Raw genomic sequence first — 48357 nt, forward strand, 5'->3', positions numbered from 1 at the left:
CATAATAAGGTCTCAGATGAAAAATACGAAATAAGGGCAAGACGTGGTGAGTACTTACTCTTAGACAAAGATTCTAAAGGTTTTGTAAAACATGTTATGTTTAACCTTCCAACTGAAAAAGGTAAGGGAATACTTGTTTCACCAACCATAGATGAAAATACCTTAGTAGGACCTACATCAGACTTTATAGACGATAAGGAAGACAAAAGATCTACTAGAGAGCATATAGAAGAAGTTATAGAAAAATCAAATGATACTGTTAAAAATGTACCGGTAAGAATGGTAATAACATCATTTTCTGGAAACAGGGCACATGAAAAGGGTGAAGACTTTATTCTAAAAGAAAGCCTTGATGGATTCTTTGATTGTATAGGTATAGAATCTCCTGGTCTTACTTCAGCACCAGCTATAGGAGATTATATGGCAAATCTTGTAAGTGAGAAACTAAAATTAGAAGAAAAAGAAAATTTCATTTATGATAGAAAGCCAACACCAAAAACAAGTGAAATGAGCCTAGAAGAGCATGATGCCTTAATCAAAAAAGATAAGAGATATGGAAAGATAATCTGTAGGTGTGAATCCGTCACAGAAGGAGAGATAGTGGATGCTATAAACAGACCACTTGGAGCAAGGACTGTAGATGGAGTTAAAAGAAGAGTTAGAGCTACTGCTGGAAGATGCCAAGGAGGATTCTGCTTACCAAGAGTTATGGAAATTTTAGCAAGAGAACTTGATATACCATATGATAATGTAGTTAAAAATGCTAAGGGTTCATACTATATAAGAGGACATGTAAAGTAAGGAGAAAATAATGAAAGATTATGAATTAGTAATAATAGGTGGAGGTCCTGCAGGACTTGGTGCTGCAGTTAAAGCCTATGATGAAGGAATAAAAAACATACTAGTAGTAGAAAGAGATGAAATGCTTGGGGGAATATTAAACCAATGCATACATAATGGATTCGGTCTACATAGGTTTAAAGAAGAACTTACAGGTCCTGAATATGCCCAAAGATTTATAGATGAAGTTAAAAAAAGAGATATAGACTTACTTTTAAATACCATAGTAGTTGATTTTAGGGAAGATAAGACTATAAGTCTTATGAATGAAGAAAATGGTATGTTTACACTAAAACCAAAGGCAGTTATTCTTGCAATGGGTTGTAGAGAAAGGCCAAGGGGAGCATTAAATATACCGGGAAGCCGTCCGGCAGGGGTATACTCTGCTGGTACAGCTCAAAGAATGATAAACCTAGAAGGATATATGCCAGGGAAAAAAGTGGTGATTTTAGGTTCTGGTGATATAGGATTAATCATGGCAAGAAGGATGACGCTTGAAGGAGCAGAAGTTAAATGTGTTGCAGAAATTATGCCATATTCTGGAGGATTAAAAAGAAATATAGTTCAATGCTTAGATGACTTTAATATTCCTCTTTACTTTAATACAACTATATCCTCTATAGAGGGAGTTGATAGGGTTACAGGTTGTACACTTTCAAAGGTTGATAAAAATATGAAAGTAATACCAGGAACTGAAAAACACTTTGATTGTGATACAATACTTCTTTCAGTAGGACTTCTTCCAGAAAATGAACTTACAAAAGAAGCAAATATAGAAATAGACCCAAAGACTAAAGGGGCAGTTGTATCAGATAGGCTAATGACAAGTGTTGATGGAGTCTTTGCAGCAGGAAATGTCCTTCATGTACATGATTTGGTAGATTATGTTACAGAAGAGAGTGAACTTGCAGGAAAATCAGCAGCAGCCTATATAAAAAATGAATTCAAAAAATCAAAAGAAAAGCCAATTTACCTTAAGGCTGGAGATGGAATATCATACACCCTTCCTCAATATATAAACAAGGATACAATGGCAGATGAAGCCATAATAAGATTTAGGGTAAACAATGTTTATCAAAAAAGAATCCTAAAAATGTTTGTAGATGGTAAGGAAGTAGCCAAAAAAAGAAAACTAGTTTACGCTCCCGGTGAGATGGAAAATCTCATACTTAAAAAGAAAGATCTTGGAGAAGATGCTAGTAATATAGAAATAAAATTGGAGGAAATATGAAAAAAGAATTAACCTGTATAAATTGTCCTCTAGGATGTAATGTGATAGTAACTATGGATGATAAGGGAGAAATACAAGATATCACAGGAAATACTTGCAAAAGAGGAGAAATATATGCAAGAAATGAAGTTAAGAATCCTGTAAGAATGGTAACTTCAACTGTTAAAGTCATTGGAGGAAAACTATATTCTGTTCCAGTAAAAACAAGTGATGCTATAGCAAAAGATAAGATGAAAGAGGCAATGTATGAGATAAACAAGGCAAGTATCAAGGCACCTGTTCATATTGGAGATGTAGTAGTAAATAATATAGCAAATACAGGCATAGACCTTATAGCAACAGCAAATAGAAAATAAAATAAAAATATCAAGACTTCAAACTTTATGTTTGAGGTCTTTTTTTGTGTAAAAAATTAATAAAAACTTTAGTAAATTATTATTCCGAGTTCCTTTAAACAAATATTATAATCAAAATATTAATTAAAATTTTGCTATGAACAAATGATAAGGTGAATTTCTCCTTGCGAGAAAAAGTATGTATTAATTAAATTTCAATCTGTAATACCATATAGAAAGAGGGAGGATATGATTTGGAAAAAGTTAGAAAATAGGAGTCTTTATCTAATAGAGCTTCTTGAAAGAAAGCCTATTAATGAAGATATATTATTAGATCAGTTAAAAATTAGCAAGAAAACATTATCAAACGACATAAAACAAATAAATAAAAAATTAGAGCATTGTGCTTTCATCAACATCAAACATAAGGAAATTTCCCTATATGTATATGATTATAAAAGATACAAAAAATCTTTAAATAAAATTAGAAAAGAAGAGGAAAGCTTCAATAATGAGAAATATAGACTTATTTATATTATAAAAAACTTATTTGAAAATAAGACTGTGACTATGGGGGATCTTTCATTTGAGATGATAATCTCAAAAACTACCTTAAATAAGGATATTGAGAAAGTAAATAAACTTATGGATTCTTACAATATAAGGATAGCCGGAAGACCTAATGTAGGCATTGGAATTCTTGGTGAAGAAATAGATATTAGAAACTTTGTTATAGAAAATTGTTACAATGAAATTTTTAGGCAAAATAAAGACACTAGACTTGTTTCAGAAATTATTAGAAAAGCCTTGTCCCCTTATTTAGTAGATGAGGAAACCCTTGACAGGATGAAGATATTTCTCAATGTATCCATAGTAAGGATTAGAAATAATTTTTATATTAATAGGCTTGATAAGGACTATTCATACAATCTTAAGGGCCTTATTAAAGATATAGGGGAAGATATAAAAAACAGAGTTGAAAAAGTTATAGGTCTTAAGCTAAGTGATGATGAACTTAAATTTATAACAGTTCCTTTGAGGGGAATGAGAACTCCTCTTATTATTACAAGTATTTCAGATATTGAAATAGGTCAGGATATACAAAATCTTATAAGTGAAATTTTTACATCTATTAAAAGGCAGATGGATCTTGATGTTGATCTTGGAAAAGTTACTAAGGATTTTAACTACCACATTTATTTTCTTCTTAATAGAATAAAGCTTGACTATAAGATTGATAATAGCCTAAATGAAGAAATTAAAAAAGAATATAGGGTGGCATACAAGATGGCAGAAATTGCAGCTAAAGTTATAGAAAATAAACTTGAAAAGACTGTAAATGAGTCGGAAAAATCCTACCTTGCCTCCTACTTTCAAATATATATAGTAGAAAAACTCGACCTTGTAAATAAAAATGCTTTTAAGATAGCGATTTTTACGACAGATGAGATAAATGACCTGTCTTTAAAAAGAAAATTGAAGGCAGGAGATATAAATGATGACTTATCTATTTCTATAATCGATGATATTTCTATTGACTTATCAGGCTATGATCTTCTTATTACGGATAGGGATGTAGATACTGAGATTAGTCAAATATCTGGAAAGGACATCTATAAGATTTCAAAGATTAGAGAAAGAATAGAGGACTTAAGAGAAAAGAAAAATATGATTTTAAACAATAGGTTTTTAAAGTCAGTTTTTTTAAACAACTTGGATGAAGAAAAGTTATTTTTAATTAAAGGTAAGGATTTTAAGAAAAATCTTTACTATATGCTTGATTCCTTAATTGATAAAAATCTAGTAGATGAAGATTTTAAGGAAAGAATTATAAAAAGAGAAAAGATCTCTTCAACTATATTTTCTAGGGGAGTAGCCTTTCCTCATACTAAGTCAAATAAGTTGAGTGTAGCCTTGGGAATTAATGAAAAGGACTATCCTAATTTGATATTTTTAGTAGGAGTTCCAGAAAATTTAGATGAAGTCTTGGTAAAACTTTATGATGAGATTGTTACGATTGCTAATGATGATAAGCTTGTTGAGAAAATTTCTAAGATAAAATCTTATCCAAAATTGATGGAGTTTTTTATCAAGGAAACAGAATTGTTTAGGTGAGGAGAAAAAATGTCTAATTTTGTATACTTAGGTATCTTTATACTTTCTATGTATCTTTTACAATACTTTTTTACTTTTTTACAAATGAACTCCTTTAGGGATTATTTTAATAAGTATATAAAAGATGGAAAGGTAGCTATAGGCATAAAAAAGGGAGCTATAAGGGCTGGTGCCATAGTTATGTTTTCTGTAGATGAGTTAGGAAATATTAAAAAATATGCTTATATCCATGGGGTATCGGTATTTGCTAGGTTTAAGGAAAAAGATCTATTTAGGAATGCAAATATCAAGGACTTGGATGAAGAAATTTTAAATGAATTAAAAATTGAAAAAAATATAAGACTTGCCATTTTAAATGCCAGGAACAATTTTATAAAGGCAGAAAATGGTGAAGAAATAAAAATGGAAAAATCGCCTCTACAAAAAGCTTTTGGCTTTTTTAGAAATAGAAAATAAAAAGGAGAGAATTTATGGATTTTTTAGTAAATCTTGCCCAATCATTTATTGGTTTATTTGAAATGGGTGCAGAAACTTTAGTAGGTTGGATGACTTCTATAGTACCTAAGGTACTTTTACTTTTAGTATTCATGAATGCGTTAATTGCACTTATTGGAGCTGAAAGGGTTAACAAATTTGGTAAATTATGCTCGAAAAACAAAATCTTAGCTTATGGTGTTTTACCTTTCGTATCAGCCTTTATGCTAGGTAACCCAATGGCTTTATCAATGGGTAAGTTCTTGCCTGAGGCACAAAAACCTTCATATTATGCATCAGCAGCTTACCACTGCCATACAAACAACGGAATATTTCCTCACATAAATCCAGGTGAATTATTCGTATGGTTAGGTATAGCTCAAGGTGTTGAAAAACTAGGATTATCTACAGTTCCTTTAGCTATAAGATATATGCTTGTAGGTTTAGTTATGAATTTTTTATCAGGATGGATTACAGACTTTACAACAAAATTTGTTGAAAAACAACAAAATATTAAATTAAAAAGAGCAATAGATGTGGAGGTACACAATGAATAAGATAAGGATTGAAAAAGGTCATGCAGGCTTTGGTGGTCCATTAGAAATTGGACCAGAAGGTGAAAAAAATACACTTTTATATATAACAGGTGGAGGAGCAAAACCTGAAATAGTTGATAAAATTGTTGAACTTACAGGGTGTGAGGCTGTAAATGGCTTTAAAACTTCAGTTCCAGAAGAAAATATATTTGCTGTAATAATAGACTGTGGTGGAACACTAAGGTGTGGAATATATCCTAAAAAAGGAATTCCAACTATAAATATAATGGCAACTGGAAAATCTGGTCCCTTAGCAAAATATATAACAGAGGATATATATGTGTCTGATGTTGGACTTAATCAAATAAAAGCTCTTGGAGAAAGTGAAGCTAAAAAAGCTAGTCCAAAAGAAGAAGCTAAAGAAGATAAGTCTAAAGTTACTTATTCATCAGATAAAAAGGTTTCAGAAACTCTAGCAGAACAATCTGGAAATTCCTTTATACAAAAAGTAGGTATGGGAACAGGTAGAGTTATAGATATATTCTTCCAAGCAGGTAGAGATTCTGTTCAAACTGTAATAAGTACGATCCTTCCATTCATGGCCTTTGTATCTATGTTGATAGGTATAATCCAAGGTTCAGGATTTGGTAACTGGTTTGCAAAACTTCTTATTCCACTTGCAAACAATATAGTAGGTCTTGTAATCTTGGGGCTTGTTTGCTCACTTCCAGTGCTTTCAGCACTACTAGGACCTGGAGCTGTTATAAGCCAAGTTATAGGAACCTTAATAGGTAGTGAAATTGCAAGAGGAAACATTGCACCTAATCTTGCACTTCCAGCACTATTTGCTATAAATACACAAAACGCTTGTGACTTTATTCCAGTAGGTTTAGGCCTTGCAGAAGCAGAAAAAGAAACAGTAGAAGTTGGTGTAGTATCTGTAATGTATTCAAGATTTCTAATAGGTGTACCAAGGGTAATAGTAGGATACTTAGCATCATTTGGACTTTATTAGAAAAAAGATAGGGATTATTGATGAAAACAATTTATGAAAACAAAGTAAAGGCTCAAGGAGACTTGGTTGAAGAATTTGGCAGTGTAATGCTCATTTTCTTTGGCGATAATGCACCTGATACTTTAAAAGATTATTGCCATCTTATAGATATAAAAAAAGTAGATGGAGAAATTAAGGTAGGCGATTATTTTGAAGTCGATGGATTAAAAGCAAAGATTCTTGCTGTAGGAGAAGAAGCTCAAAGAAATCTTGAGAATTTAGGACATTTAACAGTTAATCTTTCAGCAAATGTTGAAGACTTACTTCCAGGGGCCATAGTTTGTGAGAGTTTAGATATTATAAAGGTTGAAATAGGATCAGAGATTAAAATAGTGGAGGAATAATATGTCTTGGTTAGGTTTAGAAAATAAAATAGTAATAGTAACAGGAGCAGCTTCAGGAATTGGAAAGGCTGTAACAGAAGGATTAATAGAAGCAGGTGCTAAGGTTGTAGCATGTGATATTAATAGTGAAAAACCAGAATTTAAGGGAGAAAGTGAAAATAATCTCCTTTATCAAATCTGTGATGTTACAAAAAGAGAAGATGTGAAATCTTCGGTTAAAGCTGCAGTTGATGAATTTGGAACACTTGATGTTATAGTAAATAATGCTGGAATTAATATTCCAAGACTTCTTGTAGATCCTAAGAAGGAAGATAGCGAATACGAATTAGATGATAAGGTATTTGATAAGGTTGTAAATATCAATCTTAAAGGTTTATTCTACTGTGCTCAAGAAGCGGCAAGAGTTTTTGTTAAAGAAAATTCGGGTGTAATTATAAATATGTCATCTGAATCAGGTCTGGAAGGAAGCGAAGGGCAATCAATTTATGCTGCAAGCAAAAATGCTGTAAATTCATTTACAAGATCTTGGTCAAAAGAACTTGGAAAATATGGAATTAGGGTTGTAGGTGTAGCACCTGGAATACTTGAAGCTACTGGACTTAGAACCATTTCTTATGAAACTGCTCTAGCTTATACAAGAGGTATTACAGTTGAAGATCTAAGAAAAGGATACTCTTCAACAAAAACAACCCCATTAGGAAGAAGTGGAAAACTTTCAGAAGTAGCAAACCTAGTATCATTTTTAGCAAGTGATAGAGCATCATATATCCATGGTGTAACTATAAATGTTGCTGGTGGTAAGACTAGAGGATAACAACTTGTATTATTAAAATTTAAATAATATGACACACTTGAGACAATAGAATATAAAAAGATAAAAAGCGGATGATTTACTAAGGTTTTGCTTTTTATCTTTAATTAAGGAGTAATTATGAAAACTTTAACATTTGTAGGATGTGGAATGATGGCTTCAGCCTTATCTATACCAGCCCATGACAATGGACACAAAATAAGACTTGTAGGGACACATATTGACAAGGACATAGTAAAAGAAGGTAAAAAAAGCCAATACCATATAAGCTTAAAAAGACAACTTTCCCATGATACAGAATTTTACTATATAGAGGAATTAGAAAAAGCCCTTGATGGGGCAGATGCAGTAATATGTGGGGTTTCATCTTTTGGTGTAGATTGGTTTTTAGAAGAGGTTTATCCGAAAATAAATCCAGAAGTTCCAGTTTTATCAGTAACAAAGGGAATGATTAATAACTCTGATGGAAGCATAATAACTTATCCAGAATATTGGATGCAAAAATTAGAAGAGAAAGGAATCAAAAGAGAGATAAATGCTGTTGGCGGACCTTGTACTTCATATGAGCTTGCTGATAAGCACCAATCTCTAGTAGGATATTGTGGAAATAGGATTGAAGAATTAAAGATGTTTAGAGAAATCTTTGGCACAGATTACTACCATATTTCTTTATCAACAGATATAAGGGCAGTCGAGCTTTCAGTAGCACTTAAAAATGCCTATGCTCTTGCTGTATCCCTTTCAGTAGGTATAGCAGAAGTTGAAGAAGGTAAGGAAGGAGTAAACCACTATAATCCACAAGCAGCACTTTTTACCCAAGCAAGTCGTGAAATAGGGGAGCTTTTAGAAGTTTATAATGGGGATAGAAACCAATTAGAACTTGGAATAGGTGACTTGTATGTAACAATATATGGTGGAAGAACAAGAAAAATAGGGACTCTTCTAGGTAGGGGTATAAGCTTTGATAAAGCAATGGAAACTCTCAAAGGAGTAACTCTTGAATCAGTAGTTATAGCAAAGAGAATGGGAGAAAGTATTAATAAATTAGGAGAAGATGGAAAGATAAATCCAGAGCACTTCCCACTTCTTATGCATGTATATGATTTAATTGCAAATGAAAAGAAGGTCAATATACCTTGGGAAAAATTTAATTTAGACGATTTTGAAAATTGAGGAAGTGCAAAATGACTGAAAGTGTTGGGAAAAATAAAAATAAATTAACTACTAGCTTTCAAGAAAAGTTCCAAAAATTTGGAGGTTTTTTGTCAGGAATGGTAATACCAAATATAGGAGCTTTTATAGCCTTTGGTCTTATAACTGCCATATTTTTGGAAACAGGTTGGTACCCAAATGAAAAAATAGCTAAACTTATTTCCCCACTTCTACAATATCTTCTACCAATGATGATTGGCTATACTGGTGGAGAGATGATTTATGGTAAAAGAGGGGCAGTAGCAGGTGCAACTGTTACCCTCGGTCTTATTGTAGGTGGTGGAGATGTAGCAATGTTTTTAGGTGCTATGATAATGGGACCTTTAGGTGGTTTTATAATCAAAAAATTCGATGACTTGGTAAAAGATAAGATACCTGAAGGATTTGAAATGATTGTAAATAACTTCTCTTTGGGAATTGTTGGGGGGATTATTTGTATACTTTCATATATTTTTGTTGGTCCTTTAATGCAATCGATTACCAATATCTTGGCAGGAGGAGTTTCTTGGATTATAGATAGAGGAATCTTACCTTTATCAGCAATCTTTATAGAACCTGCAAGAGTATTGTTTTTAAATAACGTAATAGATCACGGTATAATGGCACCTCTTGGACTTGAACAAGCACAAAGTCAAGGTTTTTCATCTTTATTTATGATAATACCAAACCCAGGAATTGGTCTTGGAATACTTTTAGCATATTATATATATGCAAAAGGCGAGATGAAAGATGCAGTTCCATCAGCAATACTTATTCATTTCTTTGGTGGAATCCATGAGATATTTTATCCATTTGTACTAGCCAATCCATTCCTAATTTTAGCTGATATAGCTGGAGGAATAGCAGCTATTATAATCATGCAAATTACAAATTATGGAACAACTTATACACCATCTCCTGGATCTATAATATCAGTTTTAGCCTTAACGCCAAAGGGACATTATCTTGGGGCAATTCTAACAGTTGGAATATCATGCATTGTGACTTTTTTGGTAGCAGCATTTTTTGTTAAGAAAGCATATAAAAATTATGAAGAGCCAGATGAAGAGATTATTTTTGAAGATTTTCCAAGAACTTTTGGAAAAAAGATAAATGGACCTATTAGAAAGATTGTAGTAGCATGTGATGCAGGTATGGGCTCATCTGCTATGTCTGCTTCATCTTTAAGAAAGAAATTAAAAAATGCAGGATTAAATGTAGAGGTAATCCATTCTGCTATAGCGAATATTCCATCTGATGTAGATCTTATAGTAACTCATGTTGAACTTACAGAAATTGCTAAAAAGGCAAAGCCTAACAAAGCTCATATTTCTATATCATCATATATAAATCCTAAAGAATTCAATGATATTGAAAATCTTATAAGGAAAAATCATGAGGAAAACAAATCTTATATAATAGATGAAAAAGAAGAAGTAGTTGAAGTAAAGACAAATAACAATTCAGATATTCTGGATTTAGAAAATATAATAATAGATGAATCTATAAAGGATAGAGATACTTGTCTTAATTTAATAAATAAAAAATTTGTAGAAGGAGGCTATACTACGCCAAGATATCTAGATGGTCTTTATGCCAAAGAAGAAGAATTTAATACTAATATGGGAAATGGACTTGCCATACCACATGGTTCATTTGATTATAAGAGTGAGATACTTAAGACTGGTCTTGTTCTAATTATAAATAAAAATGGTATAGAATGGAATGGTTCAAATGTCAAACTTGTAGTAGGAATAGCTGGAAAAGGCGATGAGCACCTTGATATATTGGCAAAGATTTCTACTGAATTTGATACAGAAGAAAAGGTAGATGATTTTGTAAAGATAGGTAATCCTGCAAAAATAAAAGAAATTCTTGAAAATAAGGAGAGGAAATAAGTTATGAAACTAATAATTGATGATGGAAATATCGAAAATATAAAAGAAATCTATGAATACTTCGAAGTAGATGGGGTTACAACAAACCCCTCTATCCTTGCAAAGCAAGGCAAAAATCCCAAAAACGTCTTAAAAGAGATAAGAGAATTTATAAAAGATGATGAGCTTCATATACAAGTCTTATCAAATAAGGCAAGTGATATTGAAAAAGAAGCTAGAATTATTGTGAAAGAATTTGGAGAGAATACCTTCATTAAGATTCCTTCAAACAAGGAAGGTTTTAAGGCTATGAGAAATCTTGTAAAAGAGGGGATAAATGTGACAGCAACAGCAATCTATTCACCAATGCAAGCCTTCCTTGCAATGAAAGCTGGAGCAAAATACGTAGCCCCTTATGTAAATAGGATAGATAATCTTGGCTATGATGGACTTTACACAGTAAAAAAAATCCAAAATATAATAGATACAAATGGATTTGATACAGAGATTTTAGCAGCAAGCTTTAAAAACTCAAACCAAGCCCTATCCCTTATAGAATACGGCATAGGAGCCCTAACTTGCTCAGCAGATGTAATAAGAAAATTTGTAGACGATAGAAATGTTGACAAGGCAGTTGATGACTTTGCTAAAGACTTTGAAAAATTGGATAATATAAAAAAAACCATGATAGATTACCTATCATAAAAGAAAAAGAACTGTAAGTTAAAACTTGCAGTTCTTTTTCTTTTATCTTACTAAGATACCACTTACTTAATTTTGGTAATTTGACTTAGTATCAAGTAAGTTTAAGATTCTTACTATAATTAAATATTCTATCTAACATAGGAGACTCTATGCATAAGGCCTTCATCAATTCAATCCCAATTTTGATAGAGCTTTTATTTCACTTCGTTCGATGTAAATCTTGAATTTAAATTAATTTTAGAGATTGACTATACTTTGACATTAAGTGAATAAAACATTTATTACTTCGACTGTAAGGAGAAGTCTCAGTGAAATGAATAATGTTGCTATGACAATCTTAAAACCTATATCTAATAGTTATTACATAAAAGTTTTTACTTTTCATCGATGTAATCAAAAATTTGTATACGATAGAAACGTTGATATAGTTGTGGATATCTTTTTTAAGAATTTAAAAAATTGGTGATAGCAAAAGTACTGTAGTCCAGATAAAGTATAAAAATTGTGACTATAAACTTTATATGATATTATATAGTAAACAAAGTATTGAACTAAAAAGTAGAAATAATATGAAAAATTTAAATTTGAAATTTTTACAAATATCACTAGTAATGATTGTCATTTCTTATATTATATGTTCTGCATTAGATTTTGTTTTTTTTGAATTTAGAATATTTAGATATTGGTGGATGATTTTAATAGCTATTTTTGAAATTGTAGCAATAAAAAGGGAAAAAGCTAAACTACTAAGTAAATAATACATTATTATAAGTAATTTAACTTTATTTTTTTATCCTTAATTATAGCTCTATAAACTCCCACTTCCCATCTTGGTATACTGCACAAGAGTTTGTTCCGTCTTTTGGAAGGGTGGTGGATCCTGGATTTATTACATTGATTCCATCAATATTATCCATTACTTTTATGTGACTATGCCCAAAAAGTAGGGTATCAGCTCCAAACTCTTTGGCTCTTTTCACTCTTTCATCAAGGCTTTCTTCATAGCCGTGAACTGCGTAAATTTTTACTTCACCAAAGTCTAGAAATCTTTCTTTTGTGTATATATCAGCTTCTGTAACCATACAGTCTACATCACTATCACAATTTCCCCTAATATAAATTATATCCAATCTCTTTAAAAACTCTGCCAATTCCTTTGGCTTATAAGTTTCATGGACAGGGTTTCTTGGGCCATGATATAGTACATCGCCTAAGTGTATTATCTTATCGCATTTTCCTAATTTTTCTAAGGCCTTTTTAGTATAAAAAAGTGACCCATGTGTATCAGAAATTACTCCTATTTTCATAAATCTCCTTTCAAATCTTGTATCACATTAAATTTACTTACAAATTTATTATATCAAAAAAGCCCTCGCAAAATTATTTGCGAAAGCTTTATCCTTAATCTTCTTTTTTCTCGGATTTTTTTATAAATTCATTTATATCCTTTTTGTTGACTCTTGTGATACCAGAGTGTTCAGTATCAAATTTGTTTGAATTGATTTTTTCACCTGACTCATCTTCCATAACTTCAATTACTCTATTTCTACAAAAACTTCCTTGGCAAAATCCCATTCCACACCTAGTACGTCTTTTTATTGCATCAAAGCTAAGGGTTGGTATGCCTCGATTCATTGCATCTCTTATGGTAGATTCTTTTACTTGCTCGCACCTACATACAAGTCTTTCGTCTTCTCCTAGTGGAAGGTCAATCTTTTCTTTTACCTTGTTAAAGTCTTCTAATTCTTTGTATTCTATTATTGGTTTTCTATAAGGATTATAGTCTGGATCATCTTCAAGTTCAAGTCCCAAGTCTTTTAATATTTCTTCAACTATTTTTGCAATCTCAGGAGATGAGGTTATTCCTGGAGATTGGATTCCTACTACATTTATAAAGCCATCAGTTTCAGTATTTTCTATTATAAAATCCCCTGTTGATGATGCAGGGCGAAGTCCTGTAAAGGATCTTATAAATTCTTTTAAATCAATTACATCTTTCTTTACAGATTTTTGACTTAGTTTATAGATTTCTACAAGTCTTTCTATATGGGTTCCAAGGTCAATTTCTTCCTCATCTATAGCATCAGGACCTAGTAAAAGATTATTGTGATAGGTTCTTGTTACTAGGATTCCCTTAGATTTTGGAGATGGAGTTTGAAATAGGACTTGTTTAATCCTATCTCCAGTCCCTTTTTGCATAATAAGGTATTCACCACTTCTAGGGTGGATATCAAAATCAGTTTTCGTTATCATAGAGGATACTTTAGCTCCATTAAGACCTGATGCATTTATTACGAAATGTCCCTTATAAGACTTACCATCTTTTGTTTTAAGCTTGAAAGTGTTGTTTTCTTTTTTGATATCAACTACTTCACTTTGAAGTTTAAGCTCTGTTTTATTTTCTATGGCATTTTCCATTAAGGCTATAACATACTCATAAGGAGAACAAACTCCAGCGCCCTTACAATATAGGGCAGATATGGCTTCATCTGATACATTTGGTTCAAGTTCTCGAAGTTTTTCTTTACCTATTATCTCCAAATCATCTAGTCCATTACGAATACCCATTTTATAGAGTTTTTCTAAGATTTTTTCACCTTCTTGATTAAAGGCTAAGACTAAGGATCCATTTTCCAAAAATCCAAAGTTTAGCTCTTTGTTTAATTCTTTAAACTGAACTCTTCCAGGATAGCATATCCTGCCCCTAAGTTCATCATGACTTTCTGCATAACCCCCATGAACTATAGCAGAGTTTGCTTTACTTGCTCCCATAGATACATCTATTTCTTTTTCAAGTACAAGAATTTTAAGTTTGTATCTTGATAGGCGTCTTGCTATAGATGCTCCACTTACACCAGCACCTATTATTATCAAATCATACATTTTATCTTTCTTTCTAACTATTAAAATATGAAGTTATATACTATTACTGCTATTATTGCTCCAATTATTGGTCCAACTACAGGTATCCAAGCATATCCCCAATTAGGGTCGGTTTTGTTTTTAAAAGGTAGGACTGCAAAAGCAATTCTAGGTCCTAAATCTCTTGCAGGATTTATTGCATAACCTGTAAGACCACCCAAACTCATACCTATAGAAACTATAAGACCATATACAAAAATTTTATCTACTCCTGCCATACCTGCACCATCAACATTGCCAAACCCTATTATAGCAAAAACTAAAACAAAGGTTCCAATAATTTCAGATAGTAAGTTTCTAAATGTGTTTGGAATAGATGGAGCTGTACAAAATGTTCCCCTAACTAATTCAGGATTGTCACTTGTTGCATCATAGTGGTCTTTATATAAAATATAGACCAATACTGCTCCACAAAATGCACCAGGAATTTGTCCTAATATGTAAAAAGGAACACTTGCCCATTCAATACTACCATTTAAGGCAAGTGCTATGGTTAAGGCTGGATTAAAGTGGGCTCCTGTAAGTGAACCAAATATACATGCTGGAATCATAACAGCAAGACCCCAAGCTATGGTTATTTGAATTGAACCTCCACCTTTTTGTCCACTTTTATTTAAGGAAACATTTGCAACAACTCCAGAACCTAAAAGTATCAATATCATGGTTCCGAAAAATTCACCTAATACTATATCTCTCATATACTCCTCCTTCTAAAGTATTATCCAAATATAAAAAAGCAACAAAAATAGATTCTGTTGCTCTTGCTCTTTGTATATTCGGATGTGAAAATGTTTACATTTATATTATAGCATAAATAAAAAGCTTGTTCAAATTTTTTGATAAATTTACATAAGCATATTTTTAGCCTATAATGATAACAGAAAAAAAGGAGATAATATGGAAAAAGATACAATAATTAACTATATAAAAGACTTATGTACAATACCTTCACCTACAGGTTTTACTAAAAAATGTGAAAAATATTTGATAGATGAATTTGAAAAATTAGGCTATAGACCTTATCAAAATAACAAGGGAAATGTCATAGTTCCTATAAGTGAAAAATCTAGTAATAATGATGGTTTGATTTTATCAGCTCACATAGATACCTTAGGTCTTATGGTAAGAAGTATAAAAGAAAATGGATGTTTACAGGTTACAACTTTGGGTGGTTTTCCCTTAAATTATGCAGAATTTGAAAATGTTAAAGTTTTTACGAGAGAAGGTAAGGAGTATAGTGGAGTTTTCAGACTAAATGAGGCAAGTGTTCATGGATCAGATTTCCCAAGGACTTCAAAAAGGGAATTTGAAGATATGGAAGTTGTTTTAGATGAACTTGTTAAAGATGATAAAGATGTTGAAAAATTAGGAATATTTGCAGGTGACTTTATAGCTCTTGATCCAAGATTTAAATATTCAAATGGTTTTATTAAATCCCGTCACCTAGATGACAAGGCCTCAAGTGGAGTTCTTTTAGCTCTTGCTAAGGAAATCAAGGAAAAAAACATAGAATTTAATAGAAATATCTATATGATGTTTACAGTATTCGAAGAGGTTGGTCATGGGGCTAGTGCAGGCCACCCAAAGGGCGTTAGAGATATGATAGCTGTTGATATGGGAGTTGTATATAAGGATTTAAAGACAAAAGACTTTTTAGTTTCAATTTGTGCTAAGGACTCATCTGGTCCATATAATTATGATTTAACTAATGATTTGATAAGGATTGCAAAGGATATAGATATAGACTTTGCTATTGATGTTTATCCATTTTATGGTTCAGATGCATCGGCTGCTGTAAGCACTTATGATTATAGACATGCCTTAGTTGGAGCAGGTATTTCTGCCTCTCATGGCTATGAAAGAGTCCATGAGAAAGCCCTCCTATCCTTATTTGATTTATTAAAAACTTATATCACAAAATAAGTATACATTAATTTGTTAGTTTGATTTTTATGTGGACAGAAAAAACAATATCATATAAAATATAGGTGAGAAAAGCATATTAAATTTAAAGGGGGAGATATGAAAAGTAAATTTAAAACAGCCGCTGCAATTCTTGCACTTTCACTAGGTCTTGTTGCATGTGGTAAGAAAGATGATTCTAGCAATAAAGAATCTAATAATGCTAGTAATAGCTCAAAAGCTGAAGTATCAGCAACTATGGTAACAGACCAAGGTGGTATAAATGATAAGTCATTTAACCAATCATCTTATGAGGGACTTAAAGCCTACCAAGACGAAGGTAAGATTAAGTTTGATTATATAGAATCTCACAAGGATTCAGATTATCAACCAAACCTTGAATCAGCTCTTGATAGTAAATCTGATATTATCTTCACAGTTGGGTATGCTCTTTTTGATGCAACAAGCAAAGCTGCTGAAGAAAATCCAGAACAAAATTATGCAATAATTGATAATGAAAATTCAAAAAATCAAAAAAACTTACTTGGAATTACTTTTGCAGATCATGAAAATTCATTTTTGGTAGGTTATATAGCTGGCATGAAGACAGAGTCTAATAATGTTGGATTCGTTGGTGGTATGGAATCAGCTGTAATTGATAGATTCCAATATGGATTTATGGCAGGTGTTAAGCAAGCTGCAAGAGAAAAGGGAAAAGATATTGAAGTTCAAGTTCAATATGCAAACTCATATTCTGACCAAGCTAAGGGTAAAAATATTGCAAACCAAATGTATCAAAATGGTGCAGATGTAATCTTCCAAGCAGCTGGTGGTACAGGTATTGGTGTATTTGAAGCAGCAAAAGAAAACAATAAATACATTATAGGTGTTGATCGTGACCAAAAAGAAGAAGCTCCAGATAATATACTAGCATCAACTATAAAGGGTGTAGGCAAGGCAGTTCAATTAACAATTGACGACTACAAAGAAGGAAAGTTTAAGGGAGGAGAAACTGTATCTTACTCACTTAAAGATGGCGATGCTTTAGGTATTGCTTATGGGGATAATGACCTAGTTTCTAAAGAAGTAAAAGATAAGGTAGAAGATTTAAGAAATCAAATAGTTGATGGAAAAATTAAAGTTCCACAAAATGAAGAAGAATTTACTTCAATGGTTTATGATAAATAGGTAATTATATCAAAAAAAGAGTAGGAGAATTTAATATTCTCAAAGATTCGATAAAGTTAAGTTAAACTAAGCTTTACTAAGTTCATAAGTTTATAAATATATGACTTATTTCAAAAAGAGCTTTTCGATATCATTTAAAAATTGAGGGTAGTATTTAAGCTACTCTTTTTTTATAAATATTTAGAATATCTAAATTAGTAGTGAGGTATTATGGATAAGTATTTAGAAGAAAAACCACTAATCAGTTTGAAAAATATCCACAAAAGCTTTGGAGACAAAGAAGTCTTAAAGGGAGTAGACTTTGACCTTCACAAGTGCGAAGTCCATGCTTTATTGGGAGAAAATGGAGCGGGCAAGACTACCCTAATGAACATATTGTATGGGATGTTTGCTCAAACTGATGGAGAGATTTATATTAAAGGTGAAAAAATCATAAATAATTCACCGAAAAAGGCAATAAATCTTGGTATAGGAATGGTTCACCAACATTTTATGCTAATAGAAACCTTTAGCGTATGTGAAAATATAATATTAGGCTATGAGGGAAAAAACGCCCTTATAGATAGGAGAAAAGCAGAAGAAGATATTAAAAAACTCTCAGAAGATTATGGTCTTTATATAGATCCAAAGGCTTTAATTTCTGATATATCTGTAGGAAGCCAACAAAGAGTTGAAATCTTAAAGGCCTTATATCATGGGGCTGATATACTAATCTTTGATGAACCTACAGCAGTTTTAACCCCTCAAGAGATAAATGAATTTATAGAAATTGTTAACAGACTCACAGGTCTTGGAAAATCAATTATAATTATCACCCATAAACTTAGGGAAATTAAGGCTATGGCTGATACATGTACAATTATAAGAAGAGGAGAATTTGTAGACAAAGTAAAGGTAAGTGAAGTAGATGAAAATATTTTAGCTGAAAAGATGGTAGGTCGTGATGTAAGCTTTAATGTAAAAAAAGAATATATTAAACTAGGCAAGGAAATTCTTACTATAAAAGATCTTTGGGTTAAGGATAATAGGGGAGTTGATAAGGTAAAAGGACTCAATCTTTCTTTAAAACAAGGAGAAATCTTAGGTATAGCAGGTGTTGATGGTAATGGTCAAACGGAGCTTATAGATGCTCTAACTGGTATGAGAGAGATTCAAAAGGGGGAAATCATCCTAAAAGGAATTAATATAGCTGGAAAAAATCCAAGAGAAATTCTTGAGCTTGGAATGAATCAAATTCCAGAAGATAGGCAAAAAAGAGGTCTTATCTTAGAGTACTCTATTAAGGATAATTTAATTTTAGAAAAAGTAGATAGTACAGAATTTTCTAAAAATGGTATCCTAAATTTTGAAAAAATAGATGAAAATGCCAAAGATTTAATAGAAAAATTTGATGTAAGACCAAGAGATATAGATGAGAAAGTAGGAGCCTTATCTGGTGGAAACCAGCAAAAGGTAATTATAGCTAGGGAGATTTCAAATAATCCAGACCTTCTCATAGCAGCCCAACCAACTAGGGGGCTTGATGTAGGTGCTATAGAATTTATCCATCAATATTTGGTAGAATTAAGAAATAAAGGTAAGGCAGTCCTACTTGTAAGTTTTCAATTAGATGAAGTTATGGATCTATCTGATAGGATAGGGGTTATCTATGATGGTCAAATAGTAGGAAGTCTAGATCCAAAAGAAACTGATGAATTTGAAATAGGAATACTAATGGCAGGAGGAAACAATGACTAAGAAGAAAATTGACAATAAAAATAGAAAGCTCTTTGCCAATTCTAAAATAGGCTTTACCTTAGTTTCTATAATCCTAGGTCTTTTGGTAGGAGCTATAGTACTAGCTTTTGCAGGATATAATCCGATTGACGCTTATATAAATCTTATCCAAGGTGTTTTTAAATCACCTAGAAATATTGGCTGGGCTATTGTAAATTCAACGCCTATAATTCTTACAGGTCTAGGAGTATGCTTTGCATTCCAAACAGGTTTATTTAACATGGGAGCAGAGGGACAATTTATAATAGGATCAACTATAGGATTTTTATTTGGATACCTTTTAAATCTACCACCTGTAATTCATGTAATTCTTACTATAATAGTTGCAATCTTAGCAGGGCTTATATATGGTGGGCTTGCAGGATTTATTAAGGCCAAATTTGGAATTCATGAGGTTATATCAACAATAATGCTTAATTGGATTGCTTTTTATTTTCAAAATTTTATAGTCTATCGCTATCAAAAGCCAAACTCCATGTCCACTTTTGATATAAATGATTCAGCAAAGGTAACTCTTGTCCATGGAGCGGCTAAGAAGTTTGATGGATTTTTTGGACAATTTTTCAAAGCTCCAATTCATTTGGGTATTATTCTAGCTATTATTTGTGTAGTACTTGTTTGGTTTGTTCTTAATAAAACAAGCCTTGGTTATAAGCTTAAAGCTGTAGGTTTAAATAGGGAAGCAAGTATTTATGGAGGTATAAATGCCAATAACAAAATTATCCAATCTATGGCAATTTCAGGAGCTCTTTGTTCTCTTGCAGGGGTAACTCAAGTTATGGGCTATACTTATTCGCTCCCACTTTTATCTGCCATGGAAAATTTCGGTTTTGATGGGCTTGCAGTAAGTTTACTTGCATCCAATAACCCTATAGGATGTATATTCTCAGGACTTTTTCTAGGTTCACTTAAATATGCAGGAAGCAATCTTCAAAGGGCAATGGGAGTGCCAAGTGAGCTTATATCAATAATTATAGGAACTATAATCTTATTTACAGCTATTCCTTTAATCTTTAAGATTATAAAGGCAAAATTAAGAAAGAGAGGCAATAAATAATGCTTAATTTGACAGTATTAGGACTTATAATAGGAAATACACTTTCAAATGCTACACCAGTATTATTTACAGGTCTCGGTGGCATGATTTCAGAAAAATCAGGTGTAGTAAATATTGGACTTGAAGGAATGATGACAATTGGTGCTTTAATAGGTGCAACGGTAGGCTATTACACCAAAAACCCTTGGATAGGATTTTTAGCTGGAGGTCTTGCAGGTATGTTTTTTGGTCTAATTCATGCCATAGTTTCAGTAACATTTGCAGGAGACCAAACCATATCAGGTATTGCAATAAACACTTTAGCACCTGGTCTTGCCCTTTTTCTATCAAGGATATTTTTTGATGGAGCAACTCAAACCCCATCCATAGCTCTTGAAAATAAGATTCCAAGACTATTTGACGGACTTATTACAAACCAAGCTTTAAAAAATATCTTTTCCCAATATGCTACAGTTTATATAGTATTAGTCTTTGTAATATTAATATATATATTTTTAAACAAGACAAAATGGGGACTTAGGTTAGTGGCAGTAGGAGAGCATCCAAAGGCTGCAGAAACCTTAGATATATCTGTAGGAAGAATAAGGTATCTTGCAGTGATGTTTTCAGGTTTTATGGCAGGTTTAGGTGGAGCAAGCATGTCACTTGCGGTAGTAAGTGTATTCTCGCCAACCCTTATAGCAGGACAAGGATACATAGCCCTTGTTTGCGTAATATTTGGTAACTGGAGACCACAAGGGGTATTAGTAGGAAGTTTATTTTTCGGACTAACCCAAGCTATAGCAACTTATCTAACAGGAACAGCTATAACAATACCTATGGAATTTATCTCAATGATTCCATATATATCAATACTAGTCTTCTTAATGATATTTAACAAAAAATCCCACGCACCAAGTGCAAGTGGTAAGCCATATCTTACAGAAGATATACAATAAAGAAAAAAAGACGAGAATTTGTTGACTTTATTAAAATGATTATAAGTCAACAAGCTCTCGTCGTTTTTATTCGGTATCTGAAGTGTTATAATTGATTATAAAATGCAATATATATATAAGTTTTAATTATATAATATTTTAATCAATACAATTAAATTATAAAAAATAATATTGACTAAACTTTAATGTTATTTATTAAAAAGTTATTTAAAAATACATATAAAAAAAGCACCACATGGTGCATTTAAAAGGGAAAATTTACGTATTACAACTAAAAAAGCAAGCGCAAGCTTGCAATAAAATGGTCGGGGTGAAAGGATTCGAACCTTCGGCCTCATGGTCCCAAACCACGCGCGCTACCAAACTGCGCCACACCCCGATGTCCTAACGACAATATATAGTATACAGCCTTTAAATACTTTTGTCAAATCTTTTTTAAAAGTTTTTAACCTTTTGTAAGATTGGCTTGATTTAGGCTATAAACTAGGAAAAATTTCCAATAATATAAGAAGAAAACTCATCAATTTCTTTCTCATTGAAAATTATTATACCACATTCTTTTAAAGCTTGGCAAGTTATTCCATCTCCCTTTATAAGTTTTTTTGAAAAAGATCCATCATAGATATAGTCTTTCCCACAAGATGGACTTTTTGCCTTAAGTAGGGCAACTTTCACATTATTTTTTAAAGCTTTTTTCTTAGAAATCTCTGCACCCTTTTTAAAAAATAGAGTCTTATCGACCCCATCTTCATTAATAACTTTTTTATTTTTTATCTCACAAGGCTTTCTTGGAATCTCCATTCCTCCCTCTACTTCAGGGCAGATTCCTATAAAATTAAGGCTAGGGTTGTTTTTTCTTATCTGATTAATTTCCTTTATTTTATTATCATCTCCATCGTACCTACACTTACAGCCCAAAAGGCACTTTGACACTAGAACATTCATTTTAAGCCTCCATTCTGATATAATTATAGCAAAGGAGATGGGAAATGAGAATTAAAAACTTTTTACTTAAATTTTTATTTGCTTTTTCTGTGATATTTCTTTTAACAGGATGTGTAGACTCTTCTACAACAAAGATATCAAATGAAAGTACTATCTCAGAAGATAAGGCCTATTATAAAAAAGATGATGTTATAGCTTACTTAAAAGAGTATGAGAAACTTCCCCCAAACTACCTTACGAAAAAAGAAGCCAGAAAGCTTGGTCGGATTCCAAAAGAGGGAAACTTGTGGGAAGTTACCGATAAGGGAGTTATAGGGGGAGATTATTTTGGAAATTTTGAAAAAAATCTTCCTGAAGGAGATTACAAAGAGTGTGATGTAAATTATAATGGTGGAAAGAGAGGTCCTGAAAGACTTGTCTTTGACGAAGACTTTAATATTTATTACACTAATGACCACTATAATAGCTTTAGCAAGGAGAATTAGATGATAATTGTTGATTTTAAAGATATAAGGTCAAAGAAAGATTTTTATGATCTATTAAATGAAAGCTTTGACTTTGAATATGAGGCTAATAATCTTGACGGACTTTTTGACCTTCTTTCTATAGAAGATGAAAGAATTGTTATAAAAAATTATGGAAAAATCTATGAAAGTCTTGGAGATTATGGTGAAAGAGTCATATCATGTTTTATGAAGGCAAGTTTAACTTTTGACCTTGATATAGATTTTTTGAAGTTTAGTTAGGAGTTTTTATGAAAGATAGGTCAGTTAATAATCAAATTAGAGATTTTGTAGCCTTAAATATTATAAGAAACCTTTTAAAAGATGGAGATAAATTTTATGATAAGGACTTTCTTATAAATAAATTTAGGGTAAATCCATCTTATGTTGATAAGTCCTACCAAAGACTTATGGATGAGGACTTGATAGAATCAAGAAGTGACTATTACTATATGACTATAGATGAGAATAAGAAAAATGCTCTCATAATAGAGTTTGCCAATGGGTATTTGAATGAATACTTTGATAAAATGAACTCAATAGGTATTAATAATGAGGGAGCTTTTGACTTTATAAATTTAAGGATGAATTCTAATGGATAATATTTTAGAGATTAAAAATTTAAAAAAATCATATGGAAAGACCAATGTCCTAGATGGTCTTAATTTAAAGCTTGAAAGAGGGAAGATTTTGGGTCTTATGGGTCCCAATGGTTCTGGTAAAACAACTCTTTTAAAGTCTATAATGGGTCTTATAAAACCTGATGATGGAGAGATTATAATAGATGGAAAAAAACAAGGACTTGAAACAAAAAAGATTATTTCTTATCTTCCTGATGCCTACCATCTTTATGATAATCTAACAATAGAAGATACAATAAATCTTTATAAGGATTTTTACGATGATTTCAATATGAGAGTCTGCAAGGACCTTTTAGAATATATGAAAATCCCAAAAGAAGGTTATTCTGATAAGTTATCTAAGGGTATGAAAGAAAGACTTCTTTTGGCACTAACTCTTTCAAGGGATACAAAATTATATATCCTAGATGAGCCGATTGAGGGGGTTGACCCAATTGCCAAGGATATGATTTTAGCATCTATAATAAAAACTGTAGATATAGGTAGAACAATAATTATTACTACACATCAAATAGGAGATTTGGAGAATCTTTTTGATAGGGCAGCCTTTATTCAAAGGGGTCAAATAATCCTTGAAGATGACGCAGAAAACTTAAGGGATAAGTACAAAAAGCAAATGGTTGATTTATATAAGGAAATTTTTGTTATATGATTAGGTATTTAAGATATGAGCTAAAAAGATCAAGTGGATTTCTTTTGTTAGAGATATTTTTAAGTCTTTTATCAGCAAGTTTTATTGGACTTATGGCAAAGTCTGATAGTCTTGGAGTAAATGATAGGCAGTTGGCAATTCTCATTTTGATAATTGCTCAAGGCATTATAATCCTTGCTATTTCATTGATATATTTTGCATCTAGATTTAAAAGGGACATATTTGACAAGTCGTCTTATATTACATTTACTATAAATATATCTGTAGGAAAGGTTTTAATGGCGAAGTTTTTGGCAAGTTTAATTGTAGCTTTTATTTCAATCTTTACCTATATATTCTGGCTTTTATTTTCATCTTTTATTTTAAGTATAAAGGAGATAACAATAGCTTTTACTGTAGGTAGAATTTCTACTTTTAGCTTTGTATTGGGACTTTATTATTCTATGGCTTATCTTTTGCTAGTCTTAGGTCTAAGCTTGTCTAGGGTTAAGATATTTAAAAGGTACTATAATTTTGTAACTATAGTTCTTGCCATAGTTTTATTTTCATTAATAATATGGATTTTTAGAAATATATATGTTTTAAGTCCTGTTTGCCTTAATTTAAGAAATTTCTCTCTAGAAAATCTTATCCATATAAATGGAGTTGATATCTCTATGGTATATATGGGTCTTGATGGAAAGATTTTGGGGATAAATGTACGGACATCTCTTTTAAGCCTACTTATAATAACAATTTCATTTTTTATAAATGAGTATTTAATAGAAGAAAGGATAGATTTTTAATATGCGTAAGTACTTAAAATATGACGTGAAATCAAATATGAAATTTTTCCTATCGACTTTTATTTGCTTTGTAATTCTTCTTGTAAGTCTTGTATCTGTAAGGACTATTGGTTCTTTTACAAGTCTTTTGGAAGTTGGTTCTGCTATAAACTCTATTGAGATAATCCTCATAGGGGTCTTTATAATGACTATGATATATTTTGTTATAAATACCTTTTACAAGGACCTTTATACAGATAGGTCGATATTAACTTTTTCTCTTCCTATTTCAGCAAGAGAATTTTTGACAGCAAAACTTTTGGTAATAAATATATTTTTTTATCTTTTGGTATTTTTATCTATATTTTTATTTTATCTATCAGGTAGATTTATGAATATATGGTCTTTAATATCAATTATATTTGCTATGATAATTTTAAATGTATTTAGCCTTTTAATATTTTTGTTTATGCAGATGGATAGGTTCTTATTTAAAAGGAAAAATACAGTGATTATTATAATTTTACTTATAGGCCTTATCTTTGTTGGTGGATTTTTTCTAAATAGGTATTTTTTATTCCTAAGTGATGGAAGTCTAGTAAGAAGTGGAGACAATACTTTGGCCTTTATATCAGCTTATGTAAAAGTAAGTGGAAGGAAGCTTCTAAACATTACAGGTTTTTTATATTACATACTTACAGCTTTAATACTTAGTTTTTTTAATATAAAAATCCTAAAAAATGATTTGGACCTATCTTGAGGAGTCTTATGAATAAAAACATGTATATTGGAATACTTTTGGGTGTGATTGTATCTGTTATTATAAATAATATCTATGATTTTCCGTCAAAAGAGATGGTATCTGTAGGATGCGCTGTCATAGGAGCATTTTTAGGGGCGAGTTGTGATAATAATAAAAAACATTAAAGCGGTATAGTTTTATATAGGAAGGGGGATTTATGGAAAATATAAGTGAAGTAAAAAAGATAATTAAAGAATCAAACAATATTGTGTTTTTTGGAGGAGCAGGTGTGTCAACTGCATCAGGGGTTCCTGACTTTAGGTCTGCAACAGGCCTTTACAATAGAAACAATGATTCAGATTACTCTCCTGAGTATATGTTAAGCCATGAGTTTTTTACAAATCATCCTGATAAATTTATGGATTATGTCAAAGAAAATCTGATGATTGAAGGTATAAGACCTAATGATTGCCACAAGGCTTTGGTAAAGCTTGAAAATATCGGTAAACTTAAGGCAGTTATAACACAAAATATAGACTCCCTTCACCAAGAAGCTGGAAGTAAGAATGTAATTGAGCTTCATGGAAACTTGAGAGACTATTACTGTTTAGATTGTGGTAAAAAATTTGACCTTGATTATGTAAAAAGCTTCAATCGTGCTGCAAAGTGTGATGTATGCAGAGGATTAGTTCGTCCTGATATAGTCTTATATGGAGAGAGCTTAAATTCTGATAATTTATCTTATGCAGTAAAACTTATTAGTGAGACTGATGTTTTGATTGTAGGAGGAACAAGTCTTGTAGTTTATCCTGCGGCAGGACTTATTGACTTTTATAGAGGTAATAAGCTCATAGTAATAAATATGGATCCTACTCCAAAAGATAAAAGTGCTGATTTCCTTTTACAAGGAGATATATCAAAAATTATGAAAGAATTAGTGGAGGGTGTTTAATTTTGAAAAAAAGACATGGAATAGATGAACTATCTATAGCTCTTGTATGGCAAGCTATATTATTTTTAGTAATAAATTTTTTCGTCAAGGAAACTTTTCTGAATATATTTGCAAGTATAATATTTGTATATGCTATATTTAGAACTTTATCTTTAAATGATTTGCAAAGAAATAGTGAGAATTATATATTTAAACTTAAAATTTTAAATCCAATCCAAAAAAAATATAGATATCTAAAAAGGAAAATGTTTGGGAATTCTGAGTATAAGTATATTAAATGTAAATCATGCAAACAGGAATTACGTATACCTAAGGGAAAAGGCAAAATTATTGTTAAATGTCCTAAATGCAAGACAAAACAGAAGGTAAAATCCTAAAAAAAATTCTTTATTTTTTTAAAAACTTGTTGTATAATACGACAGGAAGGAGAGAGTATGGATAGATTAATAGGAACAGTATCAATGGGTGTGAGAACACCTATCATTAAGACAGGGGATAACTTAGAAGATATAGTATTTGATAGCGTAGTTAATGCTGTTAAATCAAATGATATCAAAATTAATGACAAGGATGTAATCTGTGTAACTGAATCACTTGTAGCAAGAGCTCAAGGAAACTATGCATCTTGTGAACAAATTGCTAAAGACATCAATAATAAGTTTAAGGGAGATGAAATAGCAATCCTATTTCCAATTTTAAGTAGAAATAGGTTCTCAATTATGCTAAAGGCCTTTGCATTAAGTGGTAAAAAATTACACATTTGCTTATCTTACCCACAAGATGAGGTAGGAAACTATATTATGGATAAGCTTGACTTATTTGAAAGTGATGTTAATCCATATTCTGATATTCTAAATGAAGAAGAATTCAGAAAACTTGCTGGAGATTACAAACACGAATTTACTGGAGTTGACTATATTTCTTTATATAAGGAAATGGCAGAAAACTCAGAAGTACACTTTTTTAATAATCCTAAGGATGTTCTTAAATTTACAGAAAGTGTATTAGTTTGTTCAATCCACACAAGGGAATTAACTAAAAAATTACTAAAAAATTCTGGTGCTAAAGAAGTTTACTCACTAGATGAAATAATGACAGAGTCAATTGATGGTTCAGGTTATAATAAAGATTATGGTTTACTTGGTTCAAATCTTTCTACAGAAGATGTTGTAAAACTCTTCCCAAGAAATGGTCAAGCATTTGTAGATGAACTTCAAAAAAGATTTATTAAAGAATTTGGTAAGGAAGTTGAAGTTATGATCTACGGAGATGGTGCTTTCAAAGATCCAGTTGGAAAGATATGGGAACTTGCAGATCCTGTTGTATCTCCAGCATATACAAAAGGACTAGAGGGAACACCAAACGAGCTTAAAATCAAATATATAGCTGATAATGAATTTAAAGACCTTTCAATTGAACAAAGAACTGAAGCTATGAAAGAAAGAATTGCAAATAAATCATCAAACTTAAAAGGTACTGATGAAACTCTAGGAACAACACCTAGACAAATTACAGACCTTTTAGGATCACTTTGCGATCTTACATCTGGTTCAGGTGATAAGGGAACCCCTATTGTTCTTATACAAGGGTATTTTGATAATTATTCAAACAATTAAGGGAAAAAGCCTTCGGGCTTTTTTTTTATAAACTTGGAGGATTAAAAAAATAAAAGATGAATAAGGAAACAAATCCTAAAAAAGACGAGGATATGATAAGGCATATACTTGATAGAAATACTGCCATAAAGCTTTTAAGGAAGGATAGAGTGAAAGATCGTTTTGCTCATAAGCCAATGAGCAGAAAAAAGAAATTTTTCATGATGACCTTTGCAGCAATTTTGATGGCAAATGGCACTCACTTTTTCAAATACCCAAATAACTTTGTAATAGGAGGTGTTGAGGGAGCGTCTATACTTATATCAAATTCCCTGCCAGTAACTCCAGCCTTTACAACCTTGATACTAAATATTTCCTTATTAGTACTTGCTTATTTTATACTAGGTAAGAATTTTGTCTTCAAAACAGGCTATGTATCCATACTAAATTCTCTAACAGCTATAGTCTTAGATAAAATTTTTCCACTTCAATCTACCCTGACAGATAATAAGCTTTTAGAATTATTTTGTGCAGTCTTAATACCAGCCCTTGGTTCATCCATACTTTTCAACCTATCAGCATCAAGTGGTGGAACAGACATAATAGCAATGATAATTAATAAATATCTCAATATGAATATTGGAAAATCCCTACTTATGGGAGATTCTATCCTAACTATCCTATCAATAAAAATATTTGGAATTGAGATAGGGCTCTTATCTTGTCTTGGTTTATTGATGAAAGGAGTTGTAGTAAATGAGTTTATAAGTTCATTTAATACAGCCAAACTTTTTTTGATAATAACAAATAAGCAAGATGAAATTTCAGAATTTATTAGAGATAAGCTAAATAGGTCAGCTACAGTAATTGATGGAAAAGGTCTATATTTTAAAAAAGATCAGTCAATATTTTTGTGTGTTACAAATGATTATGAGGCTGTTTTATTTAGAAGATTTATAAAAGAAATTGACCCCTGCTGCTTTATAACAGTTATAGATACTTCATCTATAATTGGTAAAGGTTGGTATTCAACAGATTTACATTAGGTGATTTTATGAATATATTAATTTCTTGTGATGAGAATTATTTAAGACCGCTTAGGGTTATGCTCGTTTCTTTGTTTGAAAATACAAAGAATAAGTATAATATTTATCTAATTCATAAGAATATAAGTGATAAAAAAATTGAAAAACTTGAAGATTTTGTTGAGAACATAAGTGATAATAAATCAAAATTAATAAGTATTAAAGTTGATGCTTTATTTATGGGGGCAAAAACTACATTTTACTATACAGAAGAGATGTATTATAGGCTTTTAGCCTATAAATACCTACCAGAAAATCTAGGCAAGATTCTCTATCTAGATCCTGATATTCTTGTTCTAAATTCTTTTGAGAAACTTTATAATATTGACTTTAAGGATAATCTTTTTGCAGCAGCAACTCATTCTGCTCCAGCAGTTCAGGGAGCTAATGTTACAAGACTAAGCTTAAGCTCAGGGTATGATGATATTAGTAATTATTTTAACTCTGGAATATTAATGATTAACTTAAATCTTGCAAGAGAAAGCGAAAATTATGAAAGAGAAGTCAAAAAGTACATAGAAGAAAGTAAAAGTTTTGGACTTTTAATGCCAGATCAGGATTTACTAAATGTGGTTTTTAGAAATAATATTATAAGTATAAGCGAGCTAGAATACAATTATGATGCTAGAAAATTTTTATTTTATAAGTTAAAAAATAAAAGTTGGGACTTATCTTATGTTATGGATAATACTAAGTTTTTACACTTTTGCGGAAAAAGAAAACCATGGTTTGATGAGGAATACATAGGTATATTTGCTTCACTTTATAAATACTTTCTGAAAAAGGCAGATAGGATATATAAAAACATAGAGGATATGTAGAAGATAATATATCCTTAAATAATAAAAACTTGATCTGTTAAAAATCTATGTTTTTAACTTCTTACTAAAGAAAAAATATAAGTATAATATATTTTAATTTTATAAGGCTTATTGTATTTAGTTTTAAGCCTTTAGAACATTTCTTATTTTTTAGAAATTTAATATTGTTAAAAGCCATGTCTTATAAGTATTAACCTCATACTCTAACGCTTTTTATGAGTAAAGCTATATTTTAGGATAAAAACTGACCTTCTTAAGTTATTTTTTATTTTAACTTTTGAGGTCAGTGTAATTTTTTTCTTAAATTTAGGGCAATCCACCTACTAATAATTTTTCTAAAATCTTATATCAAAATTTGTCCTAGTTTATAGATTATAATAGAAAGTAAAATTATTTCTATAAACTTACCAAGAAGAATTACTTTAAAATAATCTTTAAAATTAATATCCTTTAATCCTCCAATAAGGGATAGGGCATTATCAGGAGCAAATGGTATTATGCAACTTATTAATAAGATTTTTTTAAAGCGATTTTTACTTTGATATCTAATCCTTTTATATTTTTTTAAATTCTTTTTTGATAAAAATTTCTTGAGAACTCTCTCTCCATATATTCTAGTTATAGAAAAATTTAATACTCCAGTTATAAGAGATGAAATGTAATTTAAAAAAAGTCCCCACAAAGGTCCAAAAAGTGCAAAACCTATAAGAACTATTAGGGTATTTGGAATAAATGGAAGAAGTCCTACTAAAATTTTTAATATTATAAATACAAAGGGAGCTAGGATTGCAAAGTTTCCTATGTAGGTATAGAGTTTTTCTTCGTTTGTTAGAATACCAAGTTTATATAATTTATATAGTCCAAATAGAATGATTAAAGAAATTATTAAGCTTAGGATAAATTTTATTTTTCTTTTATATTTTTTAAAAAATGTTTTCATGATTTTTTACACATATGATTAAAAAAGAACTGTTGCAAAAAGCAACAGCCCTCAAAAATCTTTTATTCTTGTTCTTCAAACATATCTTTACCAACTCCACAAACTGGGCAAACCCAATCTTCTGGAAGGTCTTTAAATTCTGTTCCTGCGTCGATTCCGTTATCAACATCTCCTTCTGCAGGATCATAGATATATCCACAAGCTGTACATACGTATTTCATAATAATCTCCTTTCGTATCTTTATAGACTTATTATACTACAAATTGAAAAAAATCAATAATTTACTTAATTTGTAAAATAATTGATAAAAAAGTAAATTTGGGTATACATATAAAACAAGAGAGGTATATTATGGAAATAATAAGAACTATAATACCTACAGATTTAAAGCTTATAAAAGATTTTAGAGATAAACTTATAAATATCCTTATTGAAAAATCTGTAGAAGATGACTTAATATTTAAAATCAAGCTTATACTAGATGAGCTTATTATAAATTCATACAAACATGGAAATAGATGTCAGTATGATAAAATTATTGATACAATCTTTGTTTTAGATGAAGATTATTGTTTGATAAAGGTTAAAGATGAAGGGGAAGGAATTGACTATTTTATAGAAAATGATGCCTTTACTGACCATGGCAGAGGAATAAAGCTTGTCTATAGCCTAGCTGAAGAGCTTATAATAAGGGATAATATGATAACTGCCTTGGTAAGAAGAGACTCTAGGATGAAATTGTATATATAATACTTGGTATGTTGTAAAATATCAAGTATTTTTTTTGTGAATTATTGATAATCTTATCACATATGATATAATAAATTGATAGCATTAATAGTAGATTAGATTAAGAAAGAAGATGATTTTAATGAAACGTGAAGATATAAGAAATGTGGCGATTATTGCTCATGTAGACCACGGAAAGACAACACTAGTAGATGGTCTTTTAAAGACAAGTGGTATTTTTAGGGAAAACCAAAAGGTAGATGAAAGGGTAATGGACTCAAATTCTATAGAAAAGGAAAGAGGAATTACCATATTATCAAAAAACACAGCCATAAATTATAAGAATACAAAGATTAATATTATTGATACTCCAGGACACGCAGATTTTGGTGGAGAGGTTGAAAGAGTACTTAACATGGCTGAGGCAGTTGTTTTGGTAGTAGATAGTCATGAAGGTCCTATGCCACAAACAAAGTTTGTATTAAGAAAGGCAATAGAGCTTAACCTTCCTGCAATTATTTGTATTAATAAGGTGGATAGGCCTGACCAAAGGGTTGAAGAGGTCATGGATGAAGTTCTAGACTTATTTATCTCTCTTGAAGCTGACGAATCCTACCTTGATTCTCCATTTGTTTTTGCATCAGCAAAACAAGGATGGGCATCCCTTGAATTTGGAGAGGAAAAAGATGATATGACAGATCTTCTAGATACAATTCTAAAATACACTCCAGTCTTTGAGGCGAAAGAAGATAGTCAGTTTAAAGTTCTAGTTTCAACAACAGACTATGATAATTACCTTGGAAGAATTGCAATTGGTAAGGTTGAAAGTGGTAAGATTTCTAAAAATGACTCATGCCTTATTGTAAATTACAATAATCCAGATAGAAGATTAAAGTCAAAGATTGTTACTATCTATGAATTTGAAGGACTTGAAAGAGTTGAAGTAGAAGAGGCGAAATTTGGGTCAATAGTTGCCCTTTCAGGAATGGAAGATATAAATATAGGTGATACTATTTGTACAGAGGCTGATAGCGAAGCTATAGAGTTTACAAAGATATCTGAACCTACTCTTTCTATGACATTTTCTGTAAATAACTCACCTTTTGCAGGTCGTGATGGGGATTATGTAACAAGTAGGCACTTGAGAGATAGGTTATTTAAAGAAAAGGAAACAGATGTTTCACTTAGGGTTGAAACTACAGATTCTACTGAGGCTTTCAAAGTTTCAGGAAGAGGAGAACTTCACTTATCAGTTCTTATTGAAAATTTAAGACGCGAAGGATATGAGTTTCAAGTTTCAAAACCTGAGGTTATGTTTAAAAAGGATGAGAATGGAAAAGTTCTTGAACCCATGGAGATAGCAACCATAGATGTCGATCAAGAGTACACAGGTTCAGTTATAGAAAAGCTAGGACTTCGTAAGGGTGAGCTAATAAATATGGCCCCTAATTCATCAGGTTATACAAGAATGGAATTTAAAATACCTGCAAGGGGTTTAATAGGATATAGGCAAGAGTTCTTAACAGATACTAAGGGAACAGGTATTTTAAATACAGAATTTGACTCATATGAAATATATAAGGGAGATATTGCAAAAAGACAAGCAGGCTCCTTAGTATCATTTGAAACAGGTGTTGCAACAACATATGGTCTTCATGCAGCCCAATCTAGGGGACAACTTTTTGTAAAACCTCAAGATGAAGTATATGAAGGAGAGGTTATAGGTTCTAATGCTAAGGGCATTGATATAGATGTAAATGTATGTAAAAAGAAAAAGCAAACTAACGTTAGGGCATCTGCAGCAGATGATGCACTAGTTTTATCACCTGCTAAGATTATGAGTGTAGAAGAAATGATGGAATTTGTTGAAGAGGATGAACTTATTGAGATAACACCTCACAATCTTAGGATAAGAAAGAAAATTCTTAACAACAACCTAAGATATAAGTCAAAGAAAAATAGCAAGTAGGTAAATATGGGTAAAAGATTTGAAAAAACTTTGTCTTTTTTACTGCTTTTATCTATATTACTGCTACTAATAGGACCAATATTAATAAACTTTATAAACATTAATACAGATTTATATGATAAAGCTTGGAATTTGAGCCTTCTTTTATCTTGGATATTGATGTTTATCTATGGACTATATATATTAATGGAAAAGAACAGCCGTTCTTTTTCCATATTTGTAGCCATAGTTACGGTTTTAGCTTTTATTATTTTAAGTTACCATGCCATAATTGTTGCAGGTAAATATATAGCAGTAATTCCAAAATATATAGCAGTTGAAGAAAGATTAGTAACAATGGGTCAACAAGTTTTTTATACAGCACTTATTGTAGTATACATAGTACACATAATTAATTTAATATTACTAGGTAGATATAAGTCTAATGATGATGGGTTGAACAAGAAAGAACAATAAAATTGGAGGTAAATATGAAAAAAGGTTCAAACGTTTCTTTATCTGTAATTAAAAGATTGCCAAAGTATTATAGGTATTTAGAGGCAATAAATGAAAAGGGAATAGTAAGGGTTTCATCAAAGGAACTTTCACAAATAACAGGACTTACAGCAAGTCAAATTAGGCAAGACTTAAATCATTATGGTTGTTTTGGACAACAAGGTTATGGCTATAATGTACGTGAATTAATGGATGAGCTTGCAAAAATTATAGGGGTAAACAAAGAGTATTCTATGGTAATTATAGGCTTTGGAAATATTGGTCATGCACTTTATAAGTATACAGGATTTAAGTCACTAGATTATAATACCAAGGCTGTATTTGATAAAAACAATGAAGAGTTAGCTAATGAAGAAGTTAAAGTATTATCAACAGATAATCTTAAAGAATACTTAGAAGAAAACAATATAGATATCGGAATAATAACAACACCTAAAGAAGGAGCTCAAGAGATATGCGATATCTTATGTGAAGGAGGAATAAAAGGAATTTGGAATTTTGCTCCTGTTGATTTAAAGACAAAAAATGATGTGGTAATTGAAAATGTTCATCTAGATGAGTCACTCTTTACCCTAACATATTTTATCAACAAGCCAGAAGATTTCACATTTTAGATTATTATGATTGTAGCGTCAGTATCAAATTTAAAGAAATCCTATCCTACAGAAGATATATTTGAAAATGTTTCTTTTACTATAAATAAGGGTGATAAGATAGGATTAATTGGAAATAATGGTTCTGGAAAGTCTACACTATTTAATATACTTACTGGAGAAATATCAAAAGATGATGGCAGTATTCATATACCTAATGATGTAAGAGTTGGCTATTTAAAGCAACAGCTAGGTCTTGACTCAGATAAGAGCATATATGATTACTGCCTCAATGTATTTAAAGACCTTATTGAACTTGAAGAAAAATTAAGAAACTTAGAGCAGGAGATGGGTGAGGAAAAGAATTCTGATAAGCTTAATGACCTTATGAAGGAATATCAAAATGCAAGTGATAAGTTTGAAAAATCAAATGGTTATTCTTATAAGTCAGAAATAAGAGGAACTCTAATTGGCATGGGCTTTAGTGAAGATGACTTTGATAAAAAGATAAGAGAGCTTTCAGGAGGACAAAAGGCAAGAGTTGAGCTTAGCTGTCTTTTGCTTGAAAAACCTGATTTAATTCTTTTGGATGAGCCAACCAACCATCTTGATATAAATGCTATAAATTTTCTAGAAAATTTTGTCAAAAATTTCAAAGGATCTGTAATAGTTATAAGCCATGATAGGTATTTTCTAGATGCAACAGTATCTAAGATATTTCTTCTAGACAATAAAAGTCTTAAGATATATGATGGTGACTATACTTTCTTTATGGACCAAAGAAAAAAGGATTTAAAAGTACAAAATCACCTTTATAAGACCCAACAAAAGGAAATAAAAAGGCAAGAAGAAATTATAGATAGGCTTAAAAACCTTGGAGGTTCTAAGAGAAAAAGGGGCATATCCCAATCAAGGTCAAGGCAAAAGTTTTTAGATAAGATGGATAGGATAGAAAAACCTATGGATAATTCTGAAAGTATAAATATTAAATTTTCTCCAAGAATCCAATCAGGTGTAGATGTACTTAGTGTAAAAGATTTAGAAAAATCTTATGATAAGACAATTTTTGAAAACATATCATTTGATATCTACAGAAATGATAGGGTAGCCATAATAGGTGAAAATGGGGTAGGAAAGACAACTCTATTTAGGATAATTATGGGTATGGAAAAAAAGAATAGTGGAAAGGTAGACATAGGTTCAAGCGTAAATATAGGATATTTTGATCAAGAGCAAAAGTCATTAAATCTTGAAAATAATATCTTCGATGAGATAAGAGGAGCTTATCCTGACCTTACAGATTTTCAGATAAGATCTTACCTTGCAAAGATAATGTTTTATGGAGATGATGTCAAAAAACCTATAAATGAGCTTTCGGGAGGTCAAAGGGCAAGAATCTCTTTGCTTAAATTGATGCTTTCTGATTGTAACTTTATTCTTATGGATGAGCCAACCAACCACTTAGATATAGATTCAAAAGAAGCCTTAGAGGATGCTATTTTAGCCTATGAAGGAACTGTTTTAGTAATTAGTCACGATAGGTATTTTTTAAATAAGATTGCAGTTAAAATACTAGATATGCATAAGGATAATATGAGGGAATATCTGGGAAATTATGACTACTATGTACAAAAAACTAAAGAAGAGGCTATGGTAGATGAGAAGAAGCCTTCAAAAACTAAGACTCAAATAAAAAAGGAAGAAAAAAAGATAAAACTTCAAAGAAATGAAATTAGAAAGATAAAAAAAGAAATAGAAAAGCTTGAAAAAGAGACAAACTCTATTGATGCAAAGATTCATAAACTAACTGAAGATAGCTTAAAAGATGGTTTTTTTGATAATCAAGAAAATGTTATAAAGACTTTTGATACCATAAAAAACCTAGAAGATAAAAAGCAAAGACTTCAAAATAAATGGCTTGAACTTTCTTTAGAGCTTGAAGATTAAGATAACAGAGATAAAAAATCGAAAAAAAATAGCAAAGTTTTGTTTTAAATTAATTCCTATGGGTAAAATAATATTGAGGAGGAGTTATGGGAGCTTTTAAAAAATTTTTATGGTCTCTAATGACAATAGCATTGATAATACTCTCAGCAATACTTGCAAGTGTTGCTCTAGTTGATGATAAGTTGAGATATGATATGTTATCATATTTAGATTTACAAAATTACAGATATATACTTTTAGGCGTAGCTATAGTGGTATTATTTTTTGCTATCATTCTTCTTATAGACATTATTGCAAATCAAAATGATAAGAGAGAATATTTAGTAGAAGATAATGATGGAGATATTTTTATCACAAAAAATTCATTAGATTCTACAGTAAATTCGGCAGTACGTCAATTTGAAGGTGCAGAACTTACGGATTCAAAAGTAAAAATCATAAAGGGAGAGACTGTTGAAGCTAATATTAAATGTAATATTTTTGGAAACAGAGATTTCGAAGATTTAGGTAGAAAGATTCAAGCTGAAGTTGAAAGAGGACTTAAAGAGCTTACAGGATTACAATCATCCAATGCTCACGTTCAATTAAATAAGGCCGAAAAGAGTAAAGAAAGAGAAATCAGGTAGGTGGTTTGATGGAAAATAAAGATAAAGTTTTGCAAGAAAAAAACAAAGAAAAACAAATTACTGCCTACGATGTTGAGATGAGAAAACTTGACATAAGAGAGAAAAAAGAAGAAGAAGCTAAAAAGTTCAAACAAGAAAATAAATATAAGTTGATTTTCTTGGTTTTGGGTATATTAACCATAGCTTCTTTATTTGACTATGGATTCTTCAGAACCCTGGGTATATGGATAGTATTAAGCTTTTGTTATATTCTAGGTGGATGGTTTGATAAAGATTCAAAAGTAGTAGGATTTGTAGTAAAGCTAATAAGAAAATTTCAATAAATAGGAGGATAATATGACAGAAAGAAATATTAACAAGGATTATGAAAAAGGATTAGAAAAAGACGAAGAAATTAGAGAAGAAGTTTCAAAATTAACTTTTGCTGACAAGGTTGTTGCTAAAATCTCTAAAATTGCCGTAAATAGAATCGATGGTATCCTTGAAATGAAAGGAAGTTTCTTTGATTCTGTATCATCTGTATTCACTTCATCTAATGAACAAGACACAAGAGGTGTTGATGTAGAAGTTGGACAAAAAGAAGCTAAGGTAAATATGCAAATTATCTTAGAATATGGAAAAAGTGCTCCAAGAATTTTCGAACAAATCAAAAAAGTTGTAAGAGATAATGTAAAAGAAATGACAGGCCTTGATGTTGTAACAGTAAATGTAGACGTAGTTGATGTTATGACAAGAGAGGAATATAGAGCAAAAAATTCTGACGAAGACGAAAGAGAAAGAAGATAAATTCAAAAAAGTGAGGTCAGCTTAGGCTGGCCTTTTTTGTAAGGAGAAATAATGACTTTATTTATTGGATATAAAAATTGTTCTACATGTAAGGATGTTAAGAAATTTCTTGATGAAAAGAACATAGAATATAAGTTTCAAGATGTAAAGGAAGATAAGCCAGAATATGAGCAAATAAAGAGCCTTTATGAAAAAAGTAAGCTTGATATAAAGAAATTTTTTAATACATCTGGCAAAATTTATAGGGACCTTAACTTGAAAGATAGGCTTTCTGATATGGATGAAGAAGAAAAATTAAATCTTCTCGCATCAGATGGTATGCTTTTAAAAAGACCAATAATTGAAAATGGTAATGATGTAATCATAGGAAGAAAAAACATTAAAGAATATTTTGAAAAGTAAATTAGTTAAAAAAACTTACTCCAAAAAGACAGATGGAAAATCAGACTTTTGGAGTAAGTTTTTATATAGCAAGTTTTATTAGATGAATGCTGATTTTCTTTCATAAATTACAAGAAGCATCCCATTAGAAAACTTGATTTCAAATGGTTTATTTAAAGTTTCATTAGAAACTCCAAGGCTTTGATAAGATTTAAGATTGTAATTGTTAAGCTCATATTTTAAATTCTTAAGAGATAGATCTTTTATATCATCTTCGAGAGCAAAGACTGATACATAAAAATCATCTATATATTCTTCTTCCTTAAAATCTTTATTTATTATAAAGGCAAGCTTGTTCTTGCTTTTTAAACTTATATTTATACCTTTTTTCTTAAATTCAAAAAGAATTTTAATATTTGCAATAGTATGAGATAGCCTTCCACCAAGGCCACCATAAACTATTATATTTTTATAGTTCTTTTTTATAGCAATTTCTAGGGCGGCGTAAAGGTCTGTCACATCTTTTTCGGGTTTCAGAACAATCTTATCAGGATAATTTGGTTCAACAGATGAGTCAAAGTCTCCAATTATAAGATTAGCTTTTAGAGCGTTCAAATATGTGTATCCTCTATCAACCCCTATTACATAATCATTTTTTTCAATTTTATCAAAAAATCCATCATAGTCTCCACCAGCAAATATAAAGCACTTTTTCATATATCACCTCTATTTCATTATAACATGTATAATAATAGAATAAAGTAAATAAGATGGTAAAATATAGGTAAAAGAAAAAAGGAGGTCTATTTTAATAAATGAGAAAATTAGACGAAAAAAACTCGCAATTATTAAGAGTAATCCTAATTTCCATATTGGTATTTTTTGGTTTTTGGTACATAAATAATGTAACTAATGCCATAGCTATTTTTATAGCTGTAATACAACCATTTATAATAGGATTTATGATTGCTTTTTTAATTAATCTACCTATGAATTTTTTTGAAAATAAGGTGTTTTCAAAGATATTTAAAACAGATAAAACAAAAAAACTAATTCCGATTTTTTCTCTTATCTTATCATGGATATTAGTAATATTGGGAATAAGCTTATTCTTAAATGTTCTTATACCTAGAATATCTGCTTCAATTTCAGCCTTGATTGATAAGTTTCCGGTATTTTTAAACCAAATAATTGATTTTTTAAATAGTTATGAAATAACCAAAAGATTTGCAAGTGATGCCCAACAATTTATAAATCAAATAAACCGGGACAGTACAGTTGTTCAAATAAGAGATTATTTCTTAGGTGAAGCTGGAAATATATTTGATAAAACTACAAGCATAATAAACTCAGTATCATCAACAGTGATTACAGTTATAACTGCAGTAATCTTTTCTATATTTGTCCTTATAAATAAAAAGGATCTTAAGATATTTGGAAATAGGATAATTTATTCTATATTATCAAAAGATAAAGCAAACTATCTTAATAGAGTATTTTCTCTATCATATTCAAGCTTTGCATCATATATAAATTCTAAGGCTCTATCAAGTTTTATACTAGGAGTATTAGTATTTATAGGCATGCTAATCTTAAATATCCCATTTGCTGCTATGGCTGCAATTTTAGTTGGAGTTTCAGACTTTATTCCTTATGTAGGACCAGTTATAGCCACAGTTACATCAATGATTCTAATCTTTATAGAATCTCCATTTAAATCTTTGGTATTTTTAATTTTTGTTCTTGTTATTCAACAAGTTCAAGAATCAATAATTTATCCTACCATAGCTGGGAAGTCTATAGGTCTTCCTTCAATTTGGGTAATTGTATCAATTACTATAGGAGCAAGTTTATTTGGTATAGTTGGAATGATAGTATCAATACCTATAGCATCAATCATATTTACTCTAATGAATGAGAAGATGGATAAGAGTTTAGAAAAAAAGAATATAAGTGATAAGGAAATAGAAATAATAAGTGAAACTGTCCATTATAAAAGAGAAGTGGAAGAATGAGATTGAAAAAATCCCTACCAGGAGAATTCGTTCCAGTAAATGATGGCAATAAAACTCTTTTTGGTGGCTATCAAAATATGTTAGGAAAACTTGGAGTATCTAAATTTTATAGGGATAGATCCTGTGTTGTTACAGCTTTTACTAATGTCTATCTCTACCTATTTAGACCAGATGAGAAATTTTCATTCGAAGACTATAATCACTATCATTATTGGTTTTTCAAGATCTTAAGACCTAAAATTTACGGGATTCCTACAGCAAGAATCCTAGATTTCAAGTTAAATAGGTTGAGAAAATCTTACTATCTAAGGCTTAAATCACATATCTTAGAAGATATCCCAATTAAAAGAAAATCAATAGATGAGATAAGTTCATTTATAAATTATGCCATAAGTCATGATCTTCCCCTTATATTTTTTAACTGGCTTAGCCCTAAAATTAAATTTCTGGCTCACCATGGAGTGACTATTACTGAGATTATAAAAAAAGATGATGATTATGTTTTAACTATATCATCTTGGGGAAGACTTTACAGATTGAGTCTAAAAGAGTTTTTAAGCCAGCCTCGTACCTATACTGGCTTCATATATTTTGAAAAAGAAAATATAAGCTAAAGAGGCTGTTGCAAAATTATGAATTTATAAATTTACATCTTACAAGTTATTCATAGAAAATTTGAAAATAGTCTGTCTATTCATGGAGGCTAAATTGTCTTAGAGTAGCTTGTAATGATTTTGAAACGATTAATTCATTTTGCAACAGCCTCTTTTTAAGAATTATTTTTTATTAGAATGGGTAAATAACTGATAAAAGGTGAGAGGTTATTATGAAAAAAAATAAAAGATTTAAAAGGTCAAATGGAATAATCATGCCGATATTTTCCTTGCCATCAGATTATGGAATAGGAACTTTTGGGAAGGAAGCCTACAAATTTATCGACTTTTTAGCAAAAGCTTCTATAGGGTATTGGCAAATTTTACCCCTTGGACCTACAAGCTATGGGGATAGTCCTTACCAGTCTTTTTCATCTTTTGCAGGAAATCCATACTTTATAGACCTAGACTTATTAAGTGAGGATGGCCTTATAGAAAAGGATGACTATAGTAAATTAAACTTTGGAGAATATGAGGAATCTATTGATTATTCAATTCTTTATAATATAAGGTTTAGGATACTAAAAAAGGCTTATGAAAACATAGATAATAACTTAAAAGAAAAAATAGAAGAATTTAAAAAAGAGGAAGAAGAGTGGCTTAAGGACTATTGTCTATTTATGGCTATCAAAAAAGATCAATTGGATATATCTTGGATAGACTTTGACAAAGACTTAAGGGATAGAAATCCTAAAGCCTTAAAAGATTTTACTAAAAAACATATAGATGATATTAATTTTTATGCATTTATTCAATATGAATTTTTTAAGCAATGGAAAAATCTTAAGGCTTATGCAAATAGAAAACATATAAAAATTATAGGAGATTTACCTATTTATCTTGCTCTAGATAGCGCAGATGCTTGGGCAAATACCAAAATTTTAAAACTTGATAAGGATGAAAAAAAACCAGACTTTGTAGCTGCAGTACCACCAGATGCCTACTCAGAAGATGGCCAACTTTGGGGAAATCCAATCTATAATTGGGAAAGCTTAGAAGAGGATGGTTTTAAATTTTGGATGGATAGGATAAGAATAAATTTAAGGCTTTATGATATACTAAGACTTGACCATTTTAGAGGATTTGAATCCTACTATGAGGTGCCAGCTACAGACGAAAATGCTAAGTATGGAAAGTGGAAAAAGGCTAAGGGAGATGAGTTTTTTAAAAAAATTAAAGAAGAATTCAAGGATGCAGAATTTATAGCAGAAGATTTAGGCTTTATTACAAAAGAAGTAGAAGATTTGAAAAATAAAGTAGGTTTTCCTGGAATGAAGGTAATCCAATTTGCCTTTGGTGAGGATTTTACATCAGAATATCTTCCACATAATTATGAGAGAAATTCCATAGTCTATGCATCAACTCATGATTCAGACACTCTAAAGGGATGGTTTGATAATCTTGATGAAAAAACAAAAGAAATGGTAGTAGATTATTTTGATATAAAAGAAGATGAAAGCGTAAATTTTAAAATTATAAGAGCACTTATGGCAAGTGTTTCAGATATAGCAATATTTCAAATTCAAGATTTACTAGAGCTTGGCAATGAAGCAAGGATTAATAAGCCTGGCATTTTGGGCGAAAATTGGCAATGGAGGCTAAAAAAAGATATATTGGATGAAGAATTGTCTGAAAAGATAAAAAGTCTTGCAAAATTATATGAAAGAGGAAATTATGAAAATAAAATTAAACAAGAATAAATTTATGGAAGATTATATTGAAAATCTTCAAAGGATAACGCTTAAAAATTTTGAGGATACTTCGGATAAGGATAAGTACTTTGCCTTATGTGATACAATCATGGAAAGAATAAACCAAGAATGGAGAGATTGTAAAAATAAGACTAAAAAAACAAAAAAGGCTTACTATTTTTCAGCTGAATTTTTAGTTGGAAGATCTTTAGGAAATAATTTGATAAATCTTGGAATCTATGATGAAGTTAAAGAATTATTAGATGAAATTGATATAGATTTTGAATCAATAGAAAACTTTGAAGATGATGCTGCCTTAGGAAATGGTGGTCTTGGAAGACTTGCGGCTTGTTTTATGGACTCTGCGGCAAGCCAAAAAATTGACATGTATGGCTATGGTGTAAGATATAGGGAAGGACTTTTTAAGCAAAAAATTGAAAATGGATTCCAAGTTGAAGAGGGAGACCATTGGATAAAAGATGGAGATGGTTGGTCAATAAGGGTTGAATCAGATTCAAAAATAGTTAAATTTAGAGATCAAACAGTAAAGGCAGTTCCATATGATATGCCAATGCTAGGTTTTGAAAATGGTCAAGTAAATACTCTTAGACTTTGGCAATCTGAGCCATTTGAAGAGTTTGACTTCTCCTATTTTAATAACTTCCAATATGATAAGGCGGTAGAAGAAAAAAATAGGGCTGAAGATATAACAAGGGTACTTTATCCAAATGATATTCAAAGAGAAGGAAAAGTATTAAGATTAAAACAACAATACTTCTTTTGCTCAGCATCAATCCAAGATTTGGTAGAAAAGTATAAAAAATATTTTGAAAATGATCTACAATTTGAAAACTTTCCAAAATATCATGTAATTCAATTAAATGACACCCACCCAATTGTAGCAATTCCTGAGCTAATAAGGGTCTTAGTTGACGAAAATGGTATAGACTTTGATAGGGCCGTAGAGATTACTAAAAAGACATTTGCTTTTACTAACCATACAGTATTGCAAGAAGCTCTTGAAACATGGCCAAAGGATATTATGCTTGAAGTATGTCCAAGATGCTTTGATATAATTGAGAAGATAAATGACAAGCTTGTAGAAGATTTCAAAGCAAAGGGATTATCAGAAGAGGCTATAGATCCTTATAGGATAATAAGATATGATCAAATAAGAATGGCAAATCTTGCCATAGTTATGTCTATATCCGTAAATGGAGTAGCAAAACTCCACACAAAAATCCTAAAAGATGATACTTTCAACCATTGGTATAAGATTATGCCTGAAAAGTTTAATAACAAAACAAATGGTATAACACCAAGAAGATGGTTAGTTTATTCAAATATAAGACTATCAAATTTTATAACAGATAAACTTGGTTCAGATGATTGGAAATATGATTTAAATAAGCTAAAAGAGCTTGAAAAATATCTAGAAGATGACAAGGTGCTAGAAGAGATAAATCAAATTAAATATGAAAATAAAAAGGATCTTGCAAGATATATCCTAGAACAAGAAAACATAGTTATAAATCCAGATTCTATATTTGATATTCAAATAAAAAGAATACATGAGTACAAAAGACAACACTTAAATATCCTTCATATAATAAACTTATACCATAGGATTAAGAAAAATCCTGATATGAACTTTTATCCAACAACATTCATACTAGGAGGAAAGGCAGCCCCAGGATATTTCAGAGCTAAGGCCATAATAAAGCTTGCCAATGAAGTTGCAAGGGTTATAAATAAAGACCCAGATGTTAATAAAAAGTTAAAAGTTGTATTTATAGAAAATTATAGAGTATCCTATGGTGAAAAACTCTTCCCAGCAGCAGATATATCTGAACAAATATCAACAGCAGGAAAAGAAGCGTCAGGAACAGGTAATATGAAATTTATGCTAAATGGTGCCTTAACTCTTGGAACCTATGATGGAGCAAATATTGAAATATTCGAAAAAGCAGGAGTTGAAAATAACTACATATTTGGAGCCAAAGTAGAAGAATTAAACTCTATTAGAGATTCATATAGCCCTAAAGAATACTATCACAAAAATTCTGACATAAAAGATGCAGTAGACTCCTTGGTATCAGGAGAATTAAATGATGATAATTCCTATATGTTCCTTGATATATATAATTCTTTAATAAATCCTCAAGGTGGAGAGAAAGCAGACTCATATTTCTTACTAAAAGACTTTGAAGACTACAAAAAAGTCCATGAAAAGATAAATGAAGAATATAGTGATAGGAAAACTTGGGCTAGAAAAGCTCTTAAAAATATAGCAAATGCAGGCTATTTCTCATCTGATAGGACAATCCTTGAATATGCTAAAGATATCTGGAAAATCTAAGAAACCAAAGAAAAAAGAATAAAAAATGAATAAAAACATAATAATAGGTGTACTAATACCATTCCTAGGTACAAGCTTAGGGGCGGCCATGGTATATCTTATGAAAAATGAGTTAAGTAACAAAGTCCAAAAATCCCTAGCAGGTTTTGCAGCAGGAGTAATGGTCGCTGCAAGTATATGGTCTTTAATAATACCAGGAATGGACATGGTAGAAAATCAAATGGGAAGAATGGCATGGATTCCTGCAGTTATAGGATTTGCAGTAGGTATTGCCTTTCTATTATTTTTAGACAATGTAATACCCCACCAACATGTAGATAGTAATGTGCCAGAAGGCCCTAAAAGTAGTTCAATGCGAAAAACAACCATGATGGTTCTTGCAGTAATAATCCACAATATACCAGAAGGAATGGCAGTAGGAGTATCTTTTGCTGGAGTATTGGCAGGAGAGACAAATATTGCTATGGCATCTGCTATAGTACTATCAATAGGCATAGCAATCCAAAATTTCCCAGAAGGGGCTATAATATCAATGCCTTTAAAAAGCCAAGGAATAGGAAAGCACAAGGCCTTTGGAATGGGAGTATTTTCAGGAGCAGTAGAGCCTATGGCTGCCATAATCACTATACTTTTGTCTCAAATAATGATACCAATTTTACCATATTTGTTAAGCTTTGCTGCTGGTGCTATGCTTTATGTAGTAGTAGAGGAACTAATACCAGAAGCAACAGGAGAAGGGAAAGACCATACAAACCTCGGAACAATCTGGTTTTCAGTAGGTTTTTCGGTAATGATGATTTTGGATGTTATGTTAGGATAAAAGTGAGAAATCACTTTTACTAAGCATGTCGCGATTAATAGAAAGAATATATTAAAAAATTTAAAATATGGAATCAACTTAAACTCAAAGTTATGCTGTGTGGTGAATACAAAGTATTAATTAAAATTTAGAATACTTACAATATAAAATTAGGTAAAATGTAAGTTTACTAAGTTTTTTTGCAAATATGAAACATAAATAATCAATTAAATAAAAATATATTTAACGCCAAAAACCGGACTGATTAAATTTAGTTCGGTTTTTTCATTTTAAAATATTGACTTTTATAATTTCTGAGTATAATGTATATATATAGTATATACTAAAGGTGGCCAAAATGAATATAATTATTTCAAACAAAATCGATAAGCCAATTTATGAGCAAATAAAAGATCAAATAAAAGCCTTGATTATAGGTGGAAAACTCAAAGAAGATGCAGCTTTACCAGGGATGAGGTCTTTGGCAAGTGATCTTAAGGTATCACTTATAACTACAAAAAGAGCCTACAATGACCTTGAGGCTGAAGGTTTTATATATACAGTTCCTGCCAAGGGATCTTTTGTAAAAAGCTTAAATAAGGATTTTATCTATGAAGATAGTCTTAAGAAAATAGAAAAAAGCTTTGAAGATGCAATGAATGTGGCTAAATCTATAAACTTATCCAAAGATGACTTAATAGAAATTTTGGATAATCTCTACAATTAGGAGGACACTATGACTTATGCAATAGAAATTAAAAATTTAAACAAATCCTACAAAAACTTTTCCTTAAAATCTATTAATCTAAGACTAGAAGAAGGAATTGTTATGGGACTTATTGGAGAAAATGGAGCAGGAAAGACAACACTTATTAGGTCAATTTTAGGTTTCACATCTTACAAAGGAGATATTAAAATCTTTGGTAAAGGTATGAATAAAGGCTTAAAGGAAGATATAGGCGTAGTAATTGGAGATAAGTTTTTTACTGAAAAATTAAAACTCAAAAAAATTGATGAAGTAATGAACTCTTTCTATAAAAATTGGGATTCAAACTATTTCTTTGATTTATGTAAAAAACTTGAAATTCCAGATAAATCTTTTAAGAAACTATCTGCAGGTAATAAGGTTAAATTGAAGATTGCAACTGCCTTAAGCCATAAGCCCAGACTTCTCATCCTAGATGAACCTACATCAGGGCTTGATCCTATTGTTCGTGCTGAGATTTTGGATATATTTTTTGACTATATAAGAAATGATGGCGTATCAATCTTATTTTCAACCCATATAACAAGTGATTTAGAAAAGATAGCTGATTGTATAGCCTACATTTCCAATGGAAAACTCGTATTTAAAGACTATAAAGATGACATAGGATTTAAATATGGAATATTAAAGACAAGCGAGGATGAGATAGGCTTATATGACGACAAATATTTTATAAAAAAGAGAGTAGGAAAATACAATATAGATGTGTTGATAAAAGATAAAAGTGAATTTAAAGAACTTTATCCTAATTCTGTGGTTGAAAAACCAAGCATAGAGGATATTATGTTAATGCTTAAAAGGGGTATCTAATGAAAAAAATAATCAAGGTTGACTTATATGAAAATTTACTTCCAATTATAGTATATTTTATATTTTCAATCCTCTTATCTTTAAGTTTAAAATTTTTAAACCCAAATACATCAATAAGGTCAAATCTTTTTGGTCTTATTTCGGGACTTTCAATAGTTATTTTTGCGACAGTTTGCCTAAATAATATTATAAATAACTCTTACAAAGACCTATTGAAATATCCTATATCAAGGTCAGATATAGCAAATTATAAGTTTGTAGAGTTTATAGGATTTGTTATTATATTTACTTTCATAGGTATAATAACATATTATCTTTCAGAAGGTCATGTGGAAATTTTAAAAATTATAGCAATCTATCTATTAGGGGCTTCATATTTTTCTCTTACTCTTCCGCTTATGTTTTTGTTTTCTGATAAGAATATTGCATATGTATTTTTAATTATATTTGTTTTAGGAACTATTGGTGGATTTATCCTAGCCTTTATTTCAAAAAATATTATAAAAATGGTCCTAAATAATGAAATTATACTTATTGTATTAGCTTTACTAGTATATTTTATCTCATATCTTGCTACAAGATTTATATTATCAAAAAAAGAGTTTTAAAATTATTTGAGGTTAGCGAAAGTTTTGCTAAGTCAAGTCCAAAATATTGTGTAAATTATCCTAGTCCAATATTTACTATTTCATTCTAATATACAATTTAGAAGATGTTATCCAATCCTCATTGATATCAATGAGGATTGCTCCTATTAGTCTAATAGCCGATTCTTGATTTGGAAATATTCTAATCACTTTT

General features: G+C 30.7%; 53 protein-coding genes and 1 tRNA gene (1 of these 54 cut by a window edge). 45 read left to right on the forward strand and 9 right to left on the reverse strand.

From position 1 onward, the window contains the following. The 12 genes from FYJ26_RS06845 to FYJ26_RS06900 all read left to right on the forward strand — a co-directional run. On the forward strand, positions 1–801 hold the 3' portion of the coding sequence (locus FYJ26_RS06845) for an NAD(P)/FAD-dependent oxidoreductase (RefSeq protein WP_154540926.1). Its footprint begins 621 nt before the window's first position; the window shows 801 of its 1422 coding nt (coding positions 622–1422); its start codon lies off the left edge, out of view; its stop codon occupies positions 799–801. Between the two features lie 10 nt (positions 802–811). Then, positions 812–2071 (forward strand): NAD(P)/FAD-dependent oxidoreductase, encoded by a 1260-nt coding sequence (locus tag FYJ26_RS06850; RefSeq protein WP_154540927.1) that lies wholly within the window; start codon positions 812–814, stop codon positions 2069–2071. After that, positions 2068–2427: a DUF1667 domain-containing protein gene (locus tag FYJ26_RS06855; RefSeq protein WP_154540929.1), complete on the forward strand. Its 360-nt coding sequence runs from the start codon at positions 2068–2070 to the stop codon at positions 2425–2427. Before FYJ26_RS06850 ends, FYJ26_RS06855 begins: the two co-directional genes overlap by 4 nt. A 228-nt stretch (positions 2428–2655) precedes the next feature. Further along, entirely contained in the window at positions 2656–4521 is a 1866-nt protein-coding gene (locus FYJ26_RS06860; RefSeq protein WP_154540931.1) for a BglG family transcription antiterminator, read from the forward strand. A gap of 9 nt (positions 4522–4530) precedes the next feature. Further along, positions 4531–4977: a transcriptional regulator GutM gene (locus FYJ26_RS06865; protein WP_154540933.1), complete on the forward strand. Its 447-nt coding sequence runs from the start codon at positions 4531–4533 to the stop codon at positions 4975–4977. A 14-nt stretch (positions 4978–4991) separates the two neighbouring features. After that, positions 4992–5552, forward strand: coding sequence for a PTS glucitol/sorbitol transporter subunit IIC (gene srlA, locus FYJ26_RS06870; RefSeq protein ID WP_154540935.1), 561 nt, complete (start codon positions 4992–4994; stop codon positions 5550–5552). After that, positions 5545–6546 carry a PTS glucitol/sorbitol transporter subunit IIB gene (gene srlE, locus FYJ26_RS06875; RefSeq protein WP_154540937.1) on the forward strand — a complete coding sequence of 334 codons (1002 nt, stop codon included), beginning with the start codon at positions 5545–5547 and terminating at the stop codon, positions 6544–6546. Before srlA ends, srlE begins: the two co-directional genes overlap by 8 nt. Positions 6547–6566: 20 nt before the next feature. Further along, the gene (locus tag FYJ26_RS06880) at positions 6567–6929 is read left to right on the forward strand and encodes a PTS glucitol/sorbitol transporter subunit IIA (protein ID WP_154540939.1); all 363 of its coding nucleotides are present in this window, start codon (positions 6567–6569) and stop codon (positions 6927–6929) included. A 1-nt stretch (position 6930) separates the two neighbouring features. After that, positions 6931–7743: an SDR family oxidoreductase gene (locus tag FYJ26_RS06885; RefSeq protein ID WP_154540941.1), complete on the forward strand. Its 813-nt coding sequence runs from the start codon at positions 6931–6933 to the stop codon at positions 7741–7743. A gap of 117 nt (positions 7744–7860) precedes the next feature. Further along, positions 7861–8913, forward strand: a complete 1053-nt coding sequence (locus tag FYJ26_RS06890; RefSeq protein WP_154540943.1) for a glycerol-3-phosphate dehydrogenase — start codon at positions 7861–7863, stop codon at positions 8911–8913. A gap of 11 nt (positions 8914–8924) precedes the next feature. Then, positions 8925–10829, forward strand: coding sequence for a PTS mannitol transporter subunit IICBA (locus FYJ26_RS06895; protein WP_154540945.1), 1905 nt, complete (start codon positions 8925–8927; stop codon positions 10827–10829). A gap of 3 nt (positions 10830–10832) precedes the next feature. After that, positions 10833–11513, forward strand: a complete 681-nt coding sequence (locus FYJ26_RS06900; protein WP_154540947.1) for a transaldolase family protein — start codon at positions 10833–10835, stop codon at positions 11511–11513. Positions 11514–12313: 800 nt separating this feature from the next. Here FYJ26_RS06900 and yfcE read toward each other — a convergent pair. From yfcE to FYJ26_RS06915, 3 genes are all read right to left on the reverse strand, one after another. Continuing rightward, complete coding sequence (gene yfcE, locus FYJ26_RS06905) at positions 12314–12820, reverse strand: phosphodiesterase (protein ID WP_154540949.1); 507 nt, start codon at positions 12818–12820, stop codon at positions 12314–12316. Positions 12821–12914: 94 nt separating this feature from the next. Beyond that, positions 12915–14396 carry an NAD(P)/FAD-dependent oxidoreductase gene (locus tag FYJ26_RS06910; protein ID WP_154540951.1) on the reverse strand — a complete coding sequence of 494 codons (1482 nt, stop codon included), beginning with the start codon at positions 14394–14396 and terminating at the stop codon, positions 12915–12917. A gap of 20 nt (positions 14397–14416) precedes the next feature. After that, positions 14417–15133, reverse strand: coding sequence for an MIP/aquaporin family protein (locus FYJ26_RS06915; protein WP_154540953.1), 717 nt, complete (start codon positions 15131–15133; stop codon positions 14417–14419). A gap of 199 nt (positions 15134–15332) precedes the next feature. On the opposite strand from FYJ26_RS06915, the gene FYJ26_RS06920 reads away from it, so the two are divergent. From FYJ26_RS06920 to FYJ26_RS06940, 5 genes are all read left to right on the forward strand, one after another. Further along, the gene (locus FYJ26_RS06920) at positions 15333–16358 is read left to right on the forward strand and encodes a M42 family metallopeptidase (RefSeq protein WP_154540955.1); all 1026 of its coding nucleotides are present in this window, start codon (positions 15333–15335) and stop codon (positions 16356–16358) included. 99 nt (positions 16359–16457) lie between these two features. Continuing rightward, positions 16458–17525 (forward strand): BMP family lipoprotein, encoded by a 1068-nt coding sequence (locus FYJ26_RS06925; RefSeq protein WP_154540957.1) that lies wholly within the window; start codon positions 16458–16460, stop codon positions 17523–17525. A gap of 210 nt (positions 17526–17735) precedes the next feature. After that, complete coding sequence (locus tag FYJ26_RS06930; protein ID WP_154540959.1) at positions 17736–19262, forward strand: ABC transporter ATP-binding protein; 1527 nt, start codon at positions 17736–17738, stop codon at positions 19260–19262. Beyond that, entirely contained in the window at positions 19255–20358 is a 1104-nt protein-coding gene (locus FYJ26_RS06935; RefSeq protein ID WP_154540961.1) for an ABC transporter permease, read from the forward strand. The genes FYJ26_RS06930 and FYJ26_RS06935 overlap by 8 nt, the downstream gene beginning before the upstream one ends. Then, positions 20358–21296: an ABC transporter permease gene (locus tag FYJ26_RS06940; protein ID WP_154540963.1), complete on the forward strand. Its 939-nt coding sequence runs from the start codon at positions 20358–20360 to the stop codon at positions 21294–21296. The genes FYJ26_RS06935 and FYJ26_RS06940 overlap by 1 nt, the downstream gene beginning before the upstream one ends. A 302-nt stretch (positions 21297–21598) precedes the next feature. On the opposite strand, the gene FYJ26_RS06945 is transcribed toward FYJ26_RS06940, so the two are convergent. Continuing rightward, positions 21599–21675, reverse strand: a tRNA-Pro gene (locus tag FYJ26_RS06945). A 104-nt stretch (positions 21676–21779) separates the two neighbouring features. Then, the gene (locus tag FYJ26_RS06950; RefSeq protein WP_154540965.1) at positions 21780–22241 is read right to left on the reverse strand and encodes a 2-thiouracil desulfurase family protein; all 462 of its coding nucleotides are present in this window, start codon (positions 22239–22241) and stop codon (positions 21780–21782) included. 44 nt (positions 22242–22285) lie between these two features. Between FYJ26_RS06950 and FYJ26_RS06955 the strand changes: the two genes are divergently transcribed. The 11 genes from FYJ26_RS06955 (at position 22286) to FYJ26_RS07005 (ending at position 29996) form a co-directional block, all read left to right on the forward strand. Next, positions 22286–22726, forward strand: a complete 441-nt coding sequence (locus tag FYJ26_RS06955) for a ribonuclease domain-containing protein (protein ID WP_154540967.1) — start codon at positions 22286–22288, stop codon at positions 22724–22726. Further along, positions 22727–22987, forward strand: coding sequence for a barstar family protein (locus tag FYJ26_RS06960; RefSeq protein ID WP_154540969.1), 261 nt, complete (start codon positions 22727–22729; stop codon positions 22985–22987). A gap of 8 nt (positions 22988–22995) precedes the next feature. After that, positions 22996–23346 (forward strand): GntR family transcriptional regulator, encoded by a 351-nt coding sequence (locus tag FYJ26_RS06965; protein ID WP_154540971.1) that lies wholly within the window; start codon positions 22996–22998, stop codon positions 23344–23346. Further along, positions 23339–24037 (forward strand): ABC transporter ATP-binding protein, encoded by a 699-nt coding sequence (locus FYJ26_RS06970; protein WP_154540973.1) that lies wholly within the window; start codon positions 23339–23341, stop codon positions 24035–24037. Before FYJ26_RS06965 ends, FYJ26_RS06970 begins: the two co-directional genes overlap by 8 nt. After that, positions 24034–24822 carry an ABC transporter permease gene (locus FYJ26_RS06975; RefSeq protein ID WP_154540975.1) on the forward strand — a complete coding sequence of 263 codons (789 nt, stop codon included), beginning with the start codon at positions 24034–24036 and terminating at the stop codon, positions 24820–24822. Before FYJ26_RS06970 ends, FYJ26_RS06975 begins: the two co-directional genes overlap by 4 nt. Before the next feature lie 37 nt (positions 24823–24859). Further along, the gene (locus tag FYJ26_RS06980) at positions 24860–25561 is read left to right on the forward strand and encodes an ABC transporter permease (protein ID WP_229771223.1); all 702 of its coding nucleotides are present in this window, start codon (positions 24860–24862) and stop codon (positions 25559–25561) included. An 8-nt stretch (positions 25562–25569) separates the two neighbouring features. After that, entirely contained in the window at positions 25570–25728 is a 159-nt protein-coding gene (locus FYJ26_RS10820; RefSeq protein WP_176270015.1) for a hypothetical protein, read from the forward strand. A gap of 32 nt (positions 25729–25760) precedes the next feature. Further along, positions 25761–26495 (forward strand): NAD-dependent protein deacylase, encoded by a 735-nt coding sequence (locus FYJ26_RS06985; protein WP_154540979.1) that lies wholly within the window; start codon positions 25761–25763, stop codon positions 26493–26495. 434 nt (positions 26496–26929) lie between these two features. Continuing rightward, entirely contained in the window at positions 26930–28111 is a 1182-nt protein-coding gene (locus FYJ26_RS06995; protein ID WP_154540983.1) for a coenzyme F420-0:L-glutamate ligase, read from the forward strand. Positions 28112–28167: 56 nt separating this feature from the next. Next, complete coding sequence (locus tag FYJ26_RS07000) at positions 28168–29136, forward strand: YitT family protein (RefSeq protein WP_154540985.1); 969 nt, start codon at positions 28168–28170, stop codon at positions 29134–29136. Positions 29137–29144: 8 nt separating this feature from the next. Continuing rightward, positions 29145–29996, forward strand: a complete 852-nt coding sequence (locus FYJ26_RS07005) for a glycosyltransferase family 8 protein (RefSeq protein ID WP_154540987.1) — start codon at positions 29145–29147, stop codon at positions 29994–29996. A 343-nt stretch (positions 29997–30339) separates the two neighbouring features. Here the strand turns inward: FYJ26_RS07005 and FYJ26_RS07010 are convergent, their stop codons facing one another. Together FYJ26_RS07010 and rd are read right to left on the reverse strand one after the other, a co-directional pair. Beyond that, a complete protein-coding gene (locus FYJ26_RS07010; protein ID WP_154540989.1) occupies positions 30340–30936 on the reverse strand; it encodes a TVP38/TMEM64 family protein in 597 nt (198 codons plus the stop codon). 62 nt (positions 30937–30998) lie between these two features. Next, positions 30999–31157, reverse strand: a complete 159-nt coding sequence (rd, locus tag FYJ26_RS07015) for a rubredoxin (protein WP_154540991.1) — start codon at positions 31155–31157, stop codon at positions 30999–31001. A 131-nt stretch (positions 31158–31288) separates the two neighbouring features. On the opposite strand from rd, the gene FYJ26_RS07020 reads away from it, so the two are divergent. From FYJ26_RS07020 to FYJ26_RS07060, 9 genes are all read left to right on the forward strand, one after another. Continuing rightward, complete coding sequence (locus FYJ26_RS07020; protein WP_154540993.1) at positions 31289–31687, forward strand: ATP-binding protein; 399 nt, start codon at positions 31289–31291, stop codon at positions 31685–31687. 121 nt (positions 31688–31808) lie between these two features. Continuing rightward, positions 31809–33635 carry a translational GTPase TypA gene (gene typA, locus FYJ26_RS07025; protein WP_154540995.1) on the forward strand — a complete coding sequence of 609 codons (1827 nt, stop codon included), beginning with the start codon at positions 31809–31811 and terminating at the stop codon, positions 33633–33635. A gap of 6 nt (positions 33636–33641) precedes the next feature. Continuing rightward, the gene (locus FYJ26_RS07030; RefSeq protein WP_154540997.1) at positions 33642–34091 is read left to right on the forward strand and encodes a hypothetical protein; all 450 of its coding nucleotides are present in this window, start codon (positions 33642–33644) and stop codon (positions 34089–34091) included. A gap of 14 nt (positions 34092–34105) precedes the next feature. Continuing rightward, positions 34106–34744, forward strand: coding sequence for a redox-sensing transcriptional repressor Rex (locus FYJ26_RS07035; protein ID WP_154540999.1), 639 nt, complete (start codon positions 34106–34108; stop codon positions 34742–34744). 6 nt (positions 34745–34750) lie between these two features. Beyond that, the gene (abc-f, locus tag FYJ26_RS07040; RefSeq protein WP_154541001.1) at positions 34751–36670 is read left to right on the forward strand and encodes a ribosomal protection-like ABC-F family protein; all 1920 of its coding nucleotides are present in this window, start codon (positions 34751–34753) and stop codon (positions 36668–36670) included. Between the two features lie 86 nt (positions 36671–36756). After that, positions 36757–37296 carry an alkaline shock response membrane anchor protein AmaP gene (amaP, locus tag FYJ26_RS07045; protein ID WP_154541003.1) on the forward strand — a complete coding sequence of 180 codons (540 nt, stop codon included), beginning with the start codon at positions 36757–36759 and terminating at the stop codon, positions 37294–37296. Positions 37297–37304: 8 nt separating this feature from the next. Then, positions 37305–37619 carry a hypothetical protein gene (locus FYJ26_RS07050; protein WP_154541005.1) on the forward strand — a complete coding sequence of 105 codons (315 nt, stop codon included), beginning with the start codon at positions 37305–37307 and terminating at the stop codon, positions 37617–37619. 13 nt (positions 37620–37632) lie between these two features. Beyond that, positions 37633–38082, forward strand: coding sequence for an Asp23/Gls24 family envelope stress response protein (locus tag FYJ26_RS07055; RefSeq protein WP_154541007.1), 450 nt, complete (start codon positions 37633–37635; stop codon positions 38080–38082). A 48-nt stretch (positions 38083–38130) separates the two neighbouring features. Continuing rightward, positions 38131–38484 carry a Spx/MgsR family RNA polymerase-binding regulatory protein gene (locus FYJ26_RS07060; RefSeq protein WP_176270034.1) on the forward strand — a complete coding sequence of 118 codons (354 nt, stop codon included), beginning with the start codon at positions 38131–38133 and terminating at the stop codon, positions 38482–38484. A 78-nt stretch (positions 38485–38562) separates the two neighbouring features. On the opposite strand, the gene FYJ26_RS07065 is transcribed toward FYJ26_RS07060, so the two are convergent. Next, positions 38563–39180, reverse strand: coding sequence for a thiamine diphosphokinase (locus tag FYJ26_RS07065; protein ID WP_154541011.1), 618 nt, complete (start codon positions 39178–39180; stop codon positions 38563–38565). A gap of 98 nt (positions 39181–39278) precedes the next feature. On the opposite strand from FYJ26_RS07065, the gene FYJ26_RS07070 reads away from it, so the two are divergent. The 8 genes from FYJ26_RS07070 (at position 39279) to FYJ26_RS07105 (ending at position 48164) form a co-directional block, all read left to right on the forward strand. Then, the gene (locus FYJ26_RS07070) at positions 39279–40478 is read left to right on the forward strand and encodes an AI-2E family transporter (protein WP_154541013.1); all 1200 of its coding nucleotides are present in this window, start codon (positions 39279–39281) and stop codon (positions 40476–40478) included. Then, on the forward strand, positions 40475–41092 hold the full coding sequence (locus FYJ26_RS07075) for a hypothetical protein (RefSeq protein ID WP_154541015.1): 618 nt from the start codon (positions 40475–40477) through the stop codon (positions 41090–41092). The genes FYJ26_RS07070 and FYJ26_RS07075 overlap by 4 nt, the downstream gene beginning before the upstream one ends. Before the next feature lie 212 nt (positions 41093–41304). Further along, a complete protein-coding gene (malQ, locus tag FYJ26_RS07080; RefSeq protein WP_154541017.1) occupies positions 41305–42831 on the forward strand; it encodes a 4-alpha-glucanotransferase in 1527 nt (508 codons plus the stop codon). After that, the gene (locus FYJ26_RS07085; RefSeq protein ID WP_229771224.1) at positions 42806–45181 is read left to right on the forward strand and encodes a glycogen/starch/alpha-glucan phosphorylase; all 2376 of its coding nucleotides are present in this window, start codon (positions 42806–42808) and stop codon (positions 45179–45181) included. The genes malQ and FYJ26_RS07085 overlap by 26 nt, the downstream gene beginning before the upstream one ends. Positions 45182–45206: 25 nt before the next feature. Then, positions 45207–46001, forward strand: coding sequence for a ZIP family metal transporter (locus FYJ26_RS07090; protein ID WP_154541021.1), 795 nt, complete (start codon positions 45207–45209; stop codon positions 45999–46001). Between the two features lie 337 nt (positions 46002–46338). Beyond that, positions 46339–46707, forward strand: a complete 369-nt coding sequence (locus tag FYJ26_RS07095; protein WP_154541023.1) for a GntR family transcriptional regulator — start codon at positions 46339–46341, stop codon at positions 46705–46707. Between the two features lie 9 nt (positions 46708–46716). Further along, entirely contained in the window at positions 46717–47556 is an 840-nt protein-coding gene (locus tag FYJ26_RS07100; RefSeq protein ID WP_154541025.1) for an ABC transporter ATP-binding protein, read from the forward strand. Beyond that, the gene (locus FYJ26_RS07105) at positions 47556–48164 is read left to right on the forward strand and encodes an ABC-2 transporter permease (RefSeq protein ID WP_154541027.1); all 609 of its coding nucleotides are present in this window, start codon (positions 47556–47558) and stop codon (positions 48162–48164) included. The genes FYJ26_RS07100 and FYJ26_RS07105 overlap by 1 nt, the downstream gene beginning before the upstream one ends. Before the next feature lie 75 nt (positions 48165–48239). Here the strand turns inward: FYJ26_RS07105 and FYJ26_RS07110 are convergent. Further along, the coding region (locus tag FYJ26_RS07110) for a transposase (protein ID WP_154541029.1) at positions 48240–48357 on the reverse strand (118 nt) is incomplete at its 5' end.

It is taken from the genome of Anaerococcus porci (assembly GCF_009696575.1).
Taxonomy (GTDB): domain Bacteria; phylum Bacillota; class Clostridia; order Tissierellales; family Peptoniphilaceae; genus Anaerococcus; species Anaerococcus porci.

What these genes read in the sequence shown, in the direction of transcription:
- FYJ26_RS06850 (WP_154540927.1), top strand. Translation starts at nt 812, where the DNA reads ATGAAAGATTATGAATTAGTAATAATAGGTGGAGGTCCTGCAGGACTT.
- FYJ26_RS07030 (WP_154540997.1), top strand. Translation starts at nt 33,642, where the DNA reads ATGGGTAAAAGATTTGAAAAAACTTTGTCTTTTTTACTGCTTTTATCT.
- FYJ26_RS07055 (WP_154541007.1), top strand. Translation starts at nt 37,633, where the DNA reads ATGACAGAAAGAAATATTAACAAGGATTATGAAAAAGGATTAGAAAAA.
- FYJ26_RS06955 (WP_154540967.1), top strand. Translation starts at nt 22,286, where the DNA reads ATGAGAATTAAAAACTTTTTACTTAAATTTTTATTTGCTTTTTCTGTG.
- FYJ26_RS07065 (WP_154541011.1), bottom strand. Translation starts at nt 39,180, where the DNA reads ATGAAAAAGTGCTTTATATTTGCTGGTGGAGACTATGATGGATTTTTT.
- FYJ26_RS07010 (WP_154540989.1), bottom strand. Translation starts at nt 30,936, where the DNA reads ATGAAAACATTTTTTAAAAAATATAAAAGAAAAATAAAATTTATCCTA.
- FYJ26_RS07095 (WP_154541023.1), top strand. Translation starts at nt 46,339, where the DNA reads ATGAATATAATTATTTCAAACAAAATCGATAAGCCAATTTATGAGCAA.
- FYJ26_RS07035 (WP_154540999.1), top strand. Translation starts at nt 34,106, where the DNA reads ATGAAAAAAGGTTCAAACGTTTCTTTATCTGTAATTAAAAGATTGCCA.
- FYJ26_RS06915 (WP_154540953.1), bottom strand. Translation starts at nt 15,133, where the DNA reads ATGAGAGATATAGTATTAGGTGAATTTTTCGGAACCATGATATTGATA.
- amaP (WP_154541003.1), top strand. Translation starts at nt 36,757, where the DNA reads ATGGGAGCTTTTAAAAAATTTTTATGGTCTCTAATGACAATAGCATTG.
- FYJ26_RS07050 (WP_154541005.1), top strand. Translation starts at nt 37,305, where the DNA reads ATGGAAAATAAAGATAAAGTTTTGCAAGAAAAAAACAAAGAAAAACAA.
- FYJ26_RS06935 (WP_154540961.1), top strand. Translation starts at nt 19,255, where the DNA reads ATGACTAAGAAGAAAATTGACAATAAAAATAGAAAGCTCTTTGCCAAT.
- FYJ26_RS06925 (WP_154540957.1), top strand. Translation starts at nt 16,458, where the DNA reads ATGAAAAGTAAATTTAAAACAGCCGCTGCAATTCTTGCACTTTCACTA.
- rd (WP_154540991.1), bottom strand. Translation starts at nt 31,157, where the DNA reads ATGAAATACGTATGTACAGCTTGTGGATATATCTATGATCCTGCAGAA.
- FYJ26_RS07090 (WP_154541021.1), top strand. Translation starts at nt 45,207, where the DNA reads ATGAATAAAAACATAATAATAGGTGTACTAATACCATTCCTAGGTACA.
- FYJ26_RS06980 (WP_229771223.1), top strand. Translation starts at nt 24,860, where the DNA reads ATGAAATTTTTCCTATCGACTTTTATTTGCTTTGTAATTCTTCTTGTA.
- yfcE (WP_154540949.1), bottom strand. Translation starts at nt 12,820, where the DNA reads ATGAAAATAGGAGTAATTTCTGATACACATGGGTCACTTTTTTATACT.
- FYJ26_RS07085 (WP_229771224.1), top strand. Translation starts at nt 42,806, where the DNA reads ATGAAAATAAAATTAAACAAGAATAAATTTATGGAAGATTATATTGAA.
- FYJ26_RS06865 (WP_154540933.1), top strand. Translation starts at nt 4,531, where the DNA reads ATGTCTAATTTTGTATACTTAGGTATCTTTATACTTTCTATGTATCTT.
- FYJ26_RS07020 (WP_154540993.1), top strand. Translation starts at nt 31,289, where the DNA reads ATGGAAATAATAAGAACTATAATACCTACAGATTTAAAGCTTATAAAA.
- FYJ26_RS06965 (WP_154540971.1), top strand. Translation starts at nt 22,996, where the DNA reads ATGAAAGATAGGTCAGTTAATAATCAAATTAGAGATTTTGTAGCCTTA.
- FYJ26_RS07070 (WP_154541013.1), top strand. Translation starts at nt 39,279, where the DNA reads ATGAGAAAATTAGACGAAAAAAACTCGCAATTATTAAGAGTAATCCTA.
- FYJ26_RS06860 (WP_154540931.1), top strand. Translation starts at nt 2,656, where the DNA reads ATGATTTGGAAAAAGTTAGAAAATAGGAGTCTTTATCTAATAGAGCTT.
- FYJ26_RS06920 (WP_154540955.1), top strand. Translation starts at nt 15,333, where the DNA reads ATGGAAAAAGATACAATAATTAACTATATAAAAGACTTATGTACAATA.
- FYJ26_RS06970 (WP_154540973.1), top strand. Translation starts at nt 23,339, where the DNA reads ATGGATAATATTTTAGAGATTAAAAATTTAAAAAAATCATATGGAAAG.
- srlA (WP_154540935.1), top strand. Translation starts at nt 4,992, where the DNA reads ATGGATTTTTTAGTAAATCTTGCCCAATCATTTATTGGTTTATTTGAA.
- FYJ26_RS06885 (WP_154540941.1), top strand. Translation starts at nt 6,931, where the DNA reads ATGTCTTGGTTAGGTTTAGAAAATAAAATAGTAATAGTAACAGGAGCA.
- FYJ26_RS06895 (WP_154540945.1), top strand. Translation starts at nt 8,925, where the DNA reads ATGACTGAAAGTGTTGGGAAAAATAAAAATAAATTAACTACTAGCTTT.
- FYJ26_RS06940 (WP_154540963.1), top strand. Translation starts at nt 20,358, where the DNA reads ATGCTTAATTTGACAGTATTAGGACTTATAATAGGAAATACACTTTCA.
- FYJ26_RS07075 (WP_154541015.1), top strand. Translation starts at nt 40,475, where the DNA reads ATGAGATTGAAAAAATCCCTACCAGGAGAATTCGTTCCAGTAAATGAT.
- FYJ26_RS06910 (WP_154540951.1), bottom strand. Translation starts at nt 14,396, where the DNA reads ATGTATGATTTGATAATAATAGGTGCTGGTGTAAGTGGAGCATCTATA.
- abc-f (WP_154541001.1), top strand. Translation starts at nt 34,751, where the DNA reads ATGATTGTAGCGTCAGTATCAAATTTAAAGAAATCCTATCCTACAGAA.
- FYJ26_RS06960 (WP_154540969.1), top strand. Translation starts at nt 22,727, where the DNA reads ATGATAATTGTTGATTTTAAAGATATAAGGTCAAAGAAAGATTTTTAT.
- typA (WP_154540995.1), top strand. Translation starts at nt 31,809, where the DNA reads ATGAAACGTGAAGATATAAGAAATGTGGCGATTATTGCTCATGTAGAC.
- FYJ26_RS06950 (WP_154540965.1), bottom strand. Translation starts at nt 22,241, where the DNA reads ATGAATGTTCTAGTGTCAAAGTGCCTTTTGGGCTGTAAGTGTAGGTAC.
- FYJ26_RS06900 (WP_154540947.1), top strand. Translation starts at nt 10,833, where the DNA reads ATGAAACTAATAATTGATGATGGAAATATCGAAAATATAAAAGAAATC.
- FYJ26_RS06855 (WP_154540929.1), top strand. Translation starts at nt 2,068, where the DNA reads ATGAAAAAAGAATTAACCTGTATAAATTGTCCTCTAGGATGTAATGTG.
- malQ (WP_154541017.1), top strand. Translation starts at nt 41,305, where the DNA reads ATGAAAAAAAATAAAAGATTTAAAAGGTCAAATGGAATAATCATGCCG.
- srlE (WP_154540937.1), top strand. Translation starts at nt 5,545, where the DNA reads ATGAATAAGATAAGGATTGAAAAAGGTCATGCAGGCTTTGGTGGTCCA.
- FYJ26_RS07005 (WP_154540987.1), top strand. Translation starts at nt 29,145, where the DNA reads ATGAATATATTAATTTCTTGTGATGAGAATTATTTAAGACCGCTTAGG.
- FYJ26_RS10820 (WP_176270015.1), top strand. Translation starts at nt 25,570, where the DNA reads ATGAATAAAAACATGTATATTGGAATACTTTTGGGTGTGATTGTATCT.
- FYJ26_RS06890 (WP_154540943.1), top strand. Translation starts at nt 7,861, where the DNA reads ATGAAAACTTTAACATTTGTAGGATGTGGAATGATGGCTTCAGCCTTA.
- FYJ26_RS06985 (WP_154540979.1), top strand. Translation starts at nt 25,761, where the DNA reads ATGGAAAATATAAGTGAAGTAAAAAAGATAATTAAAGAATCAAACAAT.
- FYJ26_RS06995 (WP_154540983.1), top strand. Translation starts at nt 26,930, where the DNA reads ATGGATAGATTAATAGGAACAGTATCAATGGGTGTGAGAACACCTATC.
- FYJ26_RS07000 (WP_154540985.1), top strand. Translation starts at nt 28,168, where the DNA reads ATGAATAAGGAAACAAATCCTAAAAAAGACGAGGATATGATAAGGCAT.
- FYJ26_RS07100 (WP_154541025.1), top strand. Translation starts at nt 46,717, where the DNA reads ATGACTTATGCAATAGAAATTAAAAATTTAAACAAATCCTACAAAAAC.
- FYJ26_RS06880 (WP_154540939.1), top strand. Translation starts at nt 6,567, where the DNA reads ATGAAAACAATTTATGAAAACAAAGTAAAGGCTCAAGGAGACTTGGTT.
- FYJ26_RS07105 (WP_154541027.1), top strand. Translation starts at nt 47,556, where the DNA reads ATGAAAAAAATAATCAAGGTTGACTTATATGAAAATTTACTTCCAATT.
- FYJ26_RS06975 (WP_154540975.1), top strand. Translation starts at nt 24,034, where the DNA reads ATGATTAGGTATTTAAGATATGAGCTAAAAAGATCAAGTGGATTTCTT.
- FYJ26_RS06930 (WP_154540959.1), top strand. Translation starts at nt 17,736, where the DNA reads ATGGATAAGTATTTAGAAGAAAAACCACTAATCAGTTTGAAAAATATC.